The sequence below is a fragment of the Pseudomonas sp. P65(2024) genome, from assembly GCF_057480955.1.
Genome location: NZ_JBLIYX010000026.1, coordinates 1 through 55,241, shown reverse-complemented (window position 1 = coordinate 55,241; position 55,241 = coordinate 1). Strand labels below are relative to the sequence as shown.

General features: G+C 64.5%; 48 protein-coding genes. 22 read left to right on the top strand and 26 right to left on the bottom strand.

Going from position 1 to position 55,241, the window contains the following annotated elements:
- Window positions 1-58: 58 nt before the first annotated feature.
- The 8 genes from AC25MA_RS24440 to gloB all read right to left on the bottom strand — a co-directional run bounded on the left by AC25MA_RS24440 (window position 59) and on the right by gloB (window position 10,826).
- Window positions 59-790, bottom strand: a complete 732-nt coding sequence (locus tag AC25MA_RS24440) for a protein kinase domain-containing protein (RefSeq protein WP_486972472.1) — start codon at window positions 788-790, stop codon at window positions 59-61.
- 125 nt (window positions 791-915) lie between these two features.
- Complete coding sequence (locus tag AC25MA_RS24435; RefSeq protein WP_486972471.1) at window positions 916-2,523, bottom strand: ABC transporter ATP-binding protein; 1,608 nt, start codon at window positions 2,521-2,523, stop codon at window positions 916-918.
- Between the two features lies 1 nt (window position 2,524).
- Window positions 2,525-3,544, bottom strand: coding sequence for an ABC transporter permease (locus tag AC25MA_RS24430; RefSeq protein ID WP_028690523.1), 1,020 nt, complete (start codon window positions 3,542-3,544; stop codon window positions 2,525-2,527).
- Window position 3,545: 1 nt separating this feature from the next.
- Window positions 3,546-4,619, bottom strand: a complete 1,074-nt coding sequence (locus AC25MA_RS24425) for a microcin C ABC transporter permease YejB (RefSeq protein ID WP_011534684.1) — start codon at window positions 4,617-4,619, stop codon at window positions 3,546-3,548.
- 1 nt (window position 4,620) lies between these two features.
- A complete protein-coding gene (locus tag AC25MA_RS24420) occupies window positions 4,621-6,453 on the bottom strand; it encodes an extracellular solute-binding protein (protein WP_279153098.1) in 1,833 nt (610 codons plus the stop codon).
- Window positions 6,450-8,282, bottom strand: coding sequence for an extracellular solute-binding protein (locus AC25MA_RS24415; protein ID WP_486972470.1), 1,833 nt, complete (start codon window positions 8,280-8,282; stop codon window positions 6,450-6,452). The genes AC25MA_RS24420 and AC25MA_RS24415 overlap by 4 nt, the downstream gene beginning before the upstream one ends.
- Before the next feature lie 236 nt (window positions 8,283-8,518).
- A complete protein-coding gene (locus tag AC25MA_RS24410; protein WP_028690526.1) occupies window positions 8,519-9,946 on the bottom strand; it encodes a lytic transglycosylase domain-containing protein in 1,428 nt (475 codons plus the stop codon).
- Window positions 9,947-10,046: 100 nt separating this feature from the next.
- On the bottom strand, window positions 10,047-10,826 hold the full coding sequence (gene gloB, locus AC25MA_RS24405; RefSeq protein WP_486972469.1) for a hydroxyacylglutathione hydrolase: 780 nt from the start codon (window positions 10,824-10,826) through the stop codon (window positions 10,047-10,049).
- 84 nt (window positions 10,827-10,910) lie between these two features.
- On the opposite strand from gloB, the gene AC25MA_RS24400 reads away from it, so the two are divergent.
- The 4 genes from AC25MA_RS24400 (at window position 10,911) to AC25MA_RS24385 (ending at window position 15,458) form a co-directional block, all read left to right on the top strand.
- Complete coding sequence (locus AC25MA_RS24400; protein ID WP_028690528.1) at window positions 10,911-11,684, top strand: class I SAM-dependent methyltransferase; 774 nt, start codon at window positions 10,911-10,913, stop codon at window positions 11,682-11,684.
- A 13-nt stretch (window positions 11,685-11,697) separates the two neighbouring features.
- On the top strand, window positions 11,698-12,144 hold the full coding sequence (gene rnhA / locus AC25MA_RS24395; RefSeq protein WP_028690529.1) for a ribonuclease HI: 447 nt from the start codon (window positions 11,698-11,700) through the stop codon (window positions 12,142-12,144).
- Window positions 12,145-12,294: 150 nt separating this feature from the next.
- Window positions 12,295-13,050 (top strand): DNA polymerase III subunit epsilon, encoded by a 756-nt coding sequence (gene dnaQ / locus AC25MA_RS24390; protein WP_028690530.1) that lies wholly within the window; start codon window positions 12,295-12,297, stop codon window positions 13,048-13,050.
- Between the two features lie 164 nt (window positions 13,051-13,214).
- Entirely contained in the window at window positions 13,215-15,458 is a 2,244-nt protein-coding gene (locus AC25MA_RS24385; protein WP_486972468.1) for an Orn/Lys/Arg family decarboxylase, read from the top strand.
- Here the strand turns inward: AC25MA_RS24385 and AC25MA_RS24380 are convergent.
- Window positions 15,442-15,660 carry a hypothetical protein gene (locus AC25MA_RS24380; protein WP_028690532.1) on the bottom strand — a complete coding sequence of 73 codons (219 nt, stop codon included), beginning with the start codon at window positions 15,658-15,660 and terminating at the stop codon, window positions 15,442-15,444. The two genes, AC25MA_RS24385 and AC25MA_RS24380, sit on opposite strands and share 17 nt — an antisense overlap.
- A gap of 158 nt (window positions 15,661-15,818) precedes the next feature.
- Here AC25MA_RS24380 and AC25MA_RS24375 point away from each other — a divergent pair, with 158 nt between their 5' ends.
- Window positions 15,819-16,379, top strand: coding sequence for an NADPH-dependent FMN reductase (locus AC25MA_RS24375; RefSeq protein WP_062363610.1), 561 nt, complete (start codon window positions 15,819-15,821; stop codon window positions 16,377-16,379).
- Between the two features lie 110 nt (window positions 16,380-16,489).
- Here the strand turns inward: AC25MA_RS24375 and phnX are convergent, their stop codons facing one another.
- Both phnX and AC25MA_RS24365 read right to left on the bottom strand, forming a co-directional pair.
- Window positions 16,490-17,317 carry a phosphonoacetaldehyde hydrolase gene (phnX, locus tag AC25MA_RS24370; RefSeq protein WP_062363608.1) on the bottom strand — a complete coding sequence of 276 codons (828 nt, stop codon included), beginning with the start codon at window positions 17,315-17,317 and terminating at the stop codon, window positions 16,490-16,492.
- Window positions 17,318-17,351: 34 nt separating this feature from the next.
- On the bottom strand, window positions 17,352-18,458 hold the full coding sequence (locus AC25MA_RS24365) for a 2-aminoethylphosphonate--pyruvate transaminase (RefSeq protein WP_207853048.1): 1,107 nt from the start codon (window positions 18,456-18,458) through the stop codon (window positions 17,352-17,354).
- A 114-nt stretch (window positions 18,459-18,572) separates the two neighbouring features.
- Here AC25MA_RS24365 and AC25MA_RS24360 point away from each other — a divergent pair, with 114 nt between their 5' ends.
- The 8 genes from AC25MA_RS24360 to AC25MA_RS24325 all read left to right on the top strand — a co-directional run bounded on the left by AC25MA_RS24360 (window position 18,573) and on the right by AC25MA_RS24325 (window position 30,764).
- Window positions 18,573-19,436 (top strand): LysR substrate-binding domain-containing protein, encoded by an 864-nt coding sequence (locus tag AC25MA_RS24360; RefSeq protein ID WP_069016217.1) that lies wholly within the window; start codon window positions 18,573-18,575, stop codon window positions 19,434-19,436.
- A gap of 57 nt (window positions 19,437-19,493) precedes the next feature.
- A complete protein-coding gene (locus tag AC25MA_RS24355; protein ID WP_069016216.1) occupies window positions 19,494-20,555 on the top strand; it encodes an AraC family transcriptional regulator in 1,062 nt (353 codons plus the stop codon).
- A gap of 38 nt (window positions 20,556-20,593) precedes the next feature.
- A complete protein-coding gene (locus tag AC25MA_RS24350) occupies window positions 20,594-25,102 on the top strand; it encodes an NEL-type E3 ubiquitin ligase domain-containing protein (RefSeq protein WP_486972467.1) in 4,509 nt (1,502 codons plus the stop codon).
- 106 nt (window positions 25,103-25,208) lie between these two features.
- A complete protein-coding gene (locus tag AC25MA_RS24345; protein ID WP_028690538.1) occupies window positions 25,209-26,855 on the top strand; it encodes an acyl-CoA synthetase in 1,647 nt (548 codons plus the stop codon).
- A gap of 12 nt (window positions 26,856-26,867) precedes the next feature.
- Window positions 26,868-27,635 carry an SDR family NAD(P)-dependent oxidoreductase gene (locus AC25MA_RS24340; protein WP_028690539.1) on the top strand — a complete coding sequence of 256 codons (768 nt, stop codon included), beginning with the start codon at window positions 26,868-26,870 and terminating at the stop codon, window positions 27,633-27,635.
- 12 nt (window positions 27,636-27,647) lie between these two features.
- Window positions 27,648-28,841: an acetyl-CoA C-acyltransferase gene (locus AC25MA_RS24335; RefSeq protein ID WP_182323532.1), complete on the top strand. Its 1,194-nt coding sequence runs from the start codon at window positions 27,648-27,650 to the stop codon at window positions 28,839-28,841.
- An 8-nt stretch (window positions 28,842-28,849) separates the two neighbouring features.
- Window positions 28,850-29,977 carry an acyl-CoA dehydrogenase gene (locus tag AC25MA_RS24330; protein WP_028690541.1) on the top strand — a complete coding sequence of 376 codons (1,128 nt, stop codon included), beginning with the start codon at window positions 28,850-28,852 and terminating at the stop codon, window positions 29,975-29,977.
- A 13-nt stretch (window positions 29,978-29,990) separates the two neighbouring features.
- Window positions 29,991-30,764, top strand: a complete 774-nt coding sequence (locus AC25MA_RS24325) for an enoyl-CoA hydratase (RefSeq protein ID WP_028690542.1) — start codon at window positions 29,991-29,993, stop codon at window positions 30,762-30,764.
- A gap of 36 nt (window positions 30,765-30,800) precedes the next feature.
- Here the strand turns inward: AC25MA_RS24325 and AC25MA_RS24320 are convergent, their stop codons facing one another.
- The gene (locus AC25MA_RS24320; protein WP_486972466.1) at window positions 30,801-35,348 is read right to left on the bottom strand and encodes a hypothetical protein; all 4,548 of its coding nucleotides are present in this window, start codon (window positions 35,346-35,348) and stop codon (window positions 30,801-30,803) included.
- Window positions 35,349-35,702: 354 nt separating this feature from the next.
- Here AC25MA_RS24320 and AC25MA_RS24315 point away from each other — a divergent pair, with 354 nt between their 5' ends.
- The 3 genes from AC25MA_RS24315 to AC25MA_RS24305 all read left to right on the top strand — a co-directional run bounded on the left by AC25MA_RS24315 (window position 35,703) and on the right by AC25MA_RS24305 (window position 38,176).
- Window positions 35,703-36,107 carry a TraR/DksA family transcriptional regulator gene (locus AC25MA_RS24315; RefSeq protein ID WP_028690543.1) on the top strand — a complete coding sequence of 135 codons (405 nt, stop codon included), beginning with the start codon at window positions 35,703-35,705 and terminating at the stop codon, window positions 36,105-36,107.
- 273 nt (window positions 36,108-36,380) lie between these two features.
- Window positions 36,381-37,865 (top strand): methyl-accepting chemotaxis protein, encoded by a 1,485-nt coding sequence (locus AC25MA_RS24310; RefSeq protein ID WP_236179970.1) that lies wholly within the window; start codon window positions 36,381-36,383, stop codon window positions 37,863-37,865.
- A gap of 116 nt (window positions 37,866-37,981) precedes the next feature.
- Window positions 37,982-38,176: a hypothetical protein gene (locus AC25MA_RS24305; RefSeq protein ID WP_028690545.1), complete on the top strand. Its 195-nt coding sequence runs from the start codon at window positions 37,982-37,984 to the stop codon at window positions 38,174-38,176.
- Window positions 38,177-38,180: 4 nt separating this feature from the next.
- Here the strand turns inward: AC25MA_RS24305 and AC25MA_RS24300 are convergent, their stop codons facing one another.
- On the bottom strand, window positions 38,181-38,321 hold the full coding sequence (locus AC25MA_RS24300; RefSeq protein WP_155952684.1) for a hypothetical protein: 141 nt from the start codon (window positions 38,319-38,321) through the stop codon (window positions 38,181-38,183).
- Between the two features lie 361 nt (window positions 38,322-38,682).
- Here AC25MA_RS24300 and AC25MA_RS24295 point away from each other — a divergent pair, with 361 nt between their 5' ends.
- A complete protein-coding gene (locus AC25MA_RS24295) occupies window positions 38,683-39,153 on the top strand; it encodes a hypothetical protein (RefSeq protein ID WP_028690546.1) in 471 nt (156 codons plus the stop codon).
- Window positions 39,150-39,359: a hypothetical protein gene (locus AC25MA_RS24290; protein ID WP_028690547.1), complete on the top strand. Its 210-nt coding sequence runs from the start codon at window positions 39,150-39,152 to the stop codon at window positions 39,357-39,359. Before AC25MA_RS24295 ends, AC25MA_RS24290 begins: the two co-directional genes overlap by 4 nt.
- A gap of 3 nt (window positions 39,360-39,362) precedes the next feature.
- Here the strand turns inward: AC25MA_RS24290 and AC25MA_RS24285 are convergent, their stop codons facing one another.
- From AC25MA_RS24285 to AC25MA_RS24255, 7 genes are all read right to left on the bottom strand, one after another.
- Complete coding sequence (locus tag AC25MA_RS24285; RefSeq protein ID WP_028690548.1) at window positions 39,363-39,728, bottom strand: Na+/H+ antiporter subunit G; 366 nt, start codon at window positions 39,726-39,728, stop codon at window positions 39,363-39,365.
- The gene (locus AC25MA_RS24280) at window positions 39,725-40,003 is read right to left on the bottom strand and encodes a K+/H+ antiporter subunit F (RefSeq protein WP_011534656.1); all 279 of its coding nucleotides are present in this window, start codon (window positions 40,001-40,003) and stop codon (window positions 39,725-39,727) included. Before AC25MA_RS24280 ends, AC25MA_RS24285 begins: the two co-directional genes overlap by 4 nt.
- Window positions 40,000-40,488 carry a Na+/H+ antiporter subunit E gene (locus AC25MA_RS24275; protein WP_028690549.1) on the bottom strand — a complete coding sequence of 163 codons (489 nt, stop codon included), beginning with the start codon at window positions 40,486-40,488 and terminating at the stop codon, window positions 40,000-40,002. The genes AC25MA_RS24280 and AC25MA_RS24275 overlap by 4 nt, the downstream gene beginning before the upstream one ends.
- Window positions 40,485-42,164, bottom strand: coding sequence for a monovalent cation/H+ antiporter subunit D (locus AC25MA_RS24270; RefSeq protein WP_028690550.1), 1,680 nt, complete (start codon window positions 42,162-42,164; stop codon window positions 40,485-40,487). Before AC25MA_RS24270 ends, AC25MA_RS24275 begins: the two co-directional genes overlap by 4 nt.
- The gene (locus tag AC25MA_RS24265) at window positions 42,161-42,505 is read right to left on the bottom strand and encodes a Na+/H+ antiporter subunit C (protein ID WP_028690551.1); all 345 of its coding nucleotides are present in this window, start codon (window positions 42,503-42,505) and stop codon (window positions 42,161-42,163) included. Before AC25MA_RS24265 ends, AC25MA_RS24270 begins: the two co-directional genes overlap by 4 nt.
- On the bottom strand, window positions 42,505-45,411 hold the full coding sequence (locus AC25MA_RS24260; protein ID WP_028690552.1) for a monovalent cation/H+ antiporter subunit A: 2,907 nt from the start codon (window positions 45,409-45,411) through the stop codon (window positions 42,505-42,507). The genes AC25MA_RS24265 and AC25MA_RS24260 overlap by 1 nt, the downstream gene beginning before the upstream one ends.
- A gap of 198 nt (window positions 45,412-45,609) precedes the next feature.
- The gene (locus AC25MA_RS24255) at window positions 45,610-46,554 is read right to left on the bottom strand and encodes a DMT family transporter (protein WP_207853033.1); all 945 of its coding nucleotides are present in this window, start codon (window positions 46,552-46,554) and stop codon (window positions 45,610-45,612) included.
- A gap of 84 nt (window positions 46,555-46,638) precedes the next feature.
- Here AC25MA_RS24255 and AC25MA_RS24250 point away from each other — a divergent pair, with 84 nt between their 5' ends.
- On the top strand, window positions 46,639-47,202 hold the full coding sequence (locus tag AC25MA_RS24250) for a helix-turn-helix domain-containing protein (RefSeq protein ID WP_186733953.1): 564 nt from the start codon (window positions 46,639-46,641) through the stop codon (window positions 47,200-47,202).
- A gap of 4 nt (window positions 47,203-47,206) precedes the next feature.
- Here the strand turns inward: AC25MA_RS24250 and AC25MA_RS24245 are convergent, their stop codons facing one another.
- The gene (locus tag AC25MA_RS24245; protein ID WP_028690555.1) at window positions 47,207-47,755 is read right to left on the bottom strand and encodes a cysteine hydrolase family protein; all 549 of its coding nucleotides are present in this window, start codon (window positions 47,753-47,755) and stop codon (window positions 47,207-47,209) included.
- Between the two features lie 82 nt (window positions 47,756-47,837).
- On the opposite strand from AC25MA_RS24245, the gene AC25MA_RS24240 reads away from it, so the two are divergent.
- Window positions 47,838-48,815: a GlxA family transcriptional regulator gene (locus tag AC25MA_RS24240; RefSeq protein WP_028690556.1), complete on the top strand. Its 978-nt coding sequence runs from the start codon at window positions 47,838-47,840 to the stop codon at window positions 48,813-48,815.
- On the opposite strand, the gene soxR is transcribed toward AC25MA_RS24240, so the two are convergent.
- Window positions 48,782-49,270 carry a redox-sensitive transcriptional activator SoxR gene (gene soxR / locus AC25MA_RS24235; RefSeq protein ID WP_062363588.1) on the bottom strand — a complete coding sequence of 163 codons (489 nt, stop codon included), beginning with the start codon at window positions 49,268-49,270 and terminating at the stop codon, window positions 48,782-48,784. The two genes, AC25MA_RS24240 and soxR, sit on opposite strands and share 34 nt — an antisense overlap.
- An 88-nt stretch (window positions 49,271-49,358) precedes the next feature.
- Between soxR and AC25MA_RS24230 the strand changes: the two genes are divergently transcribed.
- On the top strand, window positions 49,359-49,739 hold the full coding sequence (locus AC25MA_RS24230) for an antibiotic biosynthesis monooxygenase (RefSeq protein WP_028690558.1): 381 nt from the start codon (window positions 49,359-49,361) through the stop codon (window positions 49,737-49,739).
- Here the strand turns inward: AC25MA_RS24230 and AC25MA_RS24225 are convergent.
- Together AC25MA_RS24225 and AC25MA_RS24220 are read right to left on the bottom strand one after the other, a co-directional pair.
- Complete coding sequence (locus AC25MA_RS24225) at window positions 49,718-50,488, bottom strand: alpha/beta hydrolase family protein (protein ID WP_028690559.1); 771 nt, start codon at window positions 50,486-50,488, stop codon at window positions 49,718-49,720. The genes AC25MA_RS24230 and AC25MA_RS24225 overlap by 22 nt on opposite strands.
- Complete coding sequence (locus tag AC25MA_RS24220; RefSeq protein ID WP_280060605.1) at window positions 50,472-51,584, bottom strand: DUF3182 family protein; 1,113 nt, start codon at window positions 51,582-51,584, stop codon at window positions 50,472-50,474. The genes AC25MA_RS24225 and AC25MA_RS24220 overlap by 17 nt, the downstream gene beginning before the upstream one ends.
- Before the next feature lie 196 nt (window positions 51,585-51,780).
- Between AC25MA_RS24220 and AC25MA_RS24215 the strand changes: the two genes are divergently transcribed.
- A complete protein-coding gene (locus AC25MA_RS24215) occupies window positions 51,781-53,583 on the top strand; it encodes an aminopeptidase P family protein (RefSeq protein ID WP_062363583.1) in 1,803 nt (600 codons plus the stop codon).
- A gap of 54 nt (window positions 53,584-53,637) precedes the next feature.
- On the opposite strand, the gene AC25MA_RS24210 is transcribed toward AC25MA_RS24215, so the two are convergent.
- Together AC25MA_RS24210 and rhtA are read right to left on the bottom strand one after the other, a co-directional pair.
- Window positions 53,638-53,919 carry a hypothetical protein gene (locus AC25MA_RS24210; protein ID WP_028690562.1) on the bottom strand — a complete coding sequence of 94 codons (282 nt, stop codon included), beginning with the start codon at window positions 53,917-53,919 and terminating at the stop codon, window positions 53,638-53,640.
- Between the two features lie 186 nt (window positions 53,920-54,105).
- Window positions 54,106-54,993 (bottom strand): threonine/homoserine exporter RhtA, encoded by an 888-nt coding sequence (gene rhtA / locus AC25MA_RS24205; RefSeq protein ID WP_182323545.1) that lies wholly within the window; start codon window positions 54,991-54,993, stop codon window positions 54,106-54,108.
- Between the last annotated feature and the right edge of the window lie 248 nt (window positions 54,994-55,241).

The following is a 55,241-nucleotide window of genomic DNA, read 5'->3' as shown; positions in this document are numbered from 1 at the left end:
TCGGGGCGCATCATCGTCGGCAGGCTCCAGAAAGAAATCGGGAGCACAGCATCGGGGATCAGGTAAGCGCTTTGAATGTGGGGTTCATGGAGCGCTTACTTTTTCCTTGTGTGTCGGATAGTGTGGCTGGAAAAAGACCTGTAAGTACATAAAGGAAGATGCCGCCTGCGAAGGTCAAGTCTGTACGAGTGTCGCGTTTGTTGAGGCTGCCTATGGACAGGTCCGGAAGTCTTAAGAATCGGTTTCCCAGTTCGTCGTTGTATTCTGTGAGCTGAGTTAGCTCTTCCTTGAACTTGTGACATAGTCCGAAGTCGAGCAGTACTGGTTCGTGCGGTTGTTCGTTTTTTAATATTATATTATCTGGCTTGATGTCGCGATGAATCCAGTCGTGCTCGTGTAGGTGATCGAGGACGTCTAGTAGCTTGATCGTAATTATAATGGCTTGCTCGAGGCAGATAGGGCCATTTTTGTCGATGTATTCGCTAAGTGTAGGGCCGGGTATGTATTCGGTAACTATAAATAATTTGTGTTCGAGGTTGTCGTGAAGATGGGCGTTGCTAGATATTAGGCGTGGAATTAGAGGGTGCTGGCAAGTGTCATATGCGGTCGCTTCACGAAAGAATCGAAGCCTTCGCTCTTGGTCACCTTGTCTGCTGAGGACCTTCAAGCAGCCTTCTTTGTTTTTATTGTTGTGTGTGACGTATTTTGTAGTTCCTTGCCCGCCCTGTCCGATTTCTCGAGTGGATGACCACGAGTTGTTCCATTTCGAATCGTCACTCCAGTTGTTCATGGCTAAGCTTCCTTGGTTGCCTGAAATTAAATGTGGGTTGGGTTTGGTTTTTTGTAAGGCTGAGCCGTTATTTGGGTTTTTGTGCTTCGGTCTCGTTGAGTAATTAGTTAAAGGCTTGCTCTGTTTTAATTTGTACTTTCAGTTAGAAACGCTGCGTCCAGTAGTTGTCTCGTATACCCATGCTGCGGTTCATGAAATATAGCCCCCGCATTCCCCTGCTCAACCACCTGCCCATGCTTGATCACCATCAACTGATGACTCAACGCCTTCACCACCGCCAGGTCATGACTGATAAACAGATACGTCAGGTTGTACTTAACCTGCAAATTCCGCAAAAGCTCCACCACCTGCCGCTGCACCGTCCGATCCAGCGCCGAGGTCGGCTCATCCAGCAATATCAGCGCCGGCTTCAACACCAACGCCCGAGCAATCGCAATCCGCTGCCGCTGCCCGCCCGAAAACTCATGGGGATACCGATGCCGCGTCCGCGGATCCAGCCCCACTTCCTCCAACGCCGCAATAATCGCCGCTTCCTGCTCAGCCGGCGTGCCGATCTTGTGAATCCGTAACCCCTCGCCAACGATATCCGCCACGCACATGCGCGGGCTCAGGCTGCCGAAGGGATCCTGAAACACCACCTGCATCTCCCGCCGCAGCGGCCGCACGGCCTTCTGGTTCAGCCCTTCAAGATCCTGCCCATGGAAGCGAATGCCACCCTGGCTGGAAATCAACCGCAGGATGGCTAGTCCCAAGGTGGACTTGCCCGACCCACTCTCGCCAACAATCCCCAGCGTCTGTCCCTGGGGCAGGCTGAAGTTCACACCATCCACCGCCTTCACATGGTCCACGGTCCGGCGCAGCAGCCCCTTCTTGATCGGGAACCACACTTTCAAGTCCTTCACCTCCAGCAACGGCGCCCCTTCGGCATTCGCGGCGGGCGCGCCGCTGGGCTCGGCGTTGATCAGCATCTGCGTATACGGATGCTGCGGCTTGCTGAACAGCATGGCGCAATCGGCCTGCTCGACGATCTTGCCGCACTGCATCACGCACACCCGGTGGGCGATGCGGCGCACCAGGTTGAGGTCGTGGCTGATCAGCAGCAGGGCCATGCCGAGGCGCGCCTGCAGCTCCTTGAGCAGGTCGAGAATTTTCAACTGCACGGTCACGTCGAGCGCCGTGGTGGGCTCGTCGGCAATCAACAGTTCGGGCTCGTTGGCCAGGGCCATGGCGATCATCACCCGCTGGCGCTGACCACCAGACAGCTCATGGGGCAGGGCTTTCAGGCGCTTCTTGGGCTCGGGAATACCGACCAGCTCCAGCAGCTCCAGCGTGCGCGCGGTGGCGGCCTTGCCGGTGAGGCCCTTGTGCAGCAACAGGATCTCGTTGATCTGCTTCTCGATGCTGTGCAGCGGGTTCAGCGAGGTCATCGGCTCCTGGAAGATCATCGCGATGCGGTTGCCGCGAATCCGCTGCATGGGCTTCTCACCCAGGTGCAGCAAGTCCTTGCCGCCGTACTGGATGGTTCCGGACGGATGCCGCGCCAGCGGGTAGGGCAGCAGGCGCAAGATCGAATGGGCGGTCACCGACTTGCCCGAGCCGCTTTCGCCGACCAGGGCCAGGGTTTCGCCCTTGCGGATGTCAAAGCTGATGCCGTCGACCACGCGGTTGACCTGCTCGCCAGTGACGAACTCCACCGCCAGGTCGCGGACTTCGATCAGGGTGTCTTGGCTCATGTCATTTCCTCGGGTCGAAGGCGTCGCGGGCGGATTCGCCGATGAATACCAGCAGGCTCAGCATCACCGCCAGCACGGCGAAGGCGCTGATGCCCAGCCAGGGGGCTTGCAGGTTGGACTTGCCCTGGGCCACCAGCTCGCCCAGCGACGGGGAGCCGGCGGGCAGGCCGAAGCCTAAGAAGTCCAGGGCGGTGAGGGTGCCGATGGCGCCGGTGAGGATGAACGGCATGAAGGTCATGGTCGAGATCATGGCGTTGGGCAGGATGTGGCGGAACATGATCGGGCCATTGCGCATGCCCAGCGCGCGGGCGGCGCGCACGTACTCGAGGTTGCGCCCGCGCAGGAACTCGGCGCGCACCACGTCCACCAGGCTCATCCACGAGAACAGCAGCATGATGCCCAGCAACCACCAGAAGTTGGGCTGCACGAAGCTGGCAAGGATGATCAGCAGGTACAGCACCGGCAGGCCGGACCAGATCTCCAAAAAGCGCTGGCCGGCGAGGTCCACCCAGCCGCCGTAGAAGCCCTGCAAGGCGCCGGCGATCACGCCGACGATGGAGCTGGCGATGGTCAGCGTCAGGGCGAACAGCACCGAGATGCGGAAGCCGTAGATCACCCGGGCCAGCACGTCGCGGCCCTGGTCGTCGGTGCCCAGCAGGTTGTCGGTGGAGGGCGGCGCGGGGGCCGGCACCTTCAGGTCGTAGTTGATGCTTTGGTAGCTGTAGGGGATCGGCGCCCACAGCACGAAGGCGTCCTTTTTCTCCAGCAGCTCGCGGATGTACGGGCTCTTGTAGTTGGCCTCCAGCGGGAACTCGCCGCCGAAAGTGGTCTCCGGGTAGCGCTTGAAGGCGGGGAAGTACCATTCGCCGTCGTAGCGCACGGCAATCGGCTTGTCGTTGGCGATGAACTCGGCGCCCAGGCTGAGCACGAACAGCACCAGGAAGATCCACAGCGACCACCAGCCGCGGCGGTTGGCCTTGAAGCGCTCGAAGCGCCGGCGATTAAGGGGGGACAGGGCCATGTCAGTGCTCCCGGCTGGCGAAGTCGATGCGTGGATCGACCAGGGTGTAGGTGAGGTCGCCGATCAGCTTCACCACCAGACCCAGCAGGGTGAAGATGAACAAGGTGCCGAACACCACCGGGTAGTCGCGGTTGATCGCCGCCTCGAAACTCATCAGGCCCAGGCCGTCGAGGCTGAAGATCACCTCGATCAGCAGGGACCCTGTGAAGAAGATGCCGATGAACGCCGAGGGGAAGCCGGCGATCACCAGCAGCATGGCGTTGCGGAACACGTGGCCGTACAGCACCCGCGAACGGCTCAGGCCTTTGGCCTTGGCGGTGACCACGTACTGCTTGTTGATCTCGTCGAGGAAGCTGTTCTTGGTCAGCAGGGTCATGGTGGCGAAGTTGCCGATCACCAGCGCGGTGATCGGCAGCACCAGGTGCCAGAAGTAGTCGAGCACCTTGCCGGTGGTGCTCAGCTCATCGAAGTTGTTGGAGGTCAGCCCGCGCAGCGGGAACCAGTCGAAGTAGCTGCCGCCGGCGAACAGCACGATCAGCAGGATGGCGAACAGGAACGCGGGGATGGCGTAGCCGACGATGATCGCCGAGCTGGTCCAGACGTCGAAATGGCTGCCGTGGCGCACGGCCTTGGCGATCCCCAGGGGGATCGACACCAGGTACATGATCAGCGTGCTCCATAGCCCCAGCGAGATGGACACGGGCATCTTCTCGGCGATCAGGTCGATGACCTTGGCGTCGCGGAAGAAGCTGTTGCCAAAGTCCAGTTGGGCGTAGTTCTTGACCATGATCCACAGCCGCTCGGGCGCGGACTTGTCGAAGCCGTACATGCGCTCGATCTCGGCGATCAGCGCCGGGTCCAGGCCTTGCGCGCCGCGGTAGTTGGAGCCGGCCACCGACACTTCGGCGCCGCCGCCGGCGATGCGGCTGGTGGCGCCGTCGAAGCCTTCGAGCTTGGCGATCATCTGCTCCACCGGGCCGCCGGGGGCGGCCTGGACGATGATGAAGTTGATGATCAGGATGCCGAACAGGGTCGGGATGATCAGCAGCAGGCGCCGCAGGATATAGGCCAGCATGTCAGTGGGCCTCTTCCACGGCGGGGGCTTCGCTCACGGCAGGCGTGACGTCGGGCTTGATCCACCAGGTGTTGATGCCGATGTCGTACTTGGGCGACACGGCGGGGTGACCGATGTGGTTCCAGTAGGCCACGCGCCAGGTCTTGATGTGCCAGTTGGGGATCACGTAGTAGCCCCACAGCAGCACCCGGTCCAGGGCGCGGCAGTGGTCGACCAGGCTCTGGCGCGAATCGGCGTTGATCAGCTGTTCCACCAGCTGGTCGATGGCAGGATCGCGCAGGCCGATGAAGTTGCGGCTGCCGGGGTTGTCGGCGGCGGCGCTGTTCCAGTACTCGCGCTGCTCGTTGCCGGGCGAGTTCGATTGCGCGAAGCCGCCGACGATCATGTCGTAGTCCCGCGAACGCAGGCGGGTGATGTACTGCGACACGTCCACCCGGCGGATCTCGAGGTTGATGCCCAGGTCCGCGAGGTTGCGCTTGAACGGCAGCAGCACGCGCTCGAACTGGGTCTGGGCCAGCAGGAACTCGATGCTCAGCGGCTTGCCGTCCTTGTCGACCATCTTGTCGTCGACGATCTTCCAGCCGGCGTCCTGCAGCAGCTTGTAGGCCTGGCGCTGCTGGTCGCGGATCATGCCGCTGCCGTCGGTGACGGGGTTGCGGAAGGCGCCGTTGAACACCTCGTCGGGTACCTTGCCGCGCAGCGGTTCGAGAATCTTCAGCTCGGCGGGCGAGGGCAGGCCGCTGGCGGCCATCTCGGAGTTCTCGAAGTAGCTGCCGGTGCGGGTGTAGGCGCCGTTGAACAGCTGCTTGTTGGTCCACTCGAAGTCCAGCAGCAGGCTGATGGCCTGGCGCACCCGGATGTCCTGGAACATCGGCTTGCGCAGGTTGAAGATGAAGCCCTGCATGCCCACCGGGTTGCCGTTGGGGATCTCTTCCTTGATCAGGCGGCCGTCGCGCACGGCGGGCACGTCGTAGGCGGTGGCCCAGTTCTTCGCGCTGACTTCCAGGCCGTAGTCGAACTGGCCGGCCTTCAGCGCCTCGAGGGCGACGGTGTTGTCGCGGTAGGAGTCGAAGGTCATCACATCGAAGTTGTAGAAGCCGCGGTTGATCGGCAGGTCCTTGGCCCAGTAGTCCTTGACCCGCTCGTAGCGGATCGAGCGGCCGGCCTTCACCTCGGCGACCTTGTACGGGCCGCTGCCCAGCGGGATCTCCAGGTTGCCGCGGTTGAAGTCGCGGTTGGCATACCAGTGCTTGGGCAGCACCGGGAGCTGGCCGAGGATCAGCGGCAGCTCGCGGTTGTTGCTGTGCTTGAACTTGAACAGCACCTTGAGCGGGTCTTCGGCGACCACGTCGGCGACGTCGGCGTAATACTGGCGGTACAGCGGGGCGCCGTCCTTGATCAGGGCGTTGAAGGTAAATACCACGTCTTCGGCGCGCATCGGCTGGCCGTCGTGGAAGCGCGCTTCGGGGCGCAGGTAGAAGCGCACCCAGCTGTTGTCGGGAGCCTTTTCGATCTTGCCGGCCACCAGGCCGTACTCGGTGAAGGGCTCGTCCTGGCTCTGGCGCATCAGCGTGTCGTAGATGCTGCCGATGTTGTCGGCGGGCACGCCCTTGTTGATGAACGGGTTGAGGCTGTCGAAGCCGCCGAAGCTGGACTGGCGGAAGGTGCCGCCCTTGGGCGCGTCGGGGTTGACGTATTCGAAGTGCTTGAAGTTGGCCGGGTATTTCGGCGCTTCGCCGTACAGGGTCAGGGCGTGTTGCGGGGCGGCCACGGCCGGGAGCGTGAGGCAGGCCAGCAGCAGGCTGCCGGCTAGGCGGCGCAGGGTGGGCGTCATTTGGCTTTCTCCGAAGTCTTCTTGATCCACCAGCTGTTCAGCCCAAGGGTGTAGGGCGGCGTGGTGACGAAGGCGAACCGGTTGCGGTAGGCCAGGCGGTGATTGTCGAGGTACCAGTTGGGGATCATGTAGTACTGCCATGAGAGCACGCGGTCCAGGGCGCGCGCGGCGGCGATCTGGTCATCGCGGCTGCGGGCGGCGAGCAGGGTGTCGAGCAGGTGGTCGACCACCGGGTCCTTCACGCCAGCATAGTTCTTGCTGCCCTTGACGGCGGCTTGGCTCGAGTGGAAATACAGCCACTGTTCGAGGCCCGGGCTCAGGGTCTGGTTCAGGGTCATCAGGATCATGTCGAAATCGAACTGGTCGAGCCGTTGTTTGTACTGGGCGCGGTCGACGGTGCGCAAGCGTGCATCGATGCCGATGCTGGCCAGATTTTCGACATAAGGTTGCAGGATGCGTTCGAGGTTCGGGTTTACCAGCAGCAGTTCCATCCGGAACGGCTGGCCCTTGCCGTCCACCAGGCGCTGGCCGTTGAGCTTCCAGCCGGCCTGGGCGAACAGGTCGAGGGCCTGGCGCAGGGCCGCGCGGCTGATGCCGCTGCCGTCGGTGTGGCTGACCTGGTAGGACTGGGTGAACAGCTTTTCGGGCAGTTGGTCGCGGAACGGCTTGAGCAGCAGCCACTCCTTGCCGGTGGGCAGGCCGCTGGCGGTGAACTCGCTGTTGGGGTAGTAGCTGGTGGCGCGCCGGTAGGCGCCGTTGAACAGGGCGCGGTTGGTCCATTCGAAGTCGAGCATCAGGCCCAGCGCCTGGCGTACCCGTGGGTCGCTGAAGGCGGCGCGGCGGCTGTTCATGAACAGGCCTTGGGTCTGGGTGGGGATCTGGTGCGGGATCTGCGCCTTGATCACCTCCCCCCGGCGCACGGCGGGGAAGCTGTAGCCGTTGGCCCAGTTCTTCGCCTGATGCTCGATATAGATGTCGAATTCGCCCGCCTTGAAGGCTTCGAAAGCCACGGTGGCGTCACGGTAGAACTCGTATTCGACGCGGTTGAAGTTGTACTTGCCGCGGTTCACGGCCAGGTCCTTGCCCCAGTAGTCCTTCACCCGCTCGAACACCAGGCGCCGGCCCGGTTGCACCTCGCTGATGCGGTAGGGGCCGCTGCCCAAGGGCGGCTCGAAGGTGGTGGCCTTAAAGTCGCGCTTTTCCCAGTAGTGCTTGGGCAGCACCGGCATTTCGCCCAGGCGCAGGATCAGCAGCGGGTTGCCGGCGCGCTTGAACACGAAGCGGATGCGCAGCGGGCCGAGGATGTCGACCCGGGCCACTTCCTGCAGGTTGGTGCGGTAGATCGGGTGGCCGTCCTTGAGCAGGGTGCGGTAGCTGAAGGCGACGTCGGCGGCGGTAATCGGCACGCCGTCGTGGAAGCGTGCCTCGGGGCGCAGGTTGAACACCACCCAGCTGCGGTCTTCGCTGTACTCGACGGAGCGGGCGATCAGGCCGTAGCTGGAGGTGGGTTCGTCGCCGGAGGGGTCGTACATGCCGGTGCCGACCATCAGCGGCTCGTTGAGCTCGTTGATGCCGTACTGCAGGAAGTTGGGCGTGGTGACCGGGCTCGAGCCCTTGAAGGTATAGGGGTTGAGCGTGTCGAAGGTGCCGAAGGCCATGGCCCGCAAGGTGCCGCCTTTCGGGGCTTGCGGGTTGACCCAGTCGAAGTGGGTGAAGCTGGCCGGGTACTTGAGCGTGCCGAACTGCGCGTATCCGTGGCTTTCGCTCACCATCGCGACGGCGGGGAAGCTCAAGGCCAGGCTGAGAGACAGCAGGAGGGGACGTATCAAGTCGGCATCCGATCCAGAAGGCGTTGGGCTTGGTTCGGGGTACAGTAACAGCTTGTCTGGAATGGAAAAAGGGTACGGGTCGGTCGGATGGATGTGGCTGATTGGGGCTGCTTTGCAGCCCTTTCGCGACACAAGGCCGCTCCCACAGGGATTGCGCTAGCCTGAGGGTCTGCGCAATCCCTGTGGGAGCGGCCTTGTGTCGCGAAAGGGGCGCGAAGCGCCCCCCAGGATTCACATCAACGCGACAGGTAGACTGTCAGCGTCTGCCCCGGCTTGAGCGCATGCCCGCTACGCGGATTCCAGCGCTTGAGGTGTTTCATCTCGACGTTGAAACGCTTGGCCACCAGGTAATACGAGTCACCCTTGCGCACCTTGTACTGGGTGGAACGCTGCTTCGCATCGGCCACGCGCTTGGCCGCCGCGCTCGGCGCGTTGCCGCCACGCAGGGCCAGCACCTGGCCGACCTTGAGGCTGTTGCCGCGCAGGCTGTTCCAGCGCTGGATGTCCTTGACCGCGACGCGGTTGGCCTTGGCGATGCTGCCCAGGTTGTCGCCACGCTTGACCCGGTAGCTGCGCGCCGCCGGCGCCCTGGCATCGGCCAGGGCGGCCTGGAACACGGCCTTGTTCGGCTGCAGGGCGACCAGTTCCTCGGGCTTGAGGTTGGACATGCGGTCGCTGAGCAGCTGCGCCTTGGCGGTGGGCACCAGCAGTTGCTGCGGGCCGTCCACGGTCATGCGTTTCTTGAAGGCGGGATTGAGCTGGATCAGCTCGTCTTCGTCGATGTCGGCGAAGGCCGCGACGCGGGACAGGTCGAGGCGGTCGTTGATGGCGACGGCTTCGAAATAGGGCTCGTTGGCGATCGGGTTCAGGTTGATCCCGTAGGCGGCAGGGGTGTTGACCACCTGCGACAGGGCCAGCAGCTTGGGCACGTAGTCGCGGGTTTCCTGCGGCAGCGGCAGGTTCCAGTAGTCGGTCGGCAGGCCCAGGCGCTCGTTGCGCTCGATGGCGCGGCTGACGGTGCCTTCGCCGGCATTGTAGGCCGCCAGGGCCAGCAGCCAGTCGCCGTTGAACATGTCGTGCAGGCGGTTCAGGTAGTCCAGTGCGGCGTTGGTCGAGGCGGTGACGTCGCGACGGCCGTCGTAGAAGTTGGTCTGGCGCAGGTTGAAGTGACGCCCGGTGGACGGGATGAACTGCCACATGCCGGCGGCATGCGCGCGGGAGTAGGCCATCGGGTTGTAGGCGCTCTCGATGGCCGGCAGCAGGGCCAGCTCCAGTGGCATGTCGCGTTCTTCGAGGCGTTCGACGATGTAGTGCAGGTAAAGGCTGCCGCGCTCGCCGGCGTTCTCGAGGAACGACGGGTTGCTGGCGAACCACAGGCGTTGCTGTTCGATGCGCGGGTTGACGTCCATGCCGTCCTGCAGGGCGAAGCCCTGGCGCATGCGCTCCCAGACGTCCTGGGGCGGTGCTTCCTTGGGCTTGACCACCAGCGGCGCGGGTTTGTGCTTGATCCGCGCCTGGTAGTTGTGCGCGCGAACGCTGTCGGATTCGTCGAGCTGACGGGTGCTCTGGCAGCCGACCAGGGTGGCGGCCAGCGCCAGTGCACTGATCTGTGCCAGTCGCGTCAGGGCGACCGAATGAGCGGTTCTGCGGCTAGGGGAAGACATCGGCTGGAACGGTTATCCGGGCAAAAAAGTTGGGCGATTCTAGAAACCGGCCCCGGCCGGGTCAACCTTTGGGCGTGTGTCACGATATATCTTGAGGTTATCAGAACACGTCTTTCCAAGACCTCAAGGCAGCAAAAACAGTGGCTTGGGTAGGGTTGGAATGACCCTTCCATTCGTCTGCTTTTTGTTTAACGAATGTTTCAGCGGTGCGCAAAAACGGGTTGGTCAGGCGCTCGAGGCCGATGGTGGAGGGCAAGCTGATGCGATTGTCGGCGCGCAGGCGGGTAACGTCTTCGAAGCGTTGCAGAACGTGCGGGTTTTCCGGCTCGACGGCGCGGGCGAAGCGCAGGTTGCTCAGGGTGTACTCGTGGGCGCAGTACACTTCGGTCTCGGCGGGCAGGGCGGCCAGGCGCTGCAGCGAATGGTGCATCTGTTCGGGTGTGCCTTCGAACAACCGCCCGCAACCGGCGGCGAACAGGGTGTCGCCACTGAACAGTAGCGGCGTGGGCGATTGCGCAGTGTAATAGGCGATATGGCCGAGGGTGTGGCCGGGCATGGCCATGACCTCGAAGGTCAGGCCCAGTGCCTGGACCTGCGCGCTGTCCTCCAGGGCGACGTCGCGGCCCGGGATGCGTTCGCTGGCCGGGCCGTAGACGGTGGCGCCGCTGGCCTGCTTCAGGGCTTCGACGCCGCCGACGTGGTCATGGTGATGGTGGGTGACCAGGATCGCCTCCAGCACCCAGTCGGGATGCTGGCCGAGCCAGGCGAGCACCGGCCCGGCATCGCCGGGATCGACCACTGCGCAGCGGCGATTGGCAGTATCCTGTAACAACCAGATGTAGTTGTCGTTGAAAGCGGGTAGGGCATCGATCTGTATCATGTGCGGATCCGTATCGCCAAGCCTGGACATTGGGGGCATCTTAGCCGCGATGGCGCGGCCGGAGAACCTTCGAGGGAGAACGCAATGACCGACCAAGCCTTCGCCCAGGCCGACCCCGACTGGGTCGAACTCATCAGCCTGGCCCGCGACTGGTTCAATGGCCCCCTTGGGCAGTTGATGCTCAAGGAAGAGGAAAAGTTGCTTGAAGAAGAGCTGCGGCGCTTCTTCGGTGGTTACCTGGTGCACTACGGCCCCTGCGCCGAACCCCCGCCCAATGCGCCACAGGTGCAGCGCAACGTGCGCCTGGGCGCGCCGTTGCCGGGGGTGGAGATCGTCTGCGAGGAGCAGGCCTGGCCGTTATCGGAGCATGCCGCCGACGTGGTGGTGCTGCAGCATGGCCTGGACTTCAGCCTGTCGCCCCATGGCCTGCTGCGCGAGGCGGCCAGCGCGGTGCGCCCGGGCGGCCACCTGCTGATCGTCGGCATCAACCCGTGGAGCAGCTGGGGGCTGCGCCATTTCTTCAGCCAGGGCGCCTTGCGCAAGGCCCGCTGCATCTCGCCGTCGCGGGTCGGCGACTGGCTCAACCTGCTGGGCTTCGCGCTGGAGAAACGCCGCTTCGGGTGCTATCGTCCGCCGCTTGCCTCGCCGGCCTGGCAGCAGCGTCTGGCCGGCTGGGAGCGGGTGGCGGGGGGCTGGCAGAGTGCCGGGGGCGGCGTCTACCTGCTGGTGGCGCGCAAGATGGTGGTCGGCCTGCGGCCGCTGCGCCTCGAGCGCCGCGAGCCGATGGGCAAGCTGTTGCCGCTGCCATTGGCCAAGGTCAACCGCAGCGCCACCCACCCCGATTCCGAAAAGCACTGAACACGAGTGGTACATGAGCGATAGCGTCGAGATCTACACCGATGGTGCCTGCAAGGGCAATCCCGGCCCGGGCGGCTGGGGCGTCCTGATGGTTTTCAAGGGCGTCGAGAAGGAACTGTGGGGCGGCGAACGCGAGACCACCAACAACCGCATGGAACTGATGGCCGCGATCGAAGGCCTGAAGGCGCTCAAGCGCGAGTGCGAGGTGGTGCTGACCACCGACTCCCAGTATGTGATGAAGGGCATCAACGAGTGGATGACCAACTGGAAGAAGCGTGGCTGGAAGACCGCCGCCAAGGAGCCGGTGAAGAACGCCGACCTGTGGATGGCCCTCGATGAACAGGTCAACCGGCACAAGGTGACCTGGAAGTGGGTGCGTGGGCATATCGGCCACCCGGGCAACGAGCGGGCCGACCAGTTGGCCAATCGTGGGGTTGATGAGGTTCGCGCGCAACGTTGATTGTGTTGCGGGCCATCGCGGGGCAAGCCCGCTCCCACGAGATGACTGCTGGCTGCGTGGGAGCGGGCTTGCCCCGCGATGACCGCAAAACGGCCCCGATTTCGTTATACTCCCACCCCGAATTCAAGCACCGCCAGTTGGAGTCCCCGCGTGGAGCAGCAGCAAGACAAACGGTTCGTCATCCTCGACACCGAGACCACCGGCATGCCGGTGGCCGAAGGCCACCGCATCATCGAGATCGGTTGCGTCGAAGTCGTGGGCCGGCGCCTGACCGGGCGGCACTTCCACGTCTACCTGCAGCCCGACCGCGACAGTGACGAGGGCGCGATCAACGTCCACGGCATCACCGACGCTTTCCTGGTCGGCAAGCCGCGTTTCGGCGATGTGGCCGAGGAGTTCTTCGAGTTCATCCAGGGCGCCACCCTGGTCATCCACAACGCGGCGTTCGACGTCGGCTTCATCAACAACGAGTTCGCGCTGATCGGCCAGCAGGACCGCGCCGACATCTCGCAGCACTGCCCGATCCTCGACACCCTGATGATGGCGCGCTCGCGTCATCCGGGGCAGCGCAACAGCCTCGATGCGTTGTGCAAACGCTACGGCATCGACAACTCCGGCCGTGAACTGCACGGCGCATTGCTCGACTCGGAACTGCTGGCCGACGTCTACCTGGCGATGACCGGTGGCCAGACCAGCTTGTCGCTGGCGGGGGATGGCGCACAGGACGAAGAGGGGCAGGGCAGCACCGGCAGTGAGATCCGTCGGATTAGCGGTCGTGCTGCCGGTAAGGTGATCATGGCCAGCGATGAAGAGCTCGAGGCCCATGCTGAGCGCTTGGCGGCCATTGCCAAGTCGGCAGGTGGGCCGGCGATGTGGCAGGTGCTGACCGAGCCGACCGCCAGCTGATCCAAAGACAGTACCGGCCCTATCGCGGGGCAAGTCGCAGCGGCGAACCGCCGCTCCCACGCCAGATTGTGCACGTTAGCGTGGGAGCGGCGGTTCGCCGCTGCGACTTGCCCCGCGATGGCATCAACTACCCTGAGGGAAAAGCCCGCAGAGGTAGCCGCCCGATGTACAAGGACCTCCAGTTCCCGATCCTCATCGTCCACCGGGCCATAAAGGCCGACAGCGTTGCCGGCGAGCGGGTGCGCGGCATCGCCGATGAACTGGCCCGTGACGGCTTCGCCATCCTCGCCGCCGCCGACCAGGCCGAGGCGCGGCTGGTGGCCGCCACCCACCACGGCCTGGCCTGCATGCTGATCGCCGCCGAGGGTGTCGGCGATAACAGCCGGCTGCTGCAGAACATGGCCGAGCTGATCCGCCTGGCCAGGCTGCGCGCCCCCAACCTGCCGATCTTCGCCCTGGGCGAGCAAGTCACTCTGGAGAACGCCCCGGCCGAGGCCATGGGCGAGCTCAACCAGCTGCGCGGCATCCTCTACCTGTTCGAAGACACCGTGCCGTTTCTCGCCCGCCAGGTAGCACGGGCCGCGCACAGTTACCTCGACGGCCTGCTGCCACCGTTCTTCAAGGCTCTGGTGCAACACACCGCGCAGTCGAACTATTCCTGGCATACGCCGGGCCACGGCGGTGGCGTGGCCTATCACAAGAGTCCGGTGGGGCAGGCATTCCACCAGTTCTTCGGCGAAAACACCCTGCGCTCGGACCTGTCCGTGTCGGTCCCCGAGCTGGGCTCGCTGCTCGACCACACCGGCCCCCTGGCCGCCGCGGAGGCGCGGGCGGCGCGCAACTTCGGCGCCGACCATACCTTCTTCGTCATCAACGGCACCTCCACCGCCAACAAGATCGTCTGGCACGCCATGGTCGGGCGTGGTGACCTGGTGCTGGTGGACCGCAACTGCCACAAGTCGGTGGTGCACGCGATCATCATGACTGGCGCCATCCCTCTCTACTTGTGCCCGGAGCGCAACGAACTGGGCATCATCGGGCCGATTCCGCTCAGCGAATTCACCCCGGCGTCGATCCAGGCGAAGATCCAGGCCCACCCGCTGGCCCAGGGGCGGTCGGCGAAGATAAAGCTGGCGGTGGTCACCAACTCCACCTACGACGGGTTGTGCTACCACGCCGGCCTCATCAAGCAGACCCTCGGCGCCAGTGTCGAGGTGCTGCACTTCGACGAGGCCTGGTTCGCCTACGCCGCCTTCCATGAATTCTTCGTCGGCCGCTACGCCATGGGCACGCCGCGCGGCGATGAGGGCCCACTGCTGTTCAGCACCCATTCGACCCACAAGCTGCTGGCCGCCTTCAGCCAGGCGTCGATGATCCATGTGCAGGACGGCGCCTCCCGCCAGTTGGACCGCGACCGTTTCAACGAGGCGTTCATGATGCATATCTCCACTTCGCCGCAGTACAGCATCCTCGCCTCGCTGGACGTGGCCTCGGCGATGATGGAGGGCCCGGCCGGGCGTTCGCTGCTGCAGGAGATGTTCGACGAGGCTCTGAGCTTTCGCCGGGCGCTGGCCAACCTGCGCGAGCATATCGCCACCGACGACTGGTGGTTCAGCATCTGGCAGCCGCCGCAGGCCCAGGGTGGCGAGCGGCTGGAGTCGGCGGACTGGCTGCTGCAGCCGGGTGCCGAATGGCATGGCTTTGCCGAGCTGAGCGACGACTATGTGCTGCTCGATCCGCTCAAGGTCACCCTGGTGATGCCAGGGGCCGGCGGCGGCGCGGGCGAGCACGGCATTCCGGCTGCAGTGGTCAGCAAGTTTTTGTGGGAGCGGGGGCTGGTGGTGGAGAAGACCGGCCTGTACAGCTTCCTGGTGCTGTTCTCGATGGGCATCACCAAGGGCAAGTGGAGCACGCTGCTCACTGAACTGCTGGAGTTCAAGCGCCACTACGACGCCAATACCGCGCTGGCCGAATGCCTGCCCAGCGTGGTGACGCTGCAGCCGTCACGCTACCAGGGGCTGGGGCTGCGTGACCTGTGCCAGCAACTGCATGCCTTCTACCGCGGCAATGCCACATCCAGGCAACTCAAGCTGCTGTTCACCCGTTTGCCCGAGGTGGCGATGACCCCGGCCGAGGCCTATGACCGGATGGTGCGCGGGGAGGTGGAGGCGGTGCCGATCGAACAACTGCTGGGCCGGGTCGCGGCGGTGATGCTGGTGCCGTACCCGCCGGGAATCCCCTTGATCATGCCGGGCGAGCGCTTCACCGAGGCGACCCGCTCGATTCTGGTCTACCTGGACTGTGCCCGGGCTTTCGACCAGGGCTTCCCGGGCTTCGTCGCCGATGTGCATGGCCTGCAGTGCCAGGGGGCGCTGTACACCGTCGATTGCGTCAAGGAATACGAATGATCTCGACGCCGGTCTGGGCCAGCTCGAAGCGGTCGTCACCCAGGTGGTTGACGCGGTCACCGATAGCCAGGCGATAGCTGGTAACCGGCGCGCCGAGGGTGCTGCCGTCGGCCTGGAGGGTGGACTCCTGGAACTCGTGGACCGGGTAGATACGGCCTTCGGCGTCGCGGGCGTGGAACTGGCCGACCATTACTGCTGCCATTTAGGTGGAAACCTCTGAATCGTGTAGGAAATGTCTGTAGGCATAGACCAGTGAAACGCCCGGGAAGTTTTCAGCCGAATGGAAAAAAACCGCGAAGCCGAGGAACGGTCATCTATAACTAACAGGTCCCATTCCCAGAGCAGAGGTTGCAAAACGCCATGAGCCAGGTTTATTCGGTAGCGGTCGTCGTCGGCAGCTTGCGCAAGGAGTCCTATAACCGCAAGGTGGCCCGCGCGCTGTCTGAGCTGGCACCGTCCAGCCTTGCCCTGCGGATCGTCGAGATCGGCGACCTGCCGTTGTACAACGAGGATGTCGAGGCTGAGGGCGCGCCCGAGGCGTGGAAGCATTTTCGCGACGAGATCCGCCGCAGCGACGCGGTGCTGTTCGTCACCCCGGAGTACAACCGTTCGGTGCCGGGCGGGTTGAAGAACGCCATCGACGTGGGGTCGCGGCCCTATGGGCAGAGCGTGTGGGGCGGCAAGCCGGCGGCGGTGGCCAGCGTGTCGCCGGGGGCTATCGGCGGGTTTGGTGCCAATCATGCGGTGCGCCAGTCGCTGGTGTTCCTCGACATGCCGTGCATGCAGATGCCCGAGGCGTATATCGGCGGGGCGGCAACGCTGTTCGATGACAGTGGCAAGCTCAATGACAAGACCCGGCCTTTCCTGCAGGGCTTTATCGACCGGTTTGCGTCGTGGGTGAAACTGAATCGGGCGGTCTGACCTCCCGAAGTCATCGCGGGGCAAGTCGCAGCGGCGAACCGACGCTCCCACACCAGGCGGCATGTATGCTGGGGCGTGGGAGCGGGCTTGCCCCGCGATGTTTTTCGACATCACGCGCTCTGCGGCATCTCGCCCTTGGCCAATCGCCGGTTGATATCGGCAATCACTTCGGGCAGTTCGTTGATGGTGTCGATCAAGTAGTGCGGCCGCGATGCGGCGAACATCCCGTGGATCCGCTTGCGCTCGCTCTCCAGCTTCTCCGTGCTCAACGCCCGGTAGCCTTCCCAGGTCAGCCCCAGGGCATTGCCCGAGCACACCAGCGCCACGGTCCACATCCCGGCGCGGCGGCCTTCGAGAATCCCCGGCACGGTGTCGTCGACCTTCACGCAGGCAGCTACGTCATCGATGCCCAGGGCAATCACGTTGGCCAGCGCCTGGGCCGGCCACGGGCGGCCGTTCGGTGTCTCGTCGGTGGCCACCACATGGTCGGCCACGTAGCCGTTCTGCGCGGCCAGCTCGACCACCTTGTCCATCACCACCTTCGGGTAGCCCGAGCAGGAACCGATCTTCAGGCCGCTTTTGCGCAACCCGGTCAGGGTCTCCAGGGCGCCGGGGATCAGCGCCGAGTGCACGGCGATCTTCTCGATCTGCAGCGGCATGAAGCGCTCGTAGATGGCGGTGACGTCGTCGTCGGTGGGCGTGCGGCCGAACACCTTGCGGTAGCGCTCGGCGATCTCCGGCACGTCGCATAGGGTGCGGATATGGTCCCACTTGCCCATGCCCATCGGGCCACGGGCTTCTTCGATGGACACCTGCACGTCGAACTCGGCGAAGGCTTCGACGAAGATCTGGGTCGGGGCGAACGAGCCGAAGTCGACCACGGTGCCGGCCCAGTCGAGGATGGCGGCTTGCAGCTGGGTGGGGTTGCTGTAGTTCATGTGCGCATTTTCCTTGAATTGGGTGGGCAGAGGGTCAGATGTCCAGTACTTCCATTTCCCGCAGCACCTCGGCCACGGCATTGACGGCGGCCTGCATGCCATCGGCGCCGACCACGCCGATGCAGCCGACGCGGAAGGTCTCGACCTGGGTCAGCTTGCCCGGGTAGAGGATGAAGCCCTTGGCCTTGACCCGCTCGTAGAAGTCCTTGAACTGGTAGCGCGGGTCCTTCGGCGCGTGGAAGGTGACGATGATCGGCGCCTGGATGTCGGCGGGCAGGAAACTCTGCAGGCCGATTTTCGCCATGCCGTCGAGCAAGGTCTTGCAGTTATCGGTGTAGCGTTGGTGACGGGCGGGCAGCCCACCCTCTTCGTTGTATTGCTGCAGCGCTTCGTGCAGGGCAGCGACCACGTGGGTCGGCGGGGTGAAGCGCCACTGGCCGGTCTTGGCCATGTAGGCGTGCTGGTCGTGCAGGTCCATGGCCAGGGAGTGGGCGTTGCCTTCGGCGGCGGCCAGGGCGGCTTTCTCGGCGAAGACAAAGCCCATGCCTGGCACGCCTTCCAGGCACTTGCCGGAGGCGGCGATCAGCGCTTCGAAGGGGATCTGGCGGGCGTCGATCGGCAGCGCGCCGAACGAGCTCATGGCGTCGATGATCAGGCGCTTGCCGTGGCGCCGGATCACCTGGGCGATCTCGGGCAGCGGGTTGAGGATGCCGGTGCTGGTCTCGCAGTGGATCAGCGCCACATGGGTCACGGCGGGGTCGGCGGCCAGCAGGCGGTCGACGTCCGCGGCGGTGGTCGGCTGGTCCTCGGCGGTCTCGAAGGTGCTGTAGGCGCGGCCCAGCACCTTGCAGATCTTCGCCAGGCGCTGGCCGTAGGCGCCGTTGATCAGCACCAGCACCTTGCCGTCACGGGGGACCAGGGTGCCGAGGGCGGCCTCGACGGCGAAGGTGCCGCTGCCTTGCAGGGGCACGCAGTGGTGGCTGGCGCTGCCGTCGATGATGGCCAGCAGTTGTTCGCACACGCTGGCGGTCAGCTGGTTGAAGTCGCGATCCCACGACCCCCAGTCCACGAGCATGGCCTGGCGGGTGCGGATCGAGGTGGTCAATGGACCGGGGGTCAGCAGGATCGGTGCGTTGCTCATTCCGTGGTTCCTCACTATGCGGTGGGCTGGAAACTAGTGGGGCTAGGTTGCAATTCGCTGTGTCATCAATCAAATTGTTTGTAGATATTCCAGCCATAAGTCAGGCCGATAGATATGAACCTGTTCCAGCTCCGCGCCTTCGACGCCGTCGCCCGCGAGGGCAGTTTCACCCGCGCCGCCGAGCGCCTGTTCATCAGCCAGCCGGCGGTGACCGGGCATGTAAAGGCGTTGGAGGAGCACTACCAGATCACCTTGCTGCGCCGTACCGCCCGGCGGGTCGAGCTGACGGAGGAGGGTGCGCGCCTGGCGGCCATCACCCGGGCCATGTTCGGCCTGGCCGAGGAAGCCCAGTCCATGCTCGAGGCTAACCGGCAGTTGCTGACCGGGCGCCTGGAGGTGGCGGCTGACGGCCCGCACCGGGTGATGCCGATGCTGGCGCAGCTGCGCGAGCGCTACCCGGGTATCACCGTCAACCTGCGCCTGGGCAATGCCCAGGAAACCCTGGCCGCGTTGTTGTCGGAACATGCCGATGTGGCCGTGCTGACCGAGATCGAGCCGCGCAAGGGCCTGCACCTGCAGGCGTTGTGCGAGTCGCGGTTGTGTGCACTGTTGCCCGTGGGGCATGCGTGGACGGATACCGGGGGAGACTTGCCGCTGGCCGAGCTGGACAGGCAGATCATGGTGCTGCGCGAGCCCAGTTCGACCACCCGGCGCACCTTCGACAAGGCCTGCGCCGACGCGGGTGTGCAACCTAGGGTGCTGCTGGAGCTGGACAGCCGCGAAGCGGTCACCGAGGCGGTGGCGGCGGAACTGGGCATCGGCGTGGTGTCCTCCACCGAAGTGGCCCATGACCCGCGGGTGGTGGCCCGCCCCCTGGCCGGTCAGGGCCTGGTCAACCAGCACATGGTCGGTTGCCTGGAGCGCCGTCGCGAGCTGCGCCTGATCCAGGCGTTTCTCGGGCTGGCGGCTGCCGCGTGATGGCTGTTTCGAGCGCGACGGCCTAAGATGGCCGGCCTACAGCCGACGGGACCGTCGATGAGCGAGAAAGACACCATTTCCATGCAGCTGGTGCGTGAAGCGCTGTTGCAGACTTGCCCGGCGGGCCAGCCCGATGTCGGCTTGCTGGTCCGGGCGGGCATCGAGATCGGCCGGCTCGACCTGCCCGAGGCGCGGGTCAGCGCCGAGGCCTATGCCCGCCTGTGGCGCCTGTTGGCTCGTCGTTGCAACGACGAGTTCTTTGCCATGGATCCGCGCGGCCTGCGTAGCGGCAGCCTCGCGTTCATGTGCCGGGCGAGCATGGCGCAGCCCACCCTTGGCGCTGGTCTGGAGGTTGTGCTGGGGTTTCTGGCGCTGATGCTCGAAGACCTGCAACCGAGTCTGGTCCGCCAGCAGAGCCTGGCAGAGATCGTCATCAACGAACCGCTGGAGCAGCCACGGCGTGCGTTCACCTACTTCACCTTCTGGATGATCGTGCATGGCGTCGCCTGCTGGCTGGCCGGCCGGCGGATTCCGATCCTGGCCATCGAGCTGCGCTGCCCCGAGCCGCCGTTCTGCGACGATTACCGGGTCATGTTCTCGCAGAATCTGACGTTTGAGCGTCCACGCACGCGCATGATCATCGCTGCCGATTGCCTGACCCTGCCGATCCGGCGCACGCCGCAGGAGTTGCAGCGGTTCCTGGCCGAAGCGCCGGGCAACATACTGGTCAAGTACCGCGACCCTGGCAGTCTGGCGCTACGCATTCGTACGACATTGCTGGAGATCGAGCCAGGCGCATGGCCGGATGCGCAGACGGTGGCGCAGAACCTGTGCATGTCGGTGGCGACCTTGCGGCGGCGCCTGTCCGAGGAAGGGCACAGCTACCAGGGCATCAAGGACAGTTTGCGTCGAGAATTGGCGATCACCTGGCTGGCCGAGCCAGCGCTTGGCCTTGCCGACGTCGCGCAACGCCTGGGCTTTGCCGACGCCAGCTCGTTCTACAAGGCATTTCGCAAGTGGTTCGGTTGCAACCCAGGCCATTACCGCAACCTGATCATCCAAGGCGAAATGCCGCACCGGCTGGCGCCGTTTCCCTCTGTGCCGGGTGGGGCGAGCTGACTAGTGTCGAGGGTTCTGAAACCGCAGGATGCTTCGTCATGTCAGCAACTACAACGCCCCAACCAGCAGCGACGGTCACGCCACACGCGATCACGGACGACTTCATCAAGGCGCAACTGCCTGATTGGCTCAAGGAGGCCAAGGCCGAGCAACTCGATGCCTTGTGCGATTGCCTCAAAACTCACGATACCAACGCTCGTCAACTGGCTTTGGCGACCCAAGCGCTGCTGTCGCCACAGCAGTTTGCCGAACAGGTGTTCCACCCGCTCCTGGCTGATCTCGACAAAGGCACGCATGAAGTCAAGGCACTGCAGTGGCTGGATATTCGGCAAGGCACTTCGGGGCTCTTAAGCGCGCCCTCCGCGGTGCGTTGGGGACTGCGCGCTCCCGCCTTGTTGCGTTTGATGCAGGGATTCGAAGAGGGCGCGCAGTTCTTCTCCGGTAGTGGCGTCGTGTGCCCTGGCAGTAACACGGTGCTGTCCGGCGACGCCGACGATTTTGCCGCGCGTTGCAGGGCGCTGGACGCTGGCAAGCAGTATCAAGATCTACTCGACCGGCAGTTCGATGGGGCGACTGTGGCGCTGCTGACCCGTCACCAGCGTTCGGGGTTTGCCCTGGCGTGCCAGCACGCACTGGTGCAGGGCCATTTGTCCGAGTCTCAGCATGCCGCGTTGCAGCATTTGATCCATGACATGCCCAGCCTGTCGGAGGCGCCGCTGCGCTCCAATGCCGGCGAGTTGCGCATGCTCGATTGCACGCTGATCAACGCGCTGCTGATTCAACTGTACGACAAGGCAAACAAGGCGGCCGGCGTGGTGCTTTACCTGCCGGTCGATCACCAGCAACCACTGCGTTGCTTCGATTCGTTCGAGTCGCTCTCCGAGCACCTGGTGGCGGCGCTGCGAGAGCAGGACTTCAGACGCCGTGTGCGTGGCCTGGTGACCCTGCACGAGCAGCCTGACTTTCTGGAAACCATGCTCAAGCGTTTGTCCGACGATGTCCCCGACCTCAATCTGCAACGCCGCGCGGCTCAGGACAACAATGTCTTCGCATTGCTGGCGCGCAGCCAGGTGGCGCGAATCAAGGCCGATGGTCGATTGCTGCTGGTGTGCGCCGCCGACGCTGACCACGCGGCCGCTGATCGCCGTATCAAGCGCTGGGAGGGGGTCGGGCTCGCTTTGCTGGGTGTCGCGGGCATGGCGGTCCCTGCCATTGGCATGGTGCTGCTTGGAAAATTGTTGGTGGACACCCTTGGCGAGGTCTATGCCGGGGTGGGGGACTGGCAGCAAGGCCATCAGCACGAGGCCTTGGACCATATGATCGAAGTGGCCAAGACGGTCGCGGTGACGGCGGTGACTGGGGCCGGTGTGGCGTTGGTCGCCCGTGGTTTCGCTGGCAGCGCCTTCGTCGACGCGCTGGAACCTGTCGAACTCGTCGATGGCAAGCAGCGGCTGTGGAACCATGACTTGAGTGTCTACGAGTCGACGCCCGAGCAACCGGTGTTGCAGGAAAACGGCCTCTACGCGGTCGGAAACCGACGCTGGTTGCACGTGGACCGGCGTTACTACGAAGTCCGGCAGACGGCCCCCGAGCAGCCCTGGCGCTTGTGTCATCCCCACGACCAGGACGCGTTCGCGCCAAGCATCGAGTACAACGGCGAACGCTGCTGGCGCATCTGTCTGGAGCGCCCGCTGGAGTGGGATGATAGCTGCGCCATGCTCAATCGTCTGTGGCCTCATCAGGTGCCGCTGGACCCGCAGCGTGCCGAACAGATCCTGACGGTGGCGGGCGTCGACCAGGACGAGCTGCGTGGTGTGCTGGTACAGAATCGGCCCGCGCCGGTCAACCTGCGCGACACGCTGCGTCGCTTCGAGGCCGATGCGCGTGTCACCGCGGTATTCAAGGCTGTGAAGGCCCCGGGCGCGACGCTGGAGGATGCCCAGGTGCTGGCGTGGTGCCGTACCCGGCCAGGTATGCAGGCTGTGGATGCACCTGGCGCAGCGGTGTGGCTCGCCGACCGGCAAGCCGAAGTGCAAGCGCTGCTGTTTGAGCATCTGGCGCGTATCACGCCCCCGGGCAACCCATTGTTCACGCTGGTGAAGCGGGACTTCCCGGGCTTGCCTGACGCTTATGCCGAGGAGGCGGTGCGAGAATGCGATGCGGTGGTCGAGCAGGTGGCCAGGGTCGAGGCACGAGTGCCTTACACGGTCGCAACCAAGGTACGCTCGCTGTTGCAGCTGGCGCGGCTGAACCGGGCAATGGAAGGGTTGTACCTGAACAGCGCCTACTGCGAGGATGCTGGCCTGTTGGTCATGCGACTGCTCGAGAAGCTGCCGATGTGGCCGACCCGAGTCGGTCTCGAGCTGCGCGCCGAGGATGGCCGTATGCTGGCGATCACCAATCCGGCGGTGGCGAGTGATGCGAGGATCGTGCTGGCTCGACGAGACGGTGCGATGCGCTTGTATGACGCGCAAGGCATGCAACGTGACTCCGAGGTGGCCGCGCCGGGGAATCTGTTCCAGGCGATCATCGCCGCGCTCGACGAGAGCCAGCGAAGTGCGCTCGAGCTTGAGCCGAGTGACCCTGCGCAATCGCTGCGCCTTGCGTTGATCAAGGCTTTACCGGAAAAACGCAGCGACTGGTACTCATTGCTTGACATGCAAGCGTCCACGCCATGGTTCAACCCTGGAAAAAGGTTGCCTGACGGCCGGGTCGGTTACACGCTCGGTGGGCGGTCTTCGAGAAACACCGCGCGCAATGGCATCACCATCCTCAGAGAGCGCATTCGCGCGCTCTATCCCGTGCTCGACGATGCCCAGGTCGAGAGCAAGGTCGCGCAATTGCGACGTGATCCGCTGGGCCGCAGCCCGCTTGAGGCGTTGTTGTACGAGGAGAGCAACTACAACTTGCTCGACATCGCGCTGCGTGAATGGGCGCAAGCGCATGCGCCATCGGCGTCCCCGGGATTGCGTGGCATCGTGGCCAGGCGCCTGCGTGAAGCGTGGCGCTATGAAAGTGAAGTGATCTACAGCAGGGAGGGAGAGGTGCGGGGCCGGGTGCTCGACCTGAGCAATTGTCGCATTCAGGAACTGCCCAGACTGCCGGAACAGGTAGACCTTACGCACATCACCAACCTGGTAATGTGCCGAATGGCGCTGAGGGAAGTGCCTCACAGGTTTTTGCGGTGCTTCGATGGCTTGCGTTTCCTGAATGTGAGCAACAACCAGTTGATCGCGCTGCCATCGAGCATCGCACAATGCGGGAACCTGGTTGAACTGCGAGCCTCCGGCAATCGCATTGAAATGGACGCGGCGGATGAGCGGTTGCTTTCGCAGATGTCACGCTTACGGACGATCGACCTCAGCAATAATCCGATTCGCCTGCTGAACCTGCATTTCAATGAGCCGACGCAATTGCGGCACCTGGACGTGAGCCGTTGCCGGTTGCGGACGATGCCTGCCGGATTGCAGGACTGCGCGTTTCTGTCACTTGCCGACCTCAGTGGCAACCAGATCCGGACTGTGCCCGCCGAGGTGCTCAGCATGCCCGCGGCGTTCAGGTACCGGTTGCGCACGGACTTCAACCCGATGTCATTGCAGGTGCGCCGCGAGCTTTACTGGATGGACCCGGTTCACAACCATGGGGAGGAAATCGTCCAGGAGCGCATCTTGACGCCTGCCAAGGAGCGCTGGGTTGCGCTTGCGCCCGAGGATGAACAGGGGCGCAGCAGGGCCCTGTGGGAGCGCCTGGCAGGGATGGAAGATAGTCGAGAGTTGTTCCGTTTGCTGCGCTCACTCACCGAAACGGCGGACTTCCGTTCTGCCAGTACCTACCTCGCCGGCCAGTTGTGGGAGTTGTTGCAGGCCATCGACGGTGACGCGGCCTTGCGTGAGCTGATCTTCGCCGACTCCAGCGAGCCAGGCGAGTGCGTCGACAGGATCGCTGATCGTTTTAGCGCACTGATTATCCAGAAGATGGTGCACCAGGCCACGGCGAAGGCTGCGACCGGCAAGGGCGGGGAAGAACTGCTCAAGCTGGGCCGGCAGTTGTTCCGGCTGGAGCAAGTGGACTTGCTGGCCAGGAATGAGGCTGCGCGAAGAGAGATGGGGGGTGTATACGTCGATGTGCTCGAAGTGGTGATCGGCTATCGCATCGCGCTGACCAAGGCGCTGGATTTGCCAGGGCAGCCAAGGAACATGCAGTTCGTGGCATTGGCGGGCATCACCGACGATCTCGAGCAGACGGTATTGGCGGCGGTGAAGGCCAGCGAGACGGACGAGGCATTGGCAAAAAGCCTCGCGGGGCGCGATTTCTGGCGCAAATATGTGGAGGCACGGCACCCGGCGCTGTTCGACGAGATCCTCGAACGCGCCGGCGCGGAAGGCACCAGGCTCGACGAAGACAAGAGCCTGAGCAGCGCGGAGTATGACCGTCGCTGGCGTGTGCTCAAGGTCACGCGTGAACAGGAGGAATATGCCGTGACGATCCAGCTCGCCCACGAGGCCTTGATCATGCAATCCGCCGGGCAACCGCTCGATCCGGTCTAATCCGCTCAGCCCGATTGACAGCTTTGGCCATTGCCGGATGAGCTGACCGGCGCGAACATCGTCAGACCGATGTGCACTCCAACAATAAGAAACCAGGAGTCTGACGATGCGCGATTATGCCGAGGCCGCTCGTTCGTTCGACCATGCCCGAGCCGCTGCCGCGGCGTTGCATGGCAATCTCGAGGCCCTCAACGCCTGTGTCGAGTGCTGCGACCGCCACAGCGGCAGCGACAAAACCGCCCTGGTCTGTGAAGACCGCGATGGCAACAGCGAGCGCTATACCTTCGATCAACTGCAGGTCCTGGCCGCACGCTTTGCCAACGTGCTCAAGGCCCAGGGCGTGGGGGCCGGCGACCGCGTCGCCGGGCTCATGCCGCGTACTCCCGAACTGCTGGTGACCATTCTCGCCACCTGGCGCCTGGGCGCGGTCTACCAACCGCTGTTCACCGCTTTCGGCCCCAAGGCCATCGAGCACCGTCTCGAGCAGTCCCATGCCAAGGTGGTGGTCACTGATCGCCACAACCGGCCCAAGCTCGATGAGGTGGAGGACTGCCCGATCCTCGTCACGGTCGGTGCCGCCGAGGGTGAGCTGGACTTCCACCGCAGTCTCGAGACTGCCGCCAGCGATTGCGCGCCGGTGATGCGTAACGGCAACGATCCATTCCTGCTGATGTTCACCTCGGGCACCACTGGCCCGGCCAAGCCACTGGAAGTGCCATTGCGCGCCATCGTCGCGTTCCAGGGCTACATGCGCGACGCCATCGGCCTGCGAGCGGACGACAACTTCTGGAACCTGGCCGACCCCGGCTGGGCCTACGGCCTTTACTACGCGGTCACCGGGCCGCTGTCGCTGGGCCACGCCACCACCTTCTACGACGGCCCGTTCAGTGTCGAAAGCTGTGCGCGGGTCATCGACAAGCTGGGCATCACCAATCTGGCGGGCTCGCCCACAGCCTACAGGCTGCTGATCGCGGCGGGCAGCGCGTTTGCGGCGCCGATCAAGGGGCGCCTGCGGGTGGTCAGCAGTGCCGGCGAACCGCTCAATCCGGAAGTGATCCGCTGGTTCGCCGACGAACTTGGGGTGACTATCCACGACCACTACGGCCAGACCGAGCTGGGCATGGTGCTGTGCAACCACCATGCGCTGGCGCACCCGGTGCACCTGGGCTCGGCCGGCTTCGCCATTCCCGGCCACCGCATCGTGGTGGTGGACGAGCAGGGCAATGAACTGCCTGCCGGCCAGCCTGGCATTCTCGCGGTGGACCGCGAGCAGTCGCCGCTGTGCTGGTTCGCCGGTTACCACGGGCTGCCAACCAAGGCGTTCGTTGGCAGGTACTACCTGTCCGGCGACACCGTCGAGCTCAACCAGGATGGCAGCATCAGCTTCGTCGGCCGCAGCGACGATGTGATCACCACCTCGGGCTACCGAGTCGGCCCGTTCGATGTTGAAAGCGCACTGATTGAGCACCCGGCGGTGGTCGAGGCGGCTGTGATCGGCAAACCCGACCCGGAACGCACGGAGCTGATCAAGGCCTTCGTGGTGCTCGCCCACGGTTATCAGGGCAGTACCGAACTTGAGGAAACCCTGCGCCAGCACGTGCGCCAGCGCCTCTACGCCCACGCCTACCCGCGTGAAATCGAATTCGTCGGCGAGCTGCCCAAGACCCCGAGCGGCAAGCTGCAACGCTTCATCCTGCGCAATCAGGAAATCGCCCGACAACAAGCCGCGCAGCCGATCGCTGCGGGCGCCTGAAGGAAGACCGACATGCACATCACTCAAAAGAACTTCATCGTCAGCGGCGCGGCCTCGGGCCTGGGCGCCGCCACCGCGCAGATGCTCATCGAGGCTGGCGCCAAGGTCATGCTGGTCGATCTGAATGCTGCGGCGGTTGAAGCCAAGGCCGCCGAGCTGGGCGCCAATGCCCGTTTCGCGGTGGCCGACATCAGCGACGAACAGGCCGCCAAGGCGGCGGTCGATGCCGCTGTCAGTGCTTTTGGCAATCTGCACGGACTGGTCAACTGCGCGGGTATCGTCGGCGCTGAGAAGGTCCTGGGCAAGAATGGGCCGCATGCCCTGGGCAGCTTCGCCAAGGTCATCAACGTCAACCTGATCGGCAGCTTCAACCTGTTGCGCCTGGCCGCCGCAGCCATGGCCGAAGGGCCGGCGGACGAGGGCGGCGAGCGGGGCGTGATCATCAATACCGCCTCCATCGCCGCCTATGACGGCCAGATCGGCCAGGCCGCCTATGCCGCCTCCAAGGGCGCCATCGCCAGCCTCACCCTGCCGGCGGCCCGCGAACTGGCGCGCTTCGGCATCCGCGTGATGACCATCGCCCCGGGCATTTTCGAAACCCCGATGATGGCCGGCATGACCGACGAAGTGCGTGCCTCGCTGTCCGCCGGCGTGCCGTTCCCTCCACGCCTGGGCCGCCCGCAGGAGTACGCGGCGCTCGCCCGCCATATCATCGAGAACAGCATGCTCAACGGCGAGGTGATCCGCCTCGACGGCGCGCTGCGCATGGCTGCCAAGTAAGGAGAACCGAACATGAGCCTGAATCACGATCCGATTGTCATCGTCAGCGCCGTGCGCACGCCGATGGGCGGCCTGCAAGGCGACCTCAAGAGCCTGACCGCGGCGCAGCTGGGCAGCGCGGCCATCCGCGCCGCCGTCGAGCGTGCCGGCATCGATGCCGGCAGTGTCGAGCAGGTGCTGTTCGGCTGCGTGCTGCCGGCCGGCCAGGGTCAGGCACCGGCGCGCCAGGCGGCGCTGGGTGCCGGCCTGGACAAGCACACCACCTGCACCACCTTGAACAAGATGTGCGGCTCTGGCATGCAGGCGGCGATCATGGCCCATGACCAGTTGCTGGCCGGCAGCGCCGATGTCATCGTCGCCGGTGGCATGGAAAGCATGACCAACGCCCCGTACCTGCTGGACAAGGCCCGTGGCGGCTACCGCATGGGCCACGGCAGGATCATCGACCACATGTTCATGGACGGCCTGGAAGACGCCTACGACAAGGGTCGCCTGATGGGCACCTTCGCCGAGGACTGCGCGCAGAAGGGCGACTTCAGCCGTGAGGCTCAGGACGCCTTCGCCATCGCTTCGCTGACCCGTGCCCAGGAAGCGATCAAGAGCGGCCGCTTCGCCGCCGAGATCGTTCCGGTGGAAGTCACCGAGGGCAAGGAAAAACGCGTCATCAAGGACGACGAGCAGCCGCCCAAGGCGCGCCTGGACAAGATCCCGCAGCTCAAGCCGGCCTTCCGCGAAGGCGGCACCGTCACCGCGGCCAACTCCAGTTCCATCTCTGACGGCGCCGCCGCGCTGGTGCTGATGCGTCGCTCAGAGGCTGAGAAACGCGGCCTCAAACCGCTGGCGGTGATCCATGGCCACGCGGCCTTTGCCGACACCCCGGCGCTGTTCCCCACCGCGCCCATTGGCGCTATCGACAAGCTACTCAAGCGCACTGGCTGGAACCTGTCCGATGTCGATCTGTTCGAGATCAACGAGGCCTTCGCCGTGGTCACCCTGGCGGCCATGAAGCACCTCGACCTGCCCCATGACAAAGTCAATATTCACGGCGGCGCCTGCGCCCTGGGCCATCCGATCGGCGCCTCGGGCGCACGCATTCTGGTGACCCTGCTGTCGGCCCTGCGCCAGAACAACCTGCGCCGTGGCGTGGCGGCCATCTGCATCGGCGGTGGCGAAGCGACGGCCATGGCGGTCGAGTGCCTGTACTGAGGTGAATCATGCTGGTAACTGAAGAACAACAACAGATCGCCGACGCCGTGCGCGACTTCGCCCAGGAGCGTCTGAAGCCGTTTGCCGAACAGTGGGACAGGGAGCACCGCTTCCCCAAGGAGGCCATCGAGGAGATGGCCGGCCTGGGCCTGTTCGGCATGCTGGTGCCGGAGCAGTACGGCGGCAGCGACACCGGCTATGTGGCCTATGCCATGGCCCTGGAGGAGATCGCCGCCGGTGACGGCGCCTGCTCGACCATCATGAGCGTGCACAATTCGGTGGGCTGCGTGCCGATCCTCAAGTTCGGCAGCGAGGCGCAGAAGCAGCAGTTCCTGGCGCCACTGGCCAGCGGCTCGATGCTCGGCGCCTTTGCCCTGACCGAGCCCCAGGCCGGCTCCGACGCCAGCAGCCTGAAGACCCGCGCCCGCCTGGACGGCGATCACTACGTGCTCAACGGCAGCAAGCAGTTCATCACCTCCGGGCAGAACGCCGGAGTGGTGATCGTCTTCGCCGTCACCGATCCAGACGCTGGCAAGCGCGGCATATCGGCCTTCATCGTGCCCACCGATTCACCGGGTTACCAGGTGGCGCGAGTCGAGGACAAGCTTGGCCAGCATGCCTCCGACACCTGCCAGATCGTCTTCGACAACGTGCGCGTGCCGGTGGGCAACCGCCTGGGTGAAGAAGGGCAGGGCTACAAGATTGCCCTGGCCAACCTCGAAGGCGGGCGGATTGGCATCGCCTCGCAGTCGGTGGGCATGGCCCGCGCCGCATTCGAGGCGGCACGCGACTACGCCAACGAGCGGCAGACCTTCGGCAAGCCACTGATCGAGCACCAGGCCGTGGCCTTCCGCCTGGCCGACATGGCAACCAAGATCGCCGTGGCCCGGCAGATGGTGCTGCACGCCGCCGCCCTGCGCGATGCCGGACGCCCGGCGCTGGTGGAAGCCTCGATGGCCAAGCTTTTCGCCTCGGAAATGGCCGAAAAGGTCTGTTCGGACGCCTTGCAGACCCTCGGCGGTTATGGCTATCTGAGCGACTTCCCGCTGGAGCGGATCTACCGCGATGTGCGGGTCTGCCAGATCTACGAAGGCACCAGCGACATTCAGCGCATGGTCATTGCGCGCAATCTTTGAAGGAGCAGACTGCATGGCATTCGAAACCATCCTGTTGGACATCCACGGCAAGGTCGGCCTGATCACCCTCAATCGCCCGCAGGCGCTGAACGCGCTGAACGCGCAGATCGTCGGCGAGATCAACTTGGCCCTGGACCAGCTGGAGAAGGATCCAAACATCGGCTGTGTGGTGTTGACCGGTTCCGCCAAGGCCTTCGCCGCCGGCGCTGACATCAAGGAAATGGCCGAGCTGCAGTATCCGCAGATCTACGTCGAAGACCTGTTCAGCGATTCCGATCGCATCGCCAACCGGCGCAAGCCGATCATCGCCGCGGTGTCGGGCTTCGCCCTGGGCGGTGGCTGTGAGCTGGCGATGATGTGCGACTTCATCCTGGCCGCCGACAACGCCAAGTTCGGCCAGCCGGAAATCAACCTCGGCGTGCTGCCGGGCATGGGCGGCACCCAGCGCTTGACACGTGCCGTGGGCAAGGCCAAGGCGATGGAGCTGTGCCTGACCGGTCGCCTGATGGGCGCCGAGGAAGCCGAGCGTGCCGGCCTGGTGGCGCGTATCGTGCCTCAGGCCGAGCTGGTGGAGGAGGCGCTGAAGGTGGCCGCGACCATCGCCAGCAAGTCGATCCCGGTGAGCATGATGGTCAAGGAGAGCGTCAACCGCGCCTTCGAGGTCACCTTGAGCGAAGGCGTTCGCTTCGAGCGCCGGGTGTTCCATGCCGCGTTCGCCACCGAAGACCAGAAAGAGGGCATGGCTGCGTTCATTGCCAAGCGCGAGGCGCAGTTCAAGGACCGCTGACGGGAAGGGGGCGCAGCCTGGACCGCGCCCCCTGGCTTACAGGTCGAAGAAGTATCGGGCGGCGGCCGTGCTGGTGATCGGTGCGCGATAGACGTCGAACACCCTGCCGCTGGCATCGCTGTAGCGCTGGCCGGGCATGTGCCGTTGCGCTGCTGTTTTCAGATGCCCGGCGGTGAAGTCAGCCTTGGCCGCGGTCATCGACGGGTAGTGGAAGTGCGCATACCACAGAACCTTGCCTGCATGGCTGATACTGTATTCGTCGAGAAAATCGGCGGGCCGGCCCTTGAGCCTGGCCAGTCGGTTGCGGCCCCCCGTGGCACGCAATTGCACGTGCCCGCCATCGGCCAGGTACATGACTTCACCCATGCGCGGTTTCTGCGTGAGGGCGGCTGACACGCGTAGCCGCGTCGCCGTTTCCTGCAACTCGTCCGCCAGCCTGCGCAGGGATCCGGCGACCAGCTCGGCATCCTTGCCGGCACGGGCCTCGTCGGTTTCGTTGTTCTCGGTCAGACATGTCTCGATGGCGTTGACCCGTTCGAGCAGGCGGGTGCGTTGATAAAGCACGCTCTCCTCGATTTCCACCGGCAGATAGCGATTCGCGTGCGCTTGCAGGTTCGACACCTCGTCGCGGGCCTGCTCAAACAACGTGTCGCTCTCCCTGAGCAGGCGTTTGAGGGGCATCTGGATTGGGCGTGAGGTAGGCTGGTCAGGCTTGAGCTCCACCCAGTCGCCCTGCTTGAGGTGGTAGGTGCGCGCGGGTGTCTTGTCCTCCGGCCCGGGAATATCGACGGTGTTGGCATCGTCGCTGCGCGGATCGGCCAGGAGCAGCCCGTGCTCGGTGGTCTCGATCAGCCCGGGCACCTTCTTGCGCAGTTGCCCCAGTGTACTGATTGGCGGGTAATCGGGCAGTTCGTTCAGGTCATTGCGGTTTCGCTCAAGCACCCAGGCGAGTTGTTCATTTATCTCCTGTAGAGTCTCCAGCGCCGCGCCGTCCTTGACCAATGTGGTGAAGATTTGCAGTTGTCGCGTCGCGGCCTGAAGGTGGCCGACGATACTGCGCAGCAATCTGGCGGTGATCTCGTCGTCGGCGTTTTCCAGCTTGAACAGTTTTGTACGCTGGGCAATACCCAGCTCGAAGCTGCTCCAGAAGCGATCACTCCAGTAGCACGCCTCGTCGCTCAGACCGTGTACCAGGCTCATGCGGTTGAGCAATCCTTCGAGACGCAAGAAGCGCAGGATCAGTTCTCTCTCCGCAGTTGCTGGCACACTGATAGCGAGGTCCCGCCATTGGCGGATCTCGGGTTGTTGGGGGCTGGCCAGCTTGTTCAGCTCATCCTGGCAGTGGCGCAGGCGTCGATTGTTACCGATCATCCGCTCAATCAAGGGCGCAAGTCTGTCCAGGCGAGCGGCGATGATTCTGACGTCCGTGGGGGTAAGCGTCTCACCGGCCTGCTGGAGGCGGGCAGCTTTGAGCAACTGGCTCCGATCAGGTTGATAGCGCAGGTGCAGGACCTTGTGCAGCAGCCGCTGGCAGAAGCTGTCCTGATACAGCGCGAAAGCATGGACTTTCTTGAAGTCCTTCACCGGCTGCAAAGCGTTGCGCTGTTTCAGGTGTTCGATATGCGTCGCCCAGAACGCCGACAGCGTGTCGAGCTTGTCCTGGCAGGTCTGCAGGCGGGCGTCATCTAGCGGTGCGGCCACCAGCTTCTCAAGGGTGGCCTGTTCCCGGATCCTGGCATCGATGGTGTCCTTGTCGGCCTTGATCAATGCGTTGACGGCGCGCAGGGCACTTTCCTTTTCCAGTTGCAGCTTGCGGATCTGCGCGGACAGTGGCATGCCCCCCTTGAGCGTCAACCTCAGGTCCAACTGCCAGCGTCCGGCCTCGTCGGGGCGCAGCCAAGGGCCTGCGGTTTCGTCAGGGCCGATGATGCGCATCTGGTTGCGAGGCATGTCGAGCATGACGTGGTACAGGTTGCCATGCAGCTGCGCATAGAACTTGTCACCCTGCAGGTACAGGCCACGCAAGGGGCCGCTGGGCACCGGTTCACCGAGTGAAGCGGGGATGATATCCGCCCGTAACGCGCGCAGTGCGGAGTTCTGCCCGGCAGTCAGGGATTGGGTGGATCGCGTCCAGCTGAAGTCGAGATGGAGCAAAGAGGCGGCCTGGACCACGGTGGGGGGCACGGGTTGCTGTTCGGATGCGCCAAGCGCCGTGACCGGTGCGCCAAGCGTGCGCGCCTTTGCGCTTTGCTCATGCAGGCGGGTAATCGAATGGGTGACCAGCAGCAGGGCGATATTGACCAGCAGGTTGACCGCGGCCTGCTCGTGCCCGGTGGGGTCGAGTTCGGCGTCGGTGTTGACGAAGTCGGCCAGCGCCACTTCCATCTGCGCCAGCCATGCCACCCTGCCCAGTGTGCCGCCCGCCAGGGGAAGCAGGGTGTTGAACAGCAGCCAGCCCAGCTCTTTCCAGCGCGTCCAGCGGGTCTGTGCGCTGGTCGAGGCATGCGCTTCAAACGTCTGGATCGATTCGTTGACGCAGGCAAGGTAGAGATCTGCGCCGACATCGCTGGAACTTGGTTCGATGGTCAGCTCCACCGGAGCTGGCCTGCCGAAAGGGATGGCGCTGGTGTCATCCAGTGGAACGAACAGGTGAGGCTCGAGGAAGCCGCCATGGGCATAGAATCTGTGGACTTCGGCCGGAAGGCGTTGCAGCAGGTCATCCTGCAGGGCGCCAGGGGTACTGATGGCCACGAACAGCGCCAGCCGATCGCTGAACTGCAACAGGCTATCCTCGTGCAGGGGACGGTACAACAGGCAACTGTCGGCACTGGGTGACCGTGGCTCGATGAGCCAGGTATTGCGTGGATAGTCCACTGTCGAGCCGGGGGCCTTGAGCAGGCCCAACGGTCGGATGACCCAGCGCTTCGGGTCATTGTCATCGTCGTCTGCGCTGCTGAACACCTGGCTGATATGGCTGGCAACGTCCTGATCCGCCAGTTTTCCGCGCAGGTAGAGCTCCTGCGCCAGTGCGGGCAATTGGCTGCCGAGTTGCGCGATGAGCAGGCGTTGACGCTGCTCGCGTTGGGCGCTGTCATCCAACAGCTTGCTGCGTAGCATGGCGGGGAATGCGCTGGCGATGTCCAGCTCGCTGACCACCGTGCGCAGGTAGTTTTCGTCCAGCCAGCCAGGCAGCAGGTCTGCGTTGTTCGAGAGCAACTCCACCCGCCCTGGCCTGAGCAGCCCGATATTGGCAATCGCCAATTGGGCGAGGGAGAAGGTGACGGGATCTACCTCGCCCGTGCTGGCAAGCCCAGGGCGCGCGGCGGCGGTGGCGATGGTCTGGTAGTTGACGACCCGGACCTGCCTGGGGTCAAGCGGGGCGCGCGGATAATCCGCTTCGAAGCGTGCGGCCAGTTGCCGGTAGGCGAAGTCTTCGGCATTGTCGATACCGTCGAGCCAGAACTGCCCGTTGGTATTCTGGCGGGACTGGGCGACGTCGAGCAGTAGCGTGCTGTAGCGCAACAACGGCTGGCTCCTGGCGTTACGCAGCCAATCCGGAAGAAGGGCCGATATCGCGTTGCGTTGCTTGGATTCGGCCTCGCTGCACAGGTCGAGCATGGAGGTAAGCCGGTCCAGCTCCAGGCTCATGTTGATGGCGTCGAGTCTGCTTCGATGGGCCGTGGCGCAATGGTCGATCACCCGTAGTTGCTGTTCCAGCACACCCAGCGCCATGCTTTCGAAGTCCCCTTGAGCGGTCTGACCGATACTGACTTCCCGGGAGGTGGTCCGGGACCTCGTGGGCCAGTATCGAGCGATGCTCTCCAGCATCTCCTGGCGGGAGGGGAAAGCGAGCAGCTTGCCTGTGAGGGTATAAAGCAGGGTCAGGTTGCGCCTGGGGTCGGTATCGCTGTGTTCGATCAGCAGCGCGCTCGCCAGTTCATTGTCCAGCGTCTCATCCCTGGAAAAGTCCGCGGCAAGCTGCCAGACGCGCAGGCCGGCTGTATTCTGCCGGTTCCTGTGATCGGGGTCGGAATGCACCAGCCTGGCGATGGCCAGGGCGAACGGAGGTAGGCTGCCAGCGTTCTGGTGGGCTTCGATGGCCTCCAGAAAACGGCTGCGAAGTTCTTCGGCGTACCAATGCCAGGGGGTTTCACCACTGCTGTCGAAGTGGCTCCAGTAGCTCGCCAATGATTGCCGGTACACCTCGAGCAGTAACGGTGCGTTGTCATTGATTAGCAGCTCCACCTGGTGCAGAGGTAGAGGCACCTGCCCGGCCGGATCACCATCGACGCGAGCGGTGAGGGTGTCCTCGCCAACCGTGAGGTTGAGTGTCCGGCGTATGCAATAGCGCTCAATGAGCACTTGCGCCAAGGGGCGAACCCACAGGTTGTCGGAACGTGGATTTCGGCTGGCGAGATAAAGTGCCCTTGGATCCTGGGTTGCGTTCGGTAGATAATGCGACCACTGAGCGGCGAGGACATGGTCTGCGGCGTCGAGCAGCTCCGGACGCTCGCTGAACCGTCTGGCAATCTTGCATTGAAGCGGGCTGGAGCGGGCAAGGCGCAGATGTGGTAGGTCGTGCATGATCAAGCCTCATACGTGAGTAAAGGTCGTATGAAGCGGGTTTACGGCGCTTCGCGGTCACTAACCCGCTACCTCCAGCCGCTGCGCCGTTTGCGTTCAGGCGTGATGAAAGCCAGAATCGTTACGACATATTGCTCCCTGGCCGTCGCAAAGCGGCGGCTGCGCACCAGTAGGCGGATTCCTGGCCATTTCGGACAAATCCTCCGTCATTTATGTTGCCCACTGCGACGCGGCACCTTAGACTGCCGCCCCCTGTAAAAGAGTGCCGGTTGGCGCTTGAAGAATTTCGCTACCGACGATACGTCGTCGGCGGCACCTGAATCGCCCAAATGCACATTTTTCATAGAGAAGTCGATGACCAAGGAACAGTTGCTGGCCATGTCGGCCGATGACTACATGAACGCCGAACAGCTCGCGTACTTCACCGCGCTGCTGCAGGCGATGAAAGTCGAAACCCACGAGCGCATCGAACTCAGCCGCAATTCCATCGAAAGCCTGGATACCCCATCGGATCCCGCTGACGTGGCGTCGGTCGAGGAAGAGCGCACCTGGCTGGTCAACGCCATCGATCGTGACCAGCGCCTGCTGCCGCAGTTGGAGATGGCCTTGGACCGCATCGCCGATGAAAGCTTCGGCTGGTGCGACGACAGCGGCGAGCCGATCGGCCTCAAGCGCCTGCTGATCAGCCCGACCACCAAGTACTGCATCGAAGCCCAGGAGCGTCACGAGCAGCTCGACCGCCACCAGCGGCAAGTCTGATCCAGCGCCCACGAAGGCCCCAGGGAGCGATCCCTGGGGCCTTCGTGTTTTCTTGCCCTGTATCAACGGGTGGCCGCCTGCATCCAAGTGAGCGTGGATAATGGCGTTATAGTGGCGTTTAATGTCGTCACAATAACGACATGTGGATGGATCACGAAGATGATGCGAGAAGGATCTCTGCGGGCTGGCGAAGGACCGCGGGCCACCCCCACCCATGCGGGAGCCGCCGTCGCCCTGGGGCGGGGCGTTGCGCTGTGCGCGGTACTGGCGGCGATGGCGTTCGCCGGGCTGTCCTTGTACCTGGCCCTGCCGTTGGCGCTTTTGGTGCTGTGGGTGCCGCTTGCGCGCAAGGCGGTCGTCGCGCAGTCGACGCCTGCCGCGGCCGCGGACAGTTCGCTGCTTCAAGAATTGGCCCGTGGCACCAGCCACAATGCGTTGTCGGCCGCTGCAGTGGCCCATTCGGTACAGCAATTGGCCGCCCGCGTGCAGTCGCAGTTAGGGGCTGCCCAAGACATCGTCGGCAGCGCCGAGATCATGATCACCACCGAGGAACAGACCGCTCAGCTAAGCCAGCAGGCACTGGAAGCCGCACGCTCAGCCCACGGCAGCAGCGTGTTAGGCAGCGAGGTGCTGGCCGAATCCATTCAGTGCATGCGTGATTTGAGTGTGCGTGCTTCGGCCAGCCGCGAGTTGATCGAGGCCTTGCATCAGCGCAGCGAGGATATCGCCCGGGTCACCCTGGTGATCCAGGGCATTGCCAGCCAGACCAACCTGCTGGCGCTCAACGCCGCCATCGAGGCGGCGCGGGCGGGTGAACATGGCCGTGGTTTCGCGGTGGTGGCCGACGAGGTGCGCGGTCTGGCCGGGCGCACCGCCAGCGCCACCGAGGAAGTGGGGCAGATGGTTGCCGACATCCAGGCGCGAACCGCCCAGGTGGTGGCGCAGATCCGCACGCTGGCCGAGGACCTGGGCAAGGGGGTCGGCCAGGTCGAGCAGGCCGGTGGGCAACTGGCGCAGATCGCTAGCCTGGCGGCCAGTGTCGAGGGTCAGGTGAGCGAAATAGCTGGGGGTACCCAGATCAACCAAGCCCAACTCGACACCCTGTTCCAGGCCGTGGCCCAGGTGCGCGGCGATCTGGAGGTCAGCGACCAGCAGACCCGGCGCCTGGCCAAGGCGGCGGTGCAAATGGAGGGGCAGGTGGAAAGCCTCAGCGAACGGTTGGCCGAGGTCGGTCTGGACGCCTACCACCAACGGGTGTTTGAACTGGCGCAGGCGGGTGCGCGGCATATCGGCGAGCGTTTCGAGGCGGATATCGAACAGGGGCGCATTGGCTTGGACGATCTGTTCGACCGGCAATATCGCCCGATTGCCGGCATGCAACCTCCGCGTTTCACCACGCGCTTCGACCACTACACCGATACCGTGCTGCCACAGCTCCAGGAGCCGTTGCTGCAACACGATGGGCTGGTGTATGCCATCGCCTGTACCCAGCAGGGCTATGTGCCGACCCACAACAATGCCTTCAACCAACCACTGACCGGCGATATCGCCCATGACACGGCGCACAACCGCAGCAAGCGCCTGTTCGACGACCGCACGGGCGCTCGCTGTGGCAGTCATCAGCAGCGTGTGCTGTTGCAGACCTATACGCGAGACACGGGAGAGCTGATGCACGACCTGTCGGTACCGATCTTTGTCGCAGGTCGACACTGGGGTGGCCTGCGTCTGGGGTATCGCCCCGAACCCGGGCTCGACTGACGCGATTTGTTGCCCGGAATGTAACACTGCTGTTCTGCCTGGCGCCTTATTCGCAAGCGGTCCAGGACGTATCATAGGCATATCGTTAGGTGGCTAATTAAATTCCGGAGGGAATTATGACGAGCCGAGTCGACGTGGCCGTGATGATCGGCAGTGGTGTGCCACGGTCCTTGCAGGCCTTGGGCATAAGGGTGTGCTGGGTAGTGTTGGTTGACGGCGAGCGCCGTGGCACCGCCTTCGCCAGCCGCGACGAGGCCCTGGAATGCCAGGCTGCGTGGCAACAGCAGGTGGATAGGAGCCACGCAGCGTGAACCCTCAGCGCTCCAGGTAGCGTGCGAGCTCCCAGGCGTCCTGGTAGCGTTGGCGGAATCCGTGGACTTTGCCGGAGTTGGTTTCAGTGATGTGGAAGAAGCTGATGCCGGCGGCCACGACGCTATACCGGGAGATACCTGGCACTGCCGTGCGACAAGAAATGCTACGTGCCTCTCGACGGAATTCGGTGTTTTCGTGCATATTCCTGTACCTGTAATGCGCGATGAAGGGTTGGGGCACACTTGAGCTGAAGTGTCGCCCCCAGTAGTCGCATCTTTCCTGACCCTTTAGCTGTCAGGTATTACGGTTCCTATTTGCGGATAGTTTGCCGAAGCACGCCGGATGTTCCAGCGGGGAAATGTTCCCTGCTTGGCGTATCGAACCTGTGCGTGGATCTTCGCTTACCGAATCCATGGTCCATCGGACTTCGACTTGAAGTGGTTGCCACCCCACGCCAGCGGCGTGCGCGGTGCGGCCCGCTGTAATTGATGTGAGGAGCTTTTCATTGGCAGTCAGTACTCTTGATACCCATGCGTTGTTTGCTCTGGGCGATTTGCGCGCCAAGCTGGTCAAGTTGTTCCAGGGGCGTTTCGTGTATGTCACCGAGCAGAACCCCGACGGCCTGTACATGGCCGAGATCGATACCGACGATGCCATGGTGGTCGACGACAAGCAGCGCCTGGAGCTGAAAGTGGGTGACCACTTCCGTGCCGCCGTGCTGCCCAGCCGCGAAGGCGGCAAGCTCGAACTGCGTTTTCGCGAGATCAAGTTCAATGTCTACGGGCAGGGTGACTACGCCTTCGTTTCCGTGCCGGAAGGCGAGGCTATCGTGTTCCGTGAAGGGCAGGGCGTGATGCTTGTGTTCGCGGCCCAACAGCAGGTTCAGGAAGGCCTGGGCAAGCTACTCAAGGCGGTGACCGGCAAGGTCGCCAAGTGGCGCAAGGGCGAGCTGACCACCTTCAAGGCCAGCGAGTGAGCGACGCCACCACGCCTGCCTCGCGGGCCGACTTCCACCGTGAACATCAGGCAAGGGCGATCGAACAGGCCGAGCGCCTGCTGGCGCGTCGGCTGGAACTGCAGGGCGCTTGGCTGGCCTGGGTGGCCGGCGAGCTCTACCAGATGAGCCCGCCGCCCTTCGTTGCCATGGTGCGCCGCGAGCTGCAGCGCCTGAGCCAGGCCTGAGGCTCAGTTACCGCGATCACGCCCGCTGCTGACTTCTTCTGGTACCTCCTCGCCCGAGGTGCGCTTGCGAAACAGCGCGGCCCTGGCCAGCAGCAGGGTGGTCACCGGCACGGTGATCGACAGCAGGATCGGGATCAGCCAGGCGTGCAGCACCGGGCTCTGCTTGAGCACCGAGAAATACAGGATCGAGGCCAGCGCCACGCACCAGGCGCCGATGGTCGAAGCCAGTGCGGGCGGGTGCATGCGCTGGAAGTACTCCTTCAGGCGCACCAGGCCGATGGCGCCGACCAGCGCGAACAGGCTGCCGATAAGCAGCAGGGCAGCCGTGACCAGCTCCAGCCAGAACGGCAATACCACGCTTTCGTTCATTCGATCACCTCGCCACGCAGGAGGAACTTGGCCAGGGCGAAGGAACCGACGAAGCCGAACAGGGCGATCAGCAGGGCGCCTTCGAAATAGGTATCGCTGGCGTAGCGGATCCCCAGTACCAGCATCATCAGCATGCCCAGGATGTACAGGTAGTCCAGGGCCAGTACCCGGTCCTGGGCGGACGGGCCGCGGAACAGCCGGATCAGCGTCAGCCCCATCGCCAGGGCGAAGATGAACAGGCTGGCGAGGACGGCATTGGCGAGCAGGCCGCTCATTCGAAGATCTCCATCAGCGGGCGTTCATAGGTGTGTTTGAAATGTTCGATGAACGCCGGTTCGTCGTCCAGATCGAACACGTGCAGCAGCAGTACGCTGCGGTCCAGGGCCAGTTCCGACCAGATGGTGCCCGGCACCACGGTGGTGATCATCGATAGCGCCGCCAGGCCGTGCGCGTCGCGCAGGTTCAGCGGGATGTGCACGAACGCCGAGCGCGGCGGCGTGCTGCCGGCGCGCAGGACGCCACGGGCGACCTGCAGGTTGGAATGGATCACATCAAGGCCGACCCGGCCGATCAGCTTGGCAATCACCCAGGGCCTGCGCACGTGGGCATGCTGCGGGCGCAGCGGCGCCATCAAGATCGGTGCGAGGATGCCCAGCAGGGCGCCCAGCAGCAGGTTGCCCGGGCTGACCGACAGATTGAGCAGCAACCACAGCACGAACAGCGCAATGGAAAGCAGTGGCGCGGGGAGCAGTCGATTCATGGTTGCACCTCCAGGCCAGCGGTGGTCGGGCCGGGCAACGGCCGGGTCGCCATCACTGCCTTGATGTAGGTCTCCGGCGTGCGCAGGCTGGCGGCGGTGTCCTGTGTGTAGCGCAGCAGCGGCTCGGCCTTGAGGCTGAGGAAGATGCACAGGCCCAGGAGGATGACGATGGGCACGCATTCATAGCGACGCAACACCGGGGAAGGGCGTTCCTCGGGCTTCCAGAAGCGCTGGATGCCGACGCGGCCGAAGGCGATCAGCGAGGCCATGCCGGACAACACCAGCAGGGTGACCAGGATCCAGCCCGCGGTGCCCAGTGGCTGCTCAGTGGCAACTCCCAGGCCTTGCGGGTTGAACAGCGCGCTGATCAGGTTGAGCTTGCCGATGAAGCCCGACAGTGGCGGCATGCCGATGATCAGCAGGGCGCAAGCTATGAAACTCAGGCCGAGGAAGGCCATGGTCCAGGGAATGATCTGGCCGATCACCGCCTGCTGCTCGTCGTCCAGGTTGATGCCCTTGGGCGGGTGCAGCGATTCCAGGGGCGAAGGCATCGCATCTTCTTCATCGTCCAGCGGCGCCTCGTTGGCCGAGCGCGAGCGCTCAACCAGCTCGGCCAGCAGGAACAGCGCGCACAGGGCCAGGGTGGAGCTTGCCAGGTAGAACAGCGCGGCGCCGGTCAGGATCGATTGGCCGAAGCCGACGGCGGCCAGCAGCGTGCCGGCGGACATCAGGATGCTCAGGGCTGCCAGGCGCTCCAGGCGCTGGGCGGCGAGGATCGACATGGCCGCCACGGCCAGGGTCGCCAGGCCGCCATACACCAGCCAGTCGCCACCGAAGAACGCCGAGGCGCCGGCCTGGCCGGAGAACAGCAGCGTCCACATGCGCAGGATGGCGTACAACCCGACCTTGGTCATGATCGCGAACAGCGCGGCCACCGGTGCGCTGGCCGACGAATAGGCCGGCACCAGCCAGAAGTTCAACGGCCACATCCCGGCCTTGGCCAGGAAGGCAATGGCCAGGATCGCCGCGCCGGCATGCAGCAGGCCGCGGTCGGCTTCTGGCACCAGCGGCACTTTCAGCGCCAGGTCGGCCATGTTCAGGGTACCGGTCACGCCATAGAGCATGGCCGCGCCGACCAGGAACAGCGACGAGGCAAACAGGTTGATAGCGATGTAGTGCAGCCCGGCCTTGACCCGCGCCCGCCCCGAGCCATGCAGCAGCAGGCCGTAGGAGGCCGCCAGCAGCACCTCGAAGAACACGAACAGGTTGAACAGGTCGGCGGTGAGGAAGGCGCCGTACAGGCCCATCAGCTGGATCTGGAACAGTGCGTGAAAGCTGGCCCCGGCACCGTCCCAGCGTGCCCGGGCGAACAGCAGGGCGCTCAAGCCGACGATGCCGGTGAGGGTAAGCAGCAGCGCCGACAGGTGATCGACCACCAGGGCGATGCCGAACGGCGCCGGCCAGTTGCCTGGCAGGTAGACGCCAATGGACTCGGCCTGGCCCTGGGTGCGCACCCACATCAGCAGGGTAACGGCGATGCCCAGGCCAAGGGCGGTGGACAGCAGGTTAAGGCGCGCCTTGAGCCAGCGGTGTTTCTCGCCAATCAGCAGCATCAACGACGCGGTGACCAGCGGCAGCAGGATCGGCGCGATGATCAGTTGGTTCATCCCGCTCATTCCTCACGCTCCCGGCCATCGACGTGGTCGGTCCCGGTCAGGCCGCGGGAGGCCAGCAGTACCACCAAAAACAACGCGGTCATGGCGAAGCTGATGACGATCGCGGTGAGTACCAGTGCCTGGGGCAGCGGGTCGGTGTAGTGCAGCAGGTCGTGGGGCACGCCGTCCTTGATGATCGGCTCCTTGCCGATGAACAGGCTGCCCATGCTGAAGATGAACAGATTGACCCCGTAGGACAGCAGGCACAGGCCCATGATTACCTGGTAGGTACGCGGGCGCAGGACCAGCCAGACCCCGGAGGCGGCCAGGACGCCGATGGCGACTGCAATGACTTCTTCCATCAGGCGGCTCCTGCTTGGCTGGACTTGGCGGGGCGGTAGGCGCGCACTGACTGGTGGGCCAGGGCGGTGAGGATCAGCAGGGTCGAGCCGACCACCACGGTGTACACGCCGATGTCGAAGAACAGCGCGCTGGCCACGTGTACGTCACCGAGCAGCGGCAAGTGCAGATGGGCGGTGTGGGTGGTCAGGAACGGGTAGCCCAGCAGTATCGCCCCGGCACCGGTGAGGGTGGCGCAGAGCAGGCCGGTGCCCATCCAGCGCAGCGGACGCAGGCTCATCTGCGCCTCGACCCACTGGGTGCCGGCGACCATGTACTGCAGGATGAACGCCACCGACATCACCAGGCCGGCGACGAAACCGCCGCCTGGCTGGTTGTGGCCGCGCATGAACAGGTACATCGACACCAGCAGGGCGATCGGCAGCAGCAGGCGCACCAGGGCGGCCGGCACCATCATGAAGCCGAGCGCGGTGTCGGTGGCCTGGCGTGGGTTGACCAGGTCGGTGACCACGTCCGGTGCCAGCAGGCGTTGCTGCGCCGGCAGCTGCATGCTCTCCTTCGGCGGGCGGAAGCGGCGCAGCAGGGCGAACACGGTCAGCGCCACGGCCACCAGCACGGTGACCTCGCCGAGGGTGTCGAAGCCGCGGAAATCCACCAGCATCACGTTGACTACGTTGGTGCCGCCGCCCTGGGGCAGGGCGCGGCTGAGGTAGAACGACGAGATGTCGTTGGGCGTCGGGCGGGTCAGCATGGCGTAGGACAGCAGTGCCATGCCGCCGCCGACCAGCACTGCCAGCACCAGGTCGCGCAGGCGCCGCAGGCGTGCGCGGTCCTGGCTGCCGGGCAGCGGCGACACGCCTTCGATACGCCGTGGCAGCCAGCGCAGGCCGAGCAGGATCAGCACGGTGGTGACCACCTCGACTGCCAGTTGGGTCAGCGCCAGGTCCGGCGCGGAGAACCAGACGAAGGTGATGCAGGTCATCAGGCCGCAGACGCCGACCATGATCAAGGCTGCCAGTCGGTGATACTTGGCCTGGTAGGCGGCGCCGATGGCGCAGGCGATAGCGATCAGCCAGAGCGCGACGAACACCCCGGAGCCCGGGATCTTTGGCCGGTCGCCCCAGCTCAGGCCACTGTACAGCAGAGGTACCAGGCCAGCGACGAAGGCCGCCAGTGCCAGCATGAACAGTTGCGTCTGCAGGCGCTTGGTGGTCAGCAGCCGCTCGCCATGCCGGGCCAGCAGCATCAGGCGCACCAGGCCGTGCTCGAACAGGCGCTTGCCGTTGAAACGCTCGATCAGCGGTGGATAGGGGAAGCGGCCGCGCTGCAGCTGCTTGCGTAGCAGCAGGTAGAGCACGATACCGCCGGTCATGGCGATCAGGCTCATGATCAGCGGCGCGTTCCAGCCGTGCCAGATGGCCAGGCTGTATTCCGGCAGCACGCCACCCACCACGGGGGTCGCGGCCGCGGCCAGCAACGGGCCGACCGATTGCGCCGGGAAGATGCCGACCACCAGGCAGGTGAGCACCAGCAGTTCGACCGGTGCGCGCATCCAGCGTGGTGGTTCGTGAGGCGTGTGCGGCAGGTCCTGGGCCGGGGGGCCGAAGAACACATCGACGGTAAAGCGCAGCGCGTAGGCCACGCTGAAGGTTCCGGCCAGGGTGGCGATCACCGGCAGGGCCGCTTCGACCCAGGCCGTGGAGGTGATGAACACGGTCTCGGCGAAGAACATCTCCTTGGACAGGAAACCGTTCATCAGCGGCACGCCGGCCATCGAGGCGCTGGCGACCATGGCCAGGGTCGCGGTGAACGGCACCAGGCGGAACAGGCCACTCAGGCGACGGATGTCACGGGTGCCGCTCTCGTGGTCGATGATCCCCGCGGCCATGAACAGCGAGGCCTTGAAGGTGGCGTGGTTGAGGATATGGAACACTGCGGCGACCGCCGCCAGCGGGCTGTTCAGGCCCAGCAGCAAGGTGATCAGCCCAAGGTGGCTGATGGTTGAGTAGGCCAGCAGGCCCTTGAGGTCGTTCTGGAACATCGCGGCGAAGGCGCCGAGCAGCAGGGTGGCGGCACCGGCGCCGCCGACGATCCAGAACCATTCCTCGCTGCCCGACAGCGCCGGCCACAGGCGGGCCAGCAGGAACACCCCGGCCTTGACCATGGTCGCCGAGTGCAGGTAAGCCGAGACGGGGGTGGGCGCCGCCATGGCATGGGGCAGCCAGAACTGGAAGGGAAATTGCGCGCTCTTGCTCAGGGCGCCGATCAGGATGAGGGGCAGCAGCACCGGGTACAGCGCATGCTGGCGGATGGTGTCACCGGCAGCCAGGACCTTGTCCAGGTCATAGCTGCCGACCACATGGCCGAGCAGCAGGGCCCCGACCAGCAGGCACAAGCCGCCGGCCCCCGTGACCATCAACGCCATGTAGGCGCCGCGGCGGGCGTCGGCGCGGTGGTGCCAATAGCCGATCAGCAAGAACGAGAACAGGCTGGTCAATTCCCAGAAGAAAACCAGCTGGATCAGGTTGCCGGAGATCACCAGGCCGAGCATGGCGCCCATGAACGCCAGGAAGAAGGCGAAGAAGCGCGGCACCGGGTCCTGGGGCGACATGTAGTAGCGGGCGTACAGCGACACCAGGGTGCCGATGCCCAGCACCAGCAGGCTGAACAGCCAGGCGAAGCCGTCCATGCGCAGGACCAGGTTCAGGCCCAGGCTCGGCAGCCAGAGGAATTCCTCGCGGATCACCCCGCCATCGGCGACCTGGGGGTACAGCAACGCCACCTGGACAGTGCCGACCAGGGCCACGAGCCCGGCAAGAATGGACTCGGCGTTGCGTGCGTTGTGCGGCAGTACAGCCGCCAGGCAACTGCCCAGGAAGGGCAGAAGCAATAGCACAATCAATGACATAGCGTTCTGTTCTGAGAAGTTTGCCAAGGATCATACGTGCCGGACGGTTGATCACCAACACGCAAGCGGTTGCAGGATCCTACAAATGTGCTGTGACAAGCTGTTTTTTTATAACAGTTTCTTTCAGAGCATAGCGGCTGAGCGAATGTCCGTGGGGCTGTATTCAACGCTTGCGGATTGTCTGTGAAGGCGGGGGGCTTACAACCCCGCCTCGCGCTCGCGGGCCTCATCATCCTGCAAGGCGCTGGCCTCATCCTGGCGACGAATCTTCAGCTCGCTCACCACCACCGCCAGCACGATCAGCAGCCCGCCGACCAACGCCACGCCTGGCAGACGCTCGCCGGCGATGCGCCCGACGATGCCGGCCCACACAGGTTCGCCAGCGTAGATCAGGGTGGCGCGGGTCGGCGAGACCGACTGCTGCGCCCAGTTCATCGCCACCTGGATCACCGCGCTCATGGCGCCCAGGCCTACCGCACTGATGAGCAGCAGCCAGGAAAAACCGGGCAGTTGTTCCTGGGTCGGCACGATCATCAGGAACGACAGCGCCGAGGCGGTGGCCAACTGCACCACGGTGACCCGGCGCACATCGACCTGGCCGGCGTAGCGACTGATCAGGATGATCTCGCCGGCGATCGCCACGGCGCTGACCAGCGTCACCAGTTCGCCTTCACTGAAGTGCAGCGCGCCGCCCTCGGGGCCGGCCAGCAGCATCAGGCCGACGAAGGCCAGGCCGATGCCCAGGCTCGGCATCAGGCCCGGGCGGCGGCCCAGTACCAGCCATTGCAGCAGAGGCACGAAGGGCACATAGAGCGCGGTGATGAACGCCGACTGGCTGCTGCTGATGGTCTGCAGGCCCATGGTCTGCAAGCCGTAGCCCAACATGATCGAGACGCCGATGAGCACGCCGGCCTTGAGCTCGGTGAAGGTCAGCCCCGACAGCGAACGGGCCGACACCAGGCCGACGAACAGGGCGGCGGCGGCAAAGCGCAGGCCGACGAAGAACATCGGCCCGCTGACGGTCATGACGTTGTGCACGATCAGGAAGGTGCCGCCCCAGAGCATGGTGATGAACACCAGCACCAGTTCGGCCTTGCTCAGGCGCAAGCTGACGGTGGGTTTGCGGGCGGGGGCTTGGCTCATGGTCTTGCGCACTCGGAAGGGGCGGCGCACAATTCGCCGCAAAGTGGGCAGTATACTGCGCACCCCCTACCAGTGAGCAATATAGTGCACAAAGATTCCGAGCACCGTGCATCGGTGCTGCAGCATGTCAGCCAGAACGTTCGCCGCTTGCGTGGCGACGCCGGCCTGAGCCAGGCCGCCCTGGCCGAGCGCTCCGGGGTCAGCCGGCGTATGCTGGTGGCCATCGAGGCTGGCGAGAAGAATGTCAGCCTCACCACCCTGGACCTGATCGCCGAAGCGCTGGGGGTGGCGTTCAGCACCCTGATCCAGGCGCCGGACCGCCGCGACCCCAGCCGCATCGAAGAGCTGGCCTGGGCCGGTGTGCACCCTGCCAGCCGCGCCGTGCTGCTAGGCAGCAGCCCGGCGCGACGCGAGGTCGAGTTGTGGGAGTGGACCCTGGCCCCCGGCGAGTGCTACGCCAGCGAAGCCGATGCCGCCGGCTGGAGCGAGCAGATCTATGTGACCGAAGGCCGCCTGACCCTGATCATCGAAGGGGGAGAGCGGCAACTGGGCAAGGGCGAGTTCTTCGTCTTCCCCAGCGACTGCCGCTACGCCTACCGCAACGATGGGCAGGAGTCGGTGCGCTTCGTGCGCAACGTGGTGATCTGAGTCCTCAACCGGCCAGCAACTCGTCGGTACTGGTCACCCTGGCGTAGGCGAATGCCAGCGCGGCCATTGCCGAGGCGTGCACATCGGCCGCCGCAACCGTCTTGCCGTCGAACTCCAGCGCCAGCGTCGCGCAGGCATCGTAGGCCACGCTGACTTCATAGCCGAAGTCGGCGGCGGCGCGGGTCGCGGCATCGATGCACATGTGGCTCATGCTGCCCGCGATGGTCAGTGCCTTGATGTCGTGCTGGTCGAGCAGCGCCTTCAGCTGGGTGTCGCGGAAGCTGTTGACCTTGTGCTTGAGCACCACCGCCTCGCCGGCCGCCGGCGCGACCTTGGGGTGGATCTGCGCGCCGGCCGAGCCTGGCACGAAGAAGGGTGCGTCGGCGCTCTCGAACTCATGGCGCACATGCACCACTAGGTCGCCACGCTCACGGGCCGCGGCCAGCAACCGGGCGGCGTTGTCGGCGGCCGCCTCGGCGCCGTCCAGGGTCCATTTGCCACCGGGGAAGTAGTCGTTCTGGATATCGATGATGATCAGGGCGCGCTTGCTCATGGTGCCTCCTGCGGCAGTAGTGATGAACTGCCGATAGTTATAGGCTGTGGCGACCCGATCGAGGATAGGCGCGAGCGACACAATGACGGCAAAAACTGACAGCCTGGAAATCGGCGTGCTGATCTATCCCGGCGCCCAGAGCGCGGCGGTGCACGGCCTGACCGACCTGTTCGCGGTGGCCAACCGGGTCGCCGCGCAGCTGGGCGCACACGATCTGCCGGTGCTGCGGGTGACCCATTGGCAGCTCGATGGCGCGGGGCAGCTGCAGGTGGTGCATGACAGCCAGCCGGCAAGCGGCCATGCGCTGCGGGCGCTGATGATTCCGCCGAGCCTGGCGGCGACCCCGTCTGCCGAGGTGTTGCAGGCCCATCGCGCCGCGCTCAGTCAGGTGCACGGTCAGGGTACCGTGCTGGCCTCGGTATGCATCGGTGTGTTCCTGGTGGCCGGCAGCGGCCTGCTGGATGGTCGGGCGGCCTGTACCCATTGGAACTATGCCCAGGCCCTTTCCGATCGCTTCCCCAAGGTGCGGGTGCAAGGCAGCCAGCCACTGCTCGACGACGGCGACATCGTCACCTCTGCCGGGCTGATGGCCTGGACCGACCTCGGCTTGCACTTGATCGAACGCTTCCTCGGCCACACCCTGGCCCGCGAGACGGCCCGCTATCTTGCGGTCGAGCCCTCGCCGGCGCCGCTGCCCGGCGCCCTGTTCCAGCCGCGCCTGGACCATGGTGACGAGGCGGTGCTGAAGGTGCAGCACTGGTTGCAGGCCGAGGAGGCCCGGGATGCCGGCCTGGCCGACATGGCCGGTTGCGCGGGCCTCGAGCCGCGCACCTTCCTGCGTCGCTTTCGCGCCGCCACCGGCCTGCGTCCCACCGAATACGCGCAGCAGGTGCGGGTCGGCCGGGCTTGCCGCTTGCTGGAGTTCACCCGGCGCAGCGTCGACCAGATCGCCTGGGGCGTCGGCTATCAGGACCCCAGCGCTTTTCGCAAGGTGTTCCAGCGCCTGACCGGGATGACCCCCAGCGACTACCGGCGGCGCTTCGCGGTCATCAGCGGCTGAGCCTCGCTGCTGGTCGGGTGCGGCCCCGGGCCCTCATCGGCGAGGCGGTCGTGATGGTTGCGCAGCGGGCATTCCTTCAACGACATGCAGCCACAGCCGATGCAGCCGTCGAGCTGGTCGCGCAGCATCACCAGCTCGTCGATGCGCCGGCTCAGGTCGTCGCGCCAGCGCGCCGACAGGCGTTGCCAATCGTCGGCAGTGGGCGTGTGATCGCAGGGCAGCGCCTGCAGGGCGCTGGCGATGTCGGCCAGGGCGATGCCCAGGCGCTGGGCCATCTTGATCACCGCCACCCGACGCAGCATGGCACGCGGATAGCGGCGCTGGTTGCCGGCGTTGCGGGTGCTGTGGATCAGCCCCTTGGTCTCGTAGAAGTGCAGCGCGGTCACGGCCACGCCGCTGCGCGCGGCCAGCTGGCCGACGCTGAGCAGGCGCTCCTGGGCGGAAGGGGGCTTCATTGGCAATAAAATCCTTGACCTTGAGTTAGCTGGAGGTTTTACCCTTCACGACCATCTGCTGCAAGAGCCCAAAACGAGGAGATGCGTCATGGCGGCCAACACCCATTCCCTGTGGTTCACCCAGATGATCGAGTACGACGTGCCCCCCTTGCGCCAGGATGCCCTGGCCGAGGCCCTGGTGGTGCGCAGCGAGCACCTCGCGCAACGCTGCGATGGCCTGCTCAGCGTCAGCATCCAGGTCAGCGACGACGGTCGCCGGGTGCTCCAGCACCTGCGCTGGCAATCGCGCCAGGCCTGGGCGGCCGCCGCTGGCTGCTTCATCGAGGAGCCGTTCCTCGACCTACTGGGCGAGCACCGGGCCCGTGGGGTGAACTTCGCCGCGTACCAGACGCTACGCAGCCTGGTGCGTGGCGCCGACGGCGGCCTGCACTGCCAGCTGGGCAGCACTCAGGCGTACCAGGGCGCGTAGTGCGGGTAGCGGTCCAGGCGCGCGCCGATGACCATCTCGCTGATCCAGGCCGTGAGCAGGGCGCTATAGGCTTTCTGACTCTCTTCGCTGGACAGCGCGTGGTCGGCGCCATCGACCAGGCGGTGGGTCATCGAGTGGGCGCCGACGAAGGCCGAGCGATAGCTCATCAGCGTGCTGTGCGGCACATAGTCGTCCTGTTCGGACTCCACCAAGAGCACGTCGCCGGCGAATTCGGCGCAGGCGGCCAAGGCGCGGTTGTCGGCAGGGCCGAGCTCACGCAGGCGGTAGGCGTTGAGCCGCTGGCGGTCGAGGGCCTGCTTGGGCGCATCCCATTCATCGTCCCAGTAGAGGGCCGGCACCCTTAGGGCGAGCCATTTGACTGGCCGGTGACGGGTGAGCAGGGTGGCCAGGTAGCCGCCGTAGCTGCTGCCGATCACGGCAATGGCGCCGGGGTCGACCGATGGCTGGCTGGCCAGCCGGTCGTAGGCGGCCAGCAGGTCGGCCAGGTTCTGCTCGCGGGTGACGGTCAGGCGCTGGCTCTCGGTCTTTTCGTGGCCGCGCAGGTCGAAGGTCATGCATACGCAGCCAAGCCCGGTGATCTGCCGGGCGCGGGCCAGGTCGCGCTGCTGGCTGCCGCCCCAGCCATGGACGAAGAGGATCCCCGGCATGCGGCTGCCCGGGCTGACCAGGGTGCCGACGATGCTTTCGCCCTCGACCTGCAGTTCAACGGTTTCACTCTCGATGGTCATGGTCACGTATCCGTGCATATTTGCTGAGTTGTCCAAGTTCACTGTCGTGGCCCTGATAGAACAGGGTGGCGTCGGTGGGCAGTTGCGCGTCGCCAAAGACCTCGTGGGTTGACGCGCGTAGCCGTTGCAGCGCCGGGTCGGCGGCGAAGGCCTGCAGCGCGAGGACCTCGGCGGGGCTGGCACCGCCCAGTCGCCAGGATTGCTCGAGCACGCCGCTGCGCAGGTGTCCGTGATGGTCCTGGCCGCGGGCGATGTCGTAGTTGCGCCGTGAGGCGATGAAGGCTGGGAAGTAGCGCTTGGCAGCCTCTTCATAGGTCATGGCCTGGTTGATGGCCAAGCGCAGGTGATCCTCAAGTGGCAGCTGCAGCAGGTGCTGGTAGTCACCGCGCACGATCACCAGGTCGGAACCACCATATACCTCGGTGCCCGCATGATCGCGGGTGAGGTGCTGGGTGCCGTGATAGCTCAGGGTCAGCCCGGCCACGCGTACCTGGCCGACGCTGAAGGTCTCGACGGCATCGAGGTCTTCCTCAAGCACCAGGCCCCACAGCCCCAATTGCTGTTCATCCATTGCCTCCAGCAGCGGCTCCAGGGCCTGACCATCAACGATCACCTGCTGGCCCCGACCGGCGCAGGCCAGTACCGGCTTGATCCTCACCGGTCCATCGCGCAGCAGCAGTTCGGCAGCGCGCCGGGCATCGGCCTTGGAGAACACGGTATAGCCACGCAGCAGGGCGTCGCTGGCGTGTTGGGCAAAGGCGTCGGTCCAGCCGGGAGGGAAGATGGCGTCTGCCGGTAGCGGGTGGGAGATAGCCTTGGTGGCCATGTGCGGATGGCTGACCATGCCGCCGAACAGGTCATGCTCGTCGTGGACGCCGAGCGCAGCGTACCGCTGCGCGTCGACCAGGGTCTGGGTCGGTACATAGTAGTAAGCGGCCGTTTCGGATTGCGTGGGCGATGGCTCGACCCGCTCGACACCCAGCAGAAGGGCTAGGTGATCGGCAATCTGCAGGTGGACCGCCCGTTCGTGCTCGGGAGTGTGCTCGCGGGTGTCGAGCAGCACGACGGCGCTTTTCGGTTCGCGTGAGTGGGGCATGGCCTACCTCGCGTACGCACGGTATGTAAGGGTTGTGAAGGCCCGTAGCCGGTTTAGTTCAGGGGGGATGGATCGACGGTCGGCAGGGCAGTTGGGGCAATGCATACCTTGTTACGGTCGTGGTGATTGCGGGCGTCTGCCGGGTGTTTCATTATCAACGCCTTGGACCCGTCGACACCTATCCGCAGGAGTGCGCATGAACAGTCAGTCCCCCCTTCACGAATCCGTCCCGGCGCGCCTTGCCCGTGTGCGCGAGGCCATGGCCCGGGAGGGCGTGAATGCCCTGTTGGTGCCTTCGGCTGACCCGCACCTGTCCGAGTACCTGCCGGGCTATTGGCAGGGGCGGCAGTGGCTGTCCGGTTTCCTCGGTTCGGTGGGGACGCTGGTGGTAACGGCTGACTTTGCCGGGCTGTGGGCTGACAGCCGTTACTGGGAGCAGGCGGAAAAGGAGCTGGTCGGCAGTGGTATCGAGCTGATGAAGCTGCGCCCCGGCCAGCCCGGGGCGCTGGAATGGCTGGGGACGGAGGTGGACGGCACGGTCGCGGTGGATGGCGCGGTCATGGCCCTGGCCTCGGCGCGGCAACTGGGCGAGCGCCTGCAGGCGCGTGGTTCGACGTTGCGCACCGATCTCGACCTGCTGGATCGGGTATGGGTTGACCGCCCCTCGCTGCCGGGTAATCCGGTGTACCAGCACCTGCCACCCCATGCCACGGTCAACCGTGCGCAAAAACTCGTTGAACTGCGCAGCACGCTGCGGGAAAAGGGCGCCGATTGGCACTTTATCGCCACCCTCGACGACATCGCCTGGCTGTTCAACCTGCGTGGTAGCGATGTCTCCTACAACCCCGTGTTCGTTTCCTTCGCGCTGGTCAGCCAGGACAAGGCGTTCCTGTTTGTCGGGCGTGACAAGGTCGACGGCCACCTGCGCCAGGTACTGGCGGCCGATGGCATCGAGGTCCGCGACTACGCTGAGGTCAACGACGCGTTGGCCGCGATTCCGGCAGCAGCCAGTCTGCTGGTGGACCCGGCGCGGGTTACTCGCGGCCTGCTGGACAATTTGCACGAGCAGGTGCGACTGGTTGAGAGTATCAACCCGACCACCCTGAGCAAATCGTGCAAGGGAGAAGGGGATCTCGTTCATATTCGCCAGGCCATGGAGCAGGATGGCGCGGCGCTATGCGAATTCTTCGCCTGGTTCGAAGCGAACCTCGGCGTGCAACCGATCACCGAACTGACCATCGACGACCAGTTGAGCGCAGCCCGTGCCCGTCGTCCTGGCTTTGTGTCGCTAAGCTTTTCGACCATCGCGGCGTACAATGCAAACGGCGCAATGCCGCACTACCGCGCCACCGAAGAGTCCCATGCCGTCATTGAGGGCAATGGCCTGCTGTTGATCGACTCGGGCGGCCAGTACCTGGGCGGGACCACCGATATTACGCGGATGGTGCCGATCGGCGAGCCGAGCCATGAGCAGAAGGCCGATTGCTCCCGGGTGCTCAAGGGCATGATCGCCCTGTCGCGGGCCAGGTTCCCGCGTGGGATACTCTCGCCGCTGCTTGATGCCATCGCCCGGGCACCGATCTGGGCCGATCAGGTCGAGTACGGCCATGGCACCGGTCACGGTGTCGGCTATTTCATGAATGTGCACGAAGGCCCGCAAGTGATTGCCTACCAGGCCGCGGCCACACCGCAGACGGCCATGCAGCCGGGCATGATCAGTTCCATCGAGCCCGGCACCTACCGCCCAGGGCAGTGGGGCGTGCGGATCGAGAACCTGGTGGTCAACCGCGAGGCCGGTACCAGCGAGTTCGGTGAGTTCCTTTCGTTCGAGACTTTGACCCTGTGTCCAATCGACACCCGCTGTCTGCTGGTCGAGACGCTGGGCAGTGAAGACATCGCCTGGTTGAACCGTTACCACCAGACGGTGCGGGAGCGACTGGCGCCGTTGCTGGAAGGCGAGGCGCTAGCGTGGCTGGAGCGACGCACTTCCGCGCTGTGAGCATGGTGTGCTGGTAACAAAAAGGGCAGCCATTGGCTGCCCTTTGTTTATCGGTTACTTGCAAATCACGATCATGCTACGGCTGGTATAGCCGGCCGGATTGATGCCGAACACATAGTCGCCAGGCTCTTCGTCGGTGTCGCCGGACCGGGCGATTACCTTGTAGCCTTTGCTGCCGCAGGAGCTGGCGGCCTTGCTGTAGCACTTGTCCCATGACGAGGAGAGCCCCGAGCAGTTGATATGCAGGCCCTTCTTCCCTCGCTTCACTTCGGTATTGGCTGTCGCGGCGCATCCAGCGATGGCCAGGATGGCCAGGATGAGAAAAATACGTTTCATTCCTGTCCTTATTTGGCCCAACTGCACTCACGGGCCTGTGGTTTGCGCCTTGTCTCTTCCCTGATGGTCCCCAGCGTCCATGTACCGCTCAGTAGATAGCGTCAAGATTATATTTGGGTGACAGCTTAATCAGCCACGGCGGGCGGTACAAGGTTGCAAGCCTTCTAAATGCAAATATTTCTCAAATCAGTCGGCAGCCACGGCCGGGGCCGCATCCCGTTTCATCGACAGGGTCGCACCTACAGAGGCAGTGATGATGGCAAGGATTGCCAGCCATTGCCAAAGGGTAAGCTTCTCGCCCAGGAAGAGTAGTCCGGACAGTGCGCCAAAGGCCGGCTCGATGCTCATCAATGTGCCGAAGGTACGGGCGGGCATGCGGGTCAAGGCGACCATTTCCAGGCTGTAAGGCAGAGCTGTCGACAGGATGGCCACGCCCAGGGCCACGGGTAGCAGCGCAGGTGTCAGCAAGGCGCTGCCGGCGTGGGCGATTCCAATCGGGGCGACGAACAGGGCTGCGATCACCACACCCAAGGCCGCGGTCTGGATACCGTTCTCGGCTCCGGCCTTTTGCCCGTAGAGGATGTACAACGCCCAGCACACGCCGGCCCCTAGGGCATAGCCGGCGCCGATCGGGTCCAGCCCGCCGTCGGTCTGGCCGACGGGAATCAACAGCAGCAGGCCGGCGACCGCCAGGGAGATCCATAGGAAGTCCAGTGCCCGTCGCGAGGCCCATAGCGCCACGGCAAGCGGTCCGGTGAATTCAAGGGCTACAGCGATACCCAGCGGCACGCTGCGCAATGACATATAGAAGAGGAAATTCATGCCGCCCAGGGCCATGCCGTAGATAATCACGCTGCGCAGGGTGCTGGCATCCAGGCGAGCACGCCAGGGGCGCAGCAACAGGAGCATGATCACGCTGGCGAAGATGAGTCGCAGGGCGGTGGTGCCTTGGGCGCCGACGATGGGGAACATGCTCTTGGCCAGCGAAGCGCCGGACTGGATGGAGGCCATGGCGATCAGCAGCAGGCCGATGGGGAACAGCGTGGCGGCCAGGCTGCGGTTTGGGGTGTTCATGGAGGCTTCCGTTTTAGTGCGCGCAAGGGTGTGCAATATAGTGCGCACTGATGGAAGGGTTGGCAAGGTTGGTATTGGTGTGCAGATGAAGGTTGCGGCGAGTGGCTGGCGGCTCCTGAAGGGATACTTTTCATATGCTTGAAATAAAAGGTTGACGGGCTTTCAGATCCCCTTATAATGCGCCCCACTTCCAGCGACATCGGAACGAAAAACTCCTTGAATATCAATGAGTTGATTGTTGAAGAGGG

What these genes read in the sequence shown, in the direction of transcription:
- AC25MA_RS24400 (WP_028690528.1), top strand. Translation starts at nt 10,911, where the DNA reads ATGACCGACCAAGCCTTCGCCCAGGCCGACCCCGACTGGGTCGAACTC.
- AC25MA_RS24340 (WP_028690539.1), top strand. Translation starts at nt 26,868, where the DNA reads ATGCACATCACTCAAAAGAACTTCATCGTCAGCGGCGCGGCCTCGGGC.
- AC25MA_RS24210 (WP_028690562.1), bottom strand. Translation starts at nt 53,919, where the DNA reads ATGAAACGTATTTTTCTCATCCTGGCCATCCTGGCCATCGCTGGATGC.
- AC25MA_RS24265 (WP_028690551.1), bottom strand. Translation starts at nt 42,505, where the DNA reads ATGGAAGAAGTCATTGCAGTCGCCATCGGCGTCCTGGCCGCCTCCGGG.
- AC25MA_RS24435 (WP_486972471.1), bottom strand. Translation starts at nt 2,523, where the DNA reads ATGAGCCAAGACACCCTGATCGAAGTCCGCGACCTGGCGGTGGAGTTC.
- soxR (WP_062363588.1), bottom strand. Translation starts at nt 49,270, where the DNA reads ATGAAGCCCCCTTCCGCCCAGGAGCGCCTGCTCAGCGTCGGCCAGCTG.
- AC25MA_RS24310 (WP_236179970.1), top strand. Translation starts at nt 36,381, where the DNA reads ATGGCGTTCGCCGGGCTGTCCTTGTACCTGGCCCTGCCGTTGGCGCTT.
- AC25MA_RS24260 (WP_028690552.1), bottom strand. Translation starts at nt 45,411, where the DNA reads ATGTCATTGATTGTGCTATTGCTTCTGCCCTTCCTGGGCAGTTGCCTG.
- AC25MA_RS24420 (WP_279153098.1), bottom strand. Translation starts at nt 6,453, where the DNA reads ATGACGCCCACCCTGCGCCGCCTAGCCGGCAGCCTGCTGCTGGCCTGC.
- AC25MA_RS24280 (WP_011534656.1), bottom strand. Translation starts at nt 40,003, where the DNA reads ATGAGCGGCCTGCTCGCCAATGCCGTCCTCGCCAGCCTGTTCATCTTC.
- phnX (WP_062363608.1), bottom strand. Translation starts at nt 17,317, where the DNA reads ATGAACTACAGCAACCCCACCCAGCTGCAAGCCGCCATCCTCGACTGG.
- AC25MA_RS24350 (WP_486972467.1), top strand. Translation starts at nt 20,594, where the DNA reads ATGTCAGCAACTACAACGCCCCAACCAGCAGCGACGGTCACGCCACAC.
- AC25MA_RS24385 (WP_486972468.1), top strand. Translation starts at nt 13,215, where the DNA reads ATGTACAAGGACCTCCAGTTCCCGATCCTCATCGTCCACCGGGCCATA.
- AC25MA_RS24380 (WP_028690532.1), bottom strand. Translation starts at nt 15,660, where the DNA reads ATGGCAGCAGTAATGGTCGGCCAGTTCCACGCCCGCGACGCCGAAGGC.
- AC25MA_RS24245 (WP_028690555.1), bottom strand. Translation starts at nt 47,755, where the DNA reads ATGAGCAAGCGCGCCCTGATCATCATCGATATCCAGAACGACTACTTC.
- AC25MA_RS24440 (WP_486972472.1), bottom strand. Translation starts at nt 790, where the DNA reads ATGAACAACTGGAGTGACGATTCGAAATGGAACAACTCGTGGTCATCC.
- AC25MA_RS24220 (WP_280060605.1), bottom strand. Translation starts at nt 51,584, where the DNA reads ATGCCCCACTCACGCGAACCGAAAAGCGCCGTCGTGCTGCTCGACACC.
- AC25MA_RS24240 (WP_028690556.1), top strand. Translation starts at nt 47,838, where the DNA reads ATGACGGCAAAAACTGACAGCCTGGAAATCGGCGTGCTGATCTATCCC.
- AC25MA_RS24270 (WP_028690550.1), bottom strand. Translation starts at nt 42,164, where the DNA reads ATGAGCGGGATGAACCAACTGATCATCGCGCCGATCCTGCTGCCGCTG.
- AC25MA_RS24275 (WP_028690549.1), bottom strand. Translation starts at nt 40,488, where the DNA reads ATGAATCGACTGCTCCCCGCGCCACTGCTTTCCATTGCGCTGTTCGTG.
- AC25MA_RS24375 (WP_062363610.1), top strand. Translation starts at nt 15,819, where the DNA reads ATGAGCCAGGTTTATTCGGTAGCGGTCGTCGTCGGCAGCTTGCGCAAG.
- AC25MA_RS24355 (WP_069016216.1), top strand. Translation starts at nt 19,494, where the DNA reads ATGAGCGAGAAAGACACCATTTCCATGCAGCTGGTGCGTGAAGCGCTG.
- AC25MA_RS24325 (WP_028690542.1), top strand. Translation starts at nt 29,991, where the DNA reads ATGGCATTCGAAACCATCCTGTTGGACATCCACGGCAAGGTCGGCCTG.
- AC25MA_RS24345 (WP_028690538.1), top strand. Translation starts at nt 25,209, where the DNA reads ATGCGCGATTATGCCGAGGCCGCTCGTTCGTTCGACCATGCCCGAGCC.
- AC25MA_RS24320 (WP_486972466.1), bottom strand. Translation starts at nt 35,348, where the DNA reads ATGCACGACCTACCACATCTGCGCCTTGCCCGCTCCAGCCCGCTTCAA.
- rhtA (WP_182323545.1), bottom strand. Translation starts at nt 54,993, where the DNA reads ATGAACACCCCAAACCGCAGCCTGGCCGCCACGCTGTTCCCCATCGGC.
- rnhA (WP_028690529.1), top strand. Translation starts at nt 11,698, where the DNA reads ATGAGCGATAGCGTCGAGATCTACACCGATGGTGCCTGCAAGGGCAAT.
- AC25MA_RS24425 (WP_011534684.1), bottom strand. Translation starts at nt 4,619, where the DNA reads ATGCTGGCCTATATCCTGCGGCGCCTGCTGCTGATCATCCCGACCCTG.
- AC25MA_RS24365 (WP_207853048.1), bottom strand. Translation starts at nt 18,458, where the DNA reads ATGAGCAACGCACCGATCCTGCTGACCCCCGGTCCATTGACCACCTCG.
- AC25MA_RS24335 (WP_182323532.1), top strand. Translation starts at nt 27,648, where the DNA reads ATGAGCCTGAATCACGATCCGATTGTCATCGTCAGCGCCGTGCGCACG.
- AC25MA_RS24225 (WP_028690559.1), bottom strand. Translation starts at nt 50,488, where the DNA reads ATGACCATCGAGAGTGAAACCGTTGAACTGCAGGTCGAGGGCGAAAGC.
- AC25MA_RS24410 (WP_028690526.1), bottom strand. Translation starts at nt 9,946, where the DNA reads ATGTCTTCCCCTAGCCGCAGAACCGCTCATTCGGTCGCCCTGACGCGA.
- AC25MA_RS24215 (WP_062363583.1), top strand. Translation starts at nt 51,781, where the DNA reads ATGAACAGTCAGTCCCCCCTTCACGAATCCGTCCCGGCGCGCCTTGCC.
- gloB (WP_486972469.1), bottom strand. Translation starts at nt 10,826, where the DNA reads ATGATACAGATCGATGCCCTACCCGCTTTCAACGACAACTACATCTGG.
- AC25MA_RS24305 (WP_028690545.1), top strand. Translation starts at nt 37,982, where the DNA reads ATGACGAGCCGAGTCGACGTGGCCGTGATGATCGGCAGTGGTGTGCCA.
- AC25MA_RS24330 (WP_028690541.1), top strand. Translation starts at nt 28,850, where the DNA reads ATGCTGGTAACTGAAGAACAACAACAGATCGCCGACGCCGTGCGCGAC.
- AC25MA_RS24255 (WP_207853033.1), bottom strand. Translation starts at nt 46,554, where the DNA reads ATGAGCCAAGCCCCCGCCCGCAAACCCACCGTCAGCTTGCGCCTGAGC.
- AC25MA_RS24285 (WP_028690548.1), bottom strand. Translation starts at nt 39,728, where the DNA reads ATGAACGAAAGCGTGGTATTGCCGTTCTGGCTGGAGCTGGTCACGGCT.
- AC25MA_RS24360 (WP_069016217.1), top strand. Translation starts at nt 18,573, where the DNA reads ATGAACCTGTTCCAGCTCCGCGCCTTCGACGCCGTCGCCCGCGAGGGC.
- AC25MA_RS24430 (WP_028690523.1), bottom strand. Translation starts at nt 3,544, where the DNA reads ATGGCCCTGTCCCCCCTTAATCGCCGGCGCTTCGAGCGCTTCAAGGCC.
- AC25MA_RS24230 (WP_028690558.1), top strand. Translation starts at nt 49,359, where the DNA reads ATGGCGGCCAACACCCATTCCCTGTGGTTCACCCAGATGATCGAGTAC.
- AC25MA_RS24315 (WP_028690543.1), top strand. Translation starts at nt 35,703, where the DNA reads ATGACCAAGGAACAGTTGCTGGCCATGTCGGCCGATGACTACATGAAC.